The organism is Nocardioides sp. (assembly GCF_004803405.1).
GTDB lineage: Bacteria > Actinomycetota > Actinomycetes > Propionibacteriales > Nocardioidaceae > Nocardioides > Nocardioides vastitatis.
Map to the genome: position 1 here is coordinate 21,403 of NZ_SSXI01000227.1, position 57,671 is coordinate 79,073.

A 57,671-nucleotide genomic window follows, 5' to 3' on the forward strand; every position below is an offset into this window, starting at 1 on the left:
CTCTTGCGGCCCTTCGAGCGACGGTTCGCCAGGACAGCGCGACCGGCGCGGGTGCGCATCCGAAGTCGGAAGCCGTGCACCTTGTGACGGCGACGGTTGTTCGGCTGGTACGTGCGCTTGCTCACGATGGACCTCTCAGGTGCAATGTCGGGAAGGGCCCCCGGCAGCCCGACGCACACCCGATCACGGGCCTGCGCGGCTCGTCGGCCGGCACCGCGCAGCCACGATGAGACTCAGGAGTTGCTCGTCATGGACATGCGGCGCCGGTCGACACCGGACGACCAACAAACGGTACGCGCAGGCGTGATCGCGGGTCAAACCGGCGGACGCTCCGGGGACCTGGCGCGAGCATGTCCAAAACCTGTGGATAGCGTATTGATCCGGGACCGGCTCGGCGGTTAGGTTCGACCAATCCGGGTTTCCCCGCCGGTTCTGGAGCACCTGCGACATCGGGTGGCTGCAACGCGGCACCAACTCATCCGAATGTGGCGCTGACCTGCGCCGATACACGTACGGTGGGCTCCGGGACGGTCCTGGTCCCCCCATCACCCGTCGGATGATGGAAACGTTCACAACCTGTGGACAACCTTGTGGACCCCCAGACTGACCAGCGAGAGGTGAGGCGTGACCGGCACCCCGGAACAGCCCCAGAACGACCCCCAGGCGAGCCCGGGCGCAGACCCGGTCGACCCCCTCGAGGCCGCGACCGCCCGACTGGAGCGTGAATGGTCGGCCGTGGTCGGCGAGCTCCAGGCTCACCAGCGGGCGTGGCTCCAGGCGAGCAAGCCGGTCACCCTGCACGGTTCCACCGCGATCGTCGCGGTGCCCGACGACTTCACCCGCAAGCGGCTCGAGGGCCGGCTGCGCGGACAGCTCGAGGACGCCCTGACCGACCGCTTCGGACACGAGGTGCAGCTCGCGGTCACCGTCGACGGCACCCTGCGCCACGACGTCCCCTTCGACGCGCCCACCTCGTACGACACCGCGACGGTGTTCGAGGCACAGGGCGACATGTCGACAAATCAACATATCGATTCGTCGACGTTCGACGCCGCGCCGGCGCTCACGGTCCAGCCCGGACCGGACAGCGGTGGCTTCGAGGGCGCCGACATGGCGGCTGCCAGTGCCGCCGGACCCTCGGCCACCGGGGCTGGCGAGTCCCGGCTGAACCCGAAGTACACCTTCGAGACGTTCGTCATCGGATCGTCCAACCGGTTCCCGCACGCGGCGGCGGTCGCGGTGAGCGAAGCGCCCGGCAAGAGCTACAACCCGCTGCTGGTCTACGGGGAGTCCGGTCTCGGCAAGACCCACCTGCTCCACGCCATCGGACACTACGTCCGCACCATCTATGCCGGCAGCAAGGTGCGCTACGTCTCGAGCGAGGAGTTCACCAACGAGTTCATCAACGCGATCCGGGACGACCGGCAGGACCGGTTCAAGCGGAAGTACCGCGACGTGGACGTGCTCCTGATCGACGACATCCAGTTCCTGGAGGGCAAGACGCAGACCCAGGAGGAGTTCTTCCACACCTTCAACACCCTGCACAACGCGAACAAGCAGATCGTGCTCACCTCCGACCGCCCGCCGAAACGGCTGGAGGCGCTCGAGGACCGGCTGCGCAACCGGTTCGAGTGGGGCCTGATCACCGACGTCCAGCCGCCCGACCTGGAGACCCGGATCGCGATCCTTCGCAAGAAGGCGGCCATGGACCGACTCACGGCGCCCTCCGACGTGCTGGAGTTCATCGCGAGCAAGATCCAGACCAACATCCGCGAGCTCGAGGGCGCCCTGATCCGAGTCACCGCCTTCGCCAACCTCAACCGCCAGGACGTCGACATGACCCTGGCCGAGATCGTGCTGAAGGACCTGATCCCCGAGGGTGGCGAGCCGGAGATCACCGCGCCGCTGATCATCGCCCAGACCGCGGCGTACTTCGGCCTCTCGATCGAGGAGCTCACCGGTCCCAGCCGCGGTCGCCACCTGGTGATGGCCCGGCAGATCGCCATGTACCTGTGCCGCGAGCTCACCGGCCTCTCGCTGCCCAAGATCGGCGCACAGTTCGGCAACCGCGACCACACCACGGTCATGTACGCGGAGCGCAAGATCAACCAGCTCCTCGGCGAGCGTCGCGCCGTCTTCAACCAGGTGAGTGAGCTGACCAACCGGGTCAAGATGCAGGCCCGGCAGGGCTGATCGGCCGACGACGGACCGCGCGGCACGCGAATTCATGTCGTCCGACCCTGTGGACAACTTCGTGCGAACTGTGCGAACTACACGGGGAGGATTCCGTGGAGGCTCCTGGGGCCGCGTCCACACGGCGCCGGTCCTCCACACCGGCCGGCCGCTGGTACCGATTTCCTCCACAGGTGGTCCCACCCCCCGAGACCGGCCCTCACCTGCACGAACACGAGTTCTCCACAGTTTCCACCGCTGCTATGACTACTCCCTGACTACCTACATCTCCTCGATCGCCGGAACTCCACTCGCGCTCTGTCCTGTGGAACCGACCCGACCGGCCGACGACCGGCCGCCACTGCCGGTCCCGTCGCGAGCCACGACGTGGCAGGATGCAACCCCACACCGGGCACGACTGCCGTGGATGTCATTCCGTCAGGGATGCACAGACGCAGATCAGCCCGACCCCTTCGAACTTGTGAGAGGTACGCCGACGTGAAGTTCAGAGTCGATCGCGACGTCCTCGCGGACGCCGTCGCCTGGGCTGCCCGCAGCCTCCCCGTGCGTCCCAGTGCCCCGGTCCTCGCCGGTCTGCTGATCGAGGCCGGCGATGACGGCCTGGTGCTCTCGACCTTCGACTACGAGACCTCGGCCCGCGCCACGCTCACTGCCGAGGTCAGCGACGAGGGCAAGGCACTGGTCAGCGGCCGACTGCTGGCCGACATCTGCCGCAGCCTGCCGAACAAGCCCGTCGACATCGCCCTCGACGGCGCGCGGGTCGCGCTGACCTGCGGATCGTCCCGGTTCTCGCTGCAGACGATGCCGGTCGAGGACTACCCGACGATCCCCGAGATGCCCGCCGCGACCGGCACGGTCGCGAGCGAGGCGTTCGCGCACGCGGTCGCCCAGGCGGTCACCGCCGCAGGTCGCGACGACATGCTCCCGGTGCTCACCGGTGTCCGCCTGGAGATCGAGGGCGACGCGATCGCGCTGCTGGCCACCGACCGCTTCCGGCTCTCGCAGCGCGAGCTCACCTGGAACCCCGGCACCCCGGACGCCTCGGTCGCGGCCCTGGTCCCGGCGAAGGTCCTCGGTGACACCGCGAAGTCGCTCACCGCCGGCCCCGAGGTCACCATCGCGTTGTCCGCCTCCGGCGCCGGTGAGGGCATCATCGGATTCGAGGGCACGGGTCCGGGAGGCGTCCGTCGTACGACGACCCGACTCCTCGACGGCGAGTTCCCCAAGGTCCGCAGCCTGTTCCCGACCGAGCGACTCACGATCGCCAGGATCGACCGCCTCGAGCTGATCGAGTCGGTCAAGCGGGTCTCGCTGGTGGCCGACCGCAACACCGCCGTGCAGCTGAGCTTCCACGACGGCGCGCTCACCCTCGACGCCGGCTCCGGCGACGACGCGCAGGCATCCGAGTCGGTGCCCGCCGAGATCCAGGGCGAGGACCTCGTGACCGGCTTCAACCCGCAGTTCCTCCTCGACGGGCTGACCGCGATCGACGAGCCGATCGTGGAGCTGGCGTTCACCCAGGCCTCGAAGCCGGTCGTGATCAGCGGCACCGGTGACGACGCTGCCGACTCCGCCGAGGGCGGCAGCTTCCGCTACCTCCTGATGCCGCGTCGCCTGCTCAGCTGAGCCGGCCGGGACGGGCACCGACCTTCCGGCGGCAGCCACCCACCCCGTAGTTTTCAGCACCGACGTCGCAGCAACCGCATCCACAGGGGGATCGCCCATGCACATCGGACTGGTCGGACTCGGCAAGATGGGTGGGAACATGCGCACCCGGATGCGGCAGGCCGGGCTCACCGTGGTCGGGTACGACCGCAACCCCGACCTCTCCGACGTCGACAGCCTCGCCGCCATGGTCGATGCGCTGCCGAGCCCCAGGGTGGTCTGGGTGATGGTGCCGCACGGCGAGCCGACCCGGTCCACGATCGCCGAGCTCAAGGACCTCCTGGGGGCGGGCGACCTGGTCGTGGACGGCGGCAACTCCAAGTACACCGACGACACGGTCAACGCCGCCCTGCTCGGTGAGAAGGGCATCGGCTTCGTGGACTGTGGCGTCTCCGGTGGGGTGTGGGGACTGGAGAACGGCTACGCGCTGATGTGCGGTGGCTCGGAGGAGGACGTCGCCAAGGTGCAGCCGGCCTTCGACGCGCTCAAGCCGGCGGAGGGCGGCTTCGTCCACGCCGGTCGCACGCCCGGTGCCGGGCACTTCGCCAAGATGGTCCACAACGGCATCGAGTACGCCATGATGCAGGCCTACGCCGAGGGCTGGGAGCTGCTCGAGAAGGTCGACCTCGTCGAGAACGTGCCCGAGGTCTACGACTCCTGGCGGCACGGGACCGTGATCAGGTCCTGGCTCCTGGACCTGTTGACCGAGGCGATCTCGGCCGACACCCACCTCGACAACCTCCGCGGCTACGCCGAGGACTCCGGCGAGGGCCGGTGGACGGTCCAGGCCGCGATCGACCACGCCGTGCCGATGCACGTGATCGCCTCCTCACTCTTCGCGCGCTTCACCTCGCGCCAGGACGACAGCCCGGCGATGAAGGCGATCGCCGCGATGCGCAACCAGTTCGGCGGCCACGCCGTGCACACCGAGCCGCCCCCGGGCGGAGAGGCGAACCCGGACGTCTGAGCGCGGCTCAGGCCGCCGCGGCCATCCGGATGACGGCGAAGCCGAGCCACGCCACGGCCACCACGATCCCGGCCGGGTGCGTGACGATCCGGTCCAGCGACGGTGCGGCGGTACGGCGGAGCCGGGCCCGGACGGCCAGCAGCGCCAGGACGACGACGAGCGCGACGGCGAGGGGTCCGAAGGGGTGCGCGAGGAACGACTCCCGCCACCAGCCGTGCACCAGGTAGACCCAGGAGCGGGTCAGGCCGCAGCCGGGGCACGGCAGCCCGGTCAGTCGACGGAAGGGACAGAGGACCGGCCCGTCCTCGATCTGCTCCGGTGAGAGCAGGCACGCGGCCGCCAACGCGACGACCCCGCCGGCCGCGAGCACTTCTGTGCTCGCGAGCCGCGGGGTCGTGATCGGTGGGACCGTGGTGGTCACCTTCAGCGGAGGGGGCGGCCCTGCGCGTCCGGGACCTTGCGCAGCAGGATCAGCACCAGGTCGATGATCGCCCAGATGCCACAACCACCGAGGGTCAGCAGCTTGCCCACGCCGAGGCCGGTGTAGCCGAGGTAGAACCGGTCGACGCCGAAGATGCCGACCAGCCAGGAGATGAGGACCGTGGTCAGCCACTCCTTGTCGGAGTACAGGCCCGGGACGTCCTTGGCCGCGAAGAACTGCTGGCTGTCGGCCGTCCGCACCGGCGTGTCGGCCTTGATCTGGTTGGAGACCGCCATCTGGGCGAGCGTTCCGAAGTCCAACGGGCCCTGCTCCTGCCCGAGAACGTTCACATAGAAGGAGCCACCGCCGGGGGCGCCGGGCGCCTGGGGCTGGTTGCCGTAGGGAGGGTTGGGTGGTTGCGTCATGCCGGTCAGCCTAGGGTGATCGGACCCTTCCTAAACCCGGTTTGCCGTTTGCATGCGGTTTTTTCGTCGCGGAGACGATCCGGGGCGAGGATGGTGGGATCCACGGGGGCAAGAGCGAAGAGGAGTGGTGCCGTGCACGTCTCGCACCTGTCGCTCCACGACTTCCGCTCCTACGCCGAGGTCGACGTCGCGCTCGAGCCTGGAGTCACCGCGTTCGTCGGCAGCAACGGGCAGGGCAAGACGAACCTGGTCGAGGCGATCGACTACCTCTCGCGGCTCTCCTCGCACCGGGTCGCCACCGACGCGCCCCTGGTCCGCGCCGGCGCCGAGCAGGCCGTGGTCCGCGCCGCGGTCGTCCGCGACGGGCGCACCGCGATCCTCGAGGTCGAGCTCAACCCCGGTCGCGCCAACCGGGCACGGATCAACCGGTCGCCGCTGTCGCGTGCCCGCGACCTCGTCGGCATCGTCCGTACGGTGGTGTTCAGCCCGGAGGACCTCGCCCTGGTCAAGGGCGACCCGGCGCAGCGGCGCAGCCTCCTCGATGACCTGCTGGTGCTGCGGACGCCTCGCTACGCCGGCGTGATCGCGGACTACGAGCGGGTGCTCAAACAGCGCAACACCCTGCTGAAGTCGCTCCACGCCGCCCGTGGAAGCAGTCGGGACGCGGCGCTGGCCACCCTCGCGGCCTGGGACGACCACCTGGTGTCCGCCGGCGCCGAGCTGCTCGCGGGCCGGCGCGCGCTGGCGACCGACCTGGCGCCGTACCTGGGGAAGGCGTATGAGGCCGTCGCCCGAGGCGCCTCCCGCGACGACGCCCGGATCGCCTACCAGGCCACCGTCCCGGTCCCTGGATCCAGCGACACCACCGGCTCCGGAGCGGGCGACCTGGCCGGCAGCTTCCGCGCCGAGCTGGAGCGTCGGCGCGACGACGAGATCAACCGTGGGCTGACCCTGGTCGGCCCGCACCGGGACGACCTGCTCTGCACCCTGGGGCCCGGCGACGACCAGCGGCTGCCGGTCCGCGGCTACGCCAGCCACGGGGAGTCGTGGTCCTTCGCGCTGGCGCTGCGCCTGGCGTCGTACGACCTGCTCCGCGCCGACGGCGACGACCCGATCCTGATCCTCGACGACGTCTTCGCCGAGCTGGACTCGGACCGCCGCGCGCAGCTGGCGCAGCTGGTGGCCGGCGCCGAGCAGGTGCTGGTCACTGCCGCGGTCGAGGCCGACGTGCCCGAGCAGCTGCGTGGGACGACGTTCCGGGTGGCGGCCGGCGAGGTGACCCGTGCCTGAGGTCCCGGACCTGCCCGAGGAGCCGAGCCCGGTCGACCGGGTCGACCCGGTCGAGGAGGCCGAGGAGGCCGAGGAGCACCGTGCCGACGGCCTGGACCTCGCCCGGTCGATGATGAAGGGCGCAGCCGGATCGAGTACGACGCCGGCCCGGCGCCGGCCGCGGCGCAGTGCCGACGGTCAGTTCCGGCCCCGTGGCCGCCGGGGCGACGCGCAGCTCTCGGGGGCACACCCCGACGGCCGCGACCCGCAGATGATCGGGTCGGAGCTGGGCCGGATCATCGACGAGCGCGGCTGGGGACTGGACCTCCAGGTGCGGGGGGTGTTCGGCCGGTGGACCGAGATCGTCGGCACCGAGATCGGCGCCCACTCGACGCCGGAGTCGCTCAGTGACGGCGTCCTCGTGGTCCGCACCGACTCCACCGCCTGGGCGACCCAGCTGAAGATGCTCGCCTCGAGCGTGGTGAAGCGGCTGAACCAGGAGCTCGGCGACGGCACCGTCACGGTCGTGGAGGTGCTCGGACCCAACGCCCCGAGCTGGAAGCACGGCCGTCGGTCGGCCCGCGACGGTCGGGGTCCGCGCGACACCTACGGCTGAGGGGCGCGGCCGAGAGGGATCGGTCTGGACCGGCCCTCTGGACGATCGGATCGCTCGATCGTCGTACCGGGACCCATCGGCACCCCTCCCGGGCCGTCCTGACCGCGGTTCTGTGGCGCTCAGGGCCCCATTTCATCCACAGACCACCCGGCCCCGGGGGTGGCGACCGTGTCTGGATGCCCTCAGGCCGCTATCATGGCTGTTGGGCCGGGTTTGCGTCACCACGGCGTGTGCCCCGGCCTTCGCTATGCCACCGCTCCCGAAGAGGTCCTTGTGTCCAGTGCTGACCAGCCCGTCCCCGCGGTTCCCGTCGAGTCCGCCGAAGGCACCCCCAGCGGGCAGGTCCCCACGGGTGACTACGACGCCTCCGCGATCCAGGTGCTCGAGGGCCTCGAGGCGGTCCGGAAGCGGCCCGGCATGTACATCGGCTCGACCGGTGAGCGCGGCCTGCACCACCTGATCTGGGAGATCGTCGACAACGCGGTCGACGAGGCGCTGGCCGGCTACTGCGACCGGATCGTGGTCACCCTGATGGCCGACGGCGCGGTCCGGGTGGAGGACAACGGCCGCGGCATCCCGACCGGCACGGCGCCGGGCCAGGACATCCCCGCGGTGACGCTCGCGCTGACCGTGCTCCACGCCGGCGGCAAGTTCGGCGGCGGCGGGTACAAGGTCTCCGGTGGCCTGCACGGGGTCGGCGTCTCCGTCGTGAACGCCCTCTCCAGCCACCTCAAGGTCGAGGTGAAGAACCGCGGCAAGCTCTGGGAGCAGGAGTTCTCCCTCGGCGACCCCGTCTACGACCTGCGCGAGGTCCGTGACCTCGAGGACGGCGAGGGCACCGGCACCACGGTGACCTGGCACGCGAGTCCCGAGATCTTCGAGACGACCACCTACTCGCTGGAGACGATCAGCCACCGCTTCCGCGAGATGGCCTTCCTCAACAAGGGCCTCGAGATCGTCGTCGTCGACGAGCGGCCCGCCGCGGCCGAGCTCGCCGACGTCGTCGCGGACGACTCGATCAACACCTCTCTCGCCGGCGACGGCGGCGACGGCCACCCCGGGTCCCAGGGCGACGCGATCCAGCGCGAGGGGGCCGGACTCAAGCAGGTCTTCAAGTACGAGCGCGGTCTGGTCGACTACGTCGAGCACATCAACCGCAGCAAGCAGGCCGCCAACCCCACGGTCATCAGCTTCGAGGCCGACTCCGACGACTACCCCGGCCTCAACACCAACGGCTCGCACATGAGCCTGGAGGTGGCGATGCAGTGGAACACCTCCTACACCGAGTCGGTCCACACCTTCGCCAACACGATCAACACCCACGAGGGCGGCACGCACGAGGAGGGCTTCCGGTCGGCGCTCACCTCGCTGATCAACAACTGGGGCGAGGAGTGGGGCCTGATCAAGAAGCGCGAGGACCGGGTCAGCGGCGACGACATCCGCGAGGGCCTGACCGCGATCATCTCGATCAAGCTCGGCGAGCCCCAGTTCGAGGGCCAGACCAAGACCAAGCTCGGCAACACCGAGGCCAAGGGCTTCGTGCAGCGCCTGGTCAACGACCAGCTCGGCGCCTGGCTGGAGCAGAACCCCGCCGAGGGCAAGGACATCGTCCGCAAGGCGCAGGCCGCGGCCTCCGCTCGGATCGCCGCCCGCAAGGCGCGCGACCTGGCCCGCAACCGCAAGGGGCTGCTGGGCGGCGGCGGCCTCCCCGGCAAGCTGTCGGACTGCCAGTCGACGAACCCCGAGGAGTGCGAGGTCTTCATCGTCGAGGGCGACTCGGCGGGTGGCTCGGCCCGTCAGGGCCGCGACCCGCGCGTCCAGGCGATCCTCCCGATCCGCGGCAAGATCCTCAACGTCGAGAAGGCCCGCATCGACAAGGTTCTGGCCAACCAGGAGGTCCAGGCGATCATCTCCGCGCTCGGCACCGGCATCCAGGAGGAGTTCAACCTGGAGAAGCTGCGCTACCACAAGGTGGTGCTGATGGCGGACGCGGACGTCGACGGCCACCACATCAACACGCTGCTGCTCACGCTGCTGTTCCGGTTCATGCGGCCGCTGATCGAGCACGGCTTCGTCTACATGGCGCAGCCGCCGCTGTACCGGATCCGGTGGAACAAGCCGGCCGAGCACGAGTTCGTCTACTCCGACTCCGAGCGGGACGCGCTGATGCGCGACGGCCTCGCGAACGGCAAGAAGCTGCCCAAGGAGAACCCGGTCCAGCGCTACAAGGGTCTCGGCGAGATGAACGCCGAGGAGCTGTGGGAGACCACGATGAACCCCGAGCAGCGGCTGATGCTCCAGGTCAACCTCGACGACGCGGCCCAGGCCGACGAGATCTTCTCGATCCTGATGGGGGAGGACGTCGAGCAGCGACGCTCCTTCATCCAGCGCAACGCCAAGGATGTTCGCTTCCTCGATATCTGAGTGTCTAGCGCAGACCTTAGATATCGATAGAACCAGCCAGAGAGAGCAATCGTGACTGAGACCCCCACCAACCTCGGCGGCGACGGACCGGGCCCGGGCGGCCGGATCGAGCCGATCGAGCTGCAGACCTCCATGCAGCGCGCGTACATCGACTACGCCATGGCCGTGATCGTCGGCCGCGCGCTCCCGGACGTCCGCGACGGCCTGAAGCCGGTGCACCGCCGCGTCCTCTACGCGATGTACGACGGCGGGTACCGCCCCGACCGCGGCTTCTCCAAGTGCTCCCGCGTCGTCGGTGACGTGATGGGTCAGTACCACCCCCACGGTGACTCGGCGATCTACGACACCCTGGTCCGCCTCGCGCAGCCGTGGGTGATGCGCGCACCGCTGGTCCAGGGCCAGGGCAACTTCGGCTCGCCGGGCAACGACGCGGCCGCCGCCATGCGGTACACCGAGTGCCGGATGGCGCCGCTGGCGCTGGAGATGGTCCGCGACATCGACGAGGAGACCGTCGACTTCCAGCCCAACTACGACGGTCGCTCCGAGGAGCCGACCGTCCTGCCGAGCCGGTACCCCAACCTGCTGGTCAACGGCTCGGCCGGCATCGCGGTCGGCATGGCCACCAACATCCCGCCGCACAACCTGCGCGAGGTGGCCGACGGCGCGCTGTGGGCGCTGCAGCACCCCGACGCCACCCGTGAGGAGCTGCAGGACGCCCTCATCGAGCGGATCAAGGGCCCCGACTTCCCCAACGGCGCGCTCATCGTGGGCCGTGAGGGCATCGAGCAGGCCTACCGCACCGGCCGCGGCTCGGTCACCCAGCGCGCGGTGATCGAGGTCGACGAGGACGCCCGCGGGCGCACCTGCCTGTCGATCACCGAGCTGCCCTACATGGTCAACCCGGACAACCTGGCGCTGAAGATCGCCGAGCTCGCCGACTCCGGCAAGGTCCAGGGCATCAGCGACGTCCGCGACGACTCCTCCGGCCGCACCGGCCAGCGCCTGGTCGTCGTGCTCAAGCGCGACGCGGTCGCCCGCGTCGTCCTGAACAACCTGCTCAAGCACACCGAGCTCCAGACCAACTTCTCGGCCAACATGCTGGCGCTCGTCGACGGCGTGCCGCGCACGCTGAGCATCGACCAGTTCGTGAGCAACTGGATCGCTCACCAGGTCGACGTCATCTTCAGGCGGACGACGTACCGCCTGCGCAAGGCCGAGGAGCGCGCTCACATCCTGCGCGGCCTGGTCAAGGCGCTGGACATGCTCGACGAGGTGATCGCCCTCATCCGCCGCTCGCCCGACGTGGCCGAGGCGAACGCCGGCCTGCAGGAGCTGCTCGACGTCGACGAGCTGCAGGCCACCGCCATCCTCGGCATGCAGCTGCGCCAGCTCGCGGCCCTGCAACGGCAGAAGATCATCGACGAGCTGGCCGAGATCGAGCTCGCCATCGCCGACTACAACGACATCCTGGCTCGCCCCGAGCGGCAGCGGCAGATCGTCTCCGAGGAGCTGACCGAGATCGTCGCGAAGTACGGCGACGACCGGCGCACCCAGATCATCGCGGCCGACGGCGACCTCTCGATGGAGGACCTGATCCCCGACGAGGAGCAGGTCGTCTCGATCACCCGGGGTGGCTACGCCAAGCGGACCCGCGCCGACCAGTACCGCACGCAGAAGCGCGGCGGGAAGGGCGTGCGCGGCGCGAGCCTGCGCGGTGACGACGTGGTCGAGCACTTCATCGCGACCACCAGCCACCACTGGCTGCTGTTCTTCACCACCGCCGGGCGGGTCTACCGCACCAAGGTCTACAACCTGCCCGAGGCGTCGCGCGACGCGAAGGGCGGCCACGTCGCGGGCCTGCTGTCGTTCCAGCCCGACGAGTCGATCGCACAGGTGCTGGCGATCCGCGACTACGAGCAGGCGCCGTACCTGGTCCTGGCCACCCGCAAGGGCCTGGTCAAGAAGACCCGGCTCGGCGACTACAACTCGCCGCGGCAGGCGGGCGTCATCGCGATCAACTTCCGCGACGACGACGACGAGCTGATCGGCGCCGAGCTGGTCAGCAGCGACGACCACATCCTGCTCGTGTCGCGGAAGGGCCAGGCGATCCGCTTCCCGGCCGACGACACCCAGCTGCGCCCGATGGGTCGGGCGACCTCGGGTGTCACCGGCATGAAGTTCCGTGACGGCGACTCGCTGCTGTCGATGTCGGTGATCAAGGCGGCGGACGCGGCGCACGAGGAGTCCGACGAGAACGTGCAGTACGTCTTCACGATCACCGACGGCGGGTTCGCCAAGCGCTCCCGGATCTCCGACTACCGGCTGCAGTCCCGCGGCGGCATCGGCATCAAGGCGATGGCCCTCGGCAACGAGGACCGCGGCACGCTCGTCGGCGCGTTCATCGTGCACGACGGCGACGAGGTGCTCTCGATCACCCAGTCCGGACAGGTCGTCCGGAGCCCGATCAACGAGGACTTCCGCCCCACCGGTCGCTCCACCATGGGCGTGAAGTTCGTCGGCCCGAAGAAGGGTGACTCGGTCGCAGTCGTGGCCCGTTCGGTGGAGACGAAGGTTGCCGAGGACGAGATCGAGGACGAGCTCGCCGACGTCGCCGCCGAGGCGGCCGGGGACCCGACGGAATCGCCCGCTCAGGGATCGGATGCCACAATCGAGACATCCGCTGAACCGCCGACGGGTGAGTCCGGGACGACGGGGGACCCCGGGGAGAGTGAGATCTGATGACCGACCGAGCCGACGAGACCGCCGTCCGTCCGGCGACGGAAACCGGACCCGGGCGGGCCGGCGGACAGGCCTCGGTCGCCGAGGCTCCGCCCGCTCCGCCGGAGGCGCGCAGGCCGATCTCCGTGGCCACCACCAGCGGCACGCCCGGCCAGGCCTCGGTTCACCGTCCGCCGCGCCGAGCGCGGCTCCGGCTGACCCGGATCGACCCGTGGTCGGTGATGAAGACTTCCTTCCTCCTCTCGATCGCCTTCGCGGTCGTGACCGTCGTGTCCGTCGCGATGGTGTGGCAGGTGCTCGGCGCCGCGGGCGTGTGGGACTCGATCAACTCCACGATCCAGGAGAGCATCGGCGGCGAGGACATCGCGGCGTTCCGGATCGAGGACTACCTCGGAACCAGCCGGGTGCTCGGTTTCACGATGCTCGTCGCGGCCATCGACGTCGTACTGATCACCGCGGCGGCCACCCTCCTGGCCTTCCTCTACAACATGGCGGCGGCCCTCCTCGGCGGCGTCGAGATCACCCTCGCCGAGGACGCGCAGTAGGCGAACGGCACCGTTTTGTTGCGGTGCCGAGAGGTCGGGTAGTGTTCCCCCTCGGCTCGCTGCCGAGGGGCTTCCACCCGGAGCAGCAAGCCACCCGGGCCTATAGCTCAGACGGTTAGAGCGCTTCCCTGATAAGGAAGAGGTCACAGGTTCAAGTCCTGTTAGGCCCACGCACACTCGGGTCGGCGCAACGACCCGGTCCAGACCCCGGAGGTCCACATGGTGAAGAAGCTCCTGCTCGCCGCTCTCGCCGCCGCCGGCGTCGCGCTCGCCGGCAAGAAGCTCCAGCAGAGCAAGGCCGAGCAGGCCCTCTGGGCCGAAGCGACGGACAAGCTCCCGAAGAACTGATCCACCTGCGCCGGGGGTCGTGTCGCGCAGCGACCGGCACGAGACCATCGGCGACCAGGGGCCTTGGCGCAATTGGTAGCGCACCTGCTTTGCAAGCAGGGGGTTGCGAGTTCGAGTCTCGTAGGCTCCACCAGCAAAACCCCAGGTCAGCCTGGGGTTTTGTTCTTTTCTTGAGCGTTGCGATCGACTTCGAGATCGGCGTCTAGGGGGACTGGTGGGGGAAGGCCGCGAAGACCTTCCTGTCCGGTGCCTGCCCGACGATGCTGATGACTTCGTGGGCAGGCCGGCCAGGTCCGCACCAACCGCCCTGCGCCCGACCTGCAGGCGCCCTTCGGCGGTTCCAAGCAGTCCGGCCACGGGCGCGAGTTCGGCCGGTCGGGCTCTAGGAGTTCCCACGACGAAGGCGCTGATGCTCTAGTCGCCGCGCCGCTCGGCTCACAGGGCGAGACTGCCCGGCGGCGCACGCCCGAATATCCCTGCTAATGGTTACCATGAACGCTTTAGTGACCTCCGCCACATCCAGACCCCAGCAACCACCACCGGAAACGCCCAGGAGCTCTGATGACCGAGATCCAGACCAACGCGGCGAACGCGCAGGGAAGGACGTCGGGGGTTGCCCCGTCTTCCACAACGACTACCGCATCGCCGAGGGCGCCGAGCTGCGGGAGCGCGGCGACCAGCTGCGGCTGCAGTCCCTGGCCCCTCGAGTGGTCCTGACCACTCGACCCCAACGGACCGCCCCCGGTCCGCGCCCCACGTGGCGCGGACGGGCAGGTCCAGGAACTGACGAACCGTCATCGCCCGAGGAGCACACATGACCTACGTGATCACCCAGAGCTGCTGCAACGACGCGGCGTGCGTCCCCGCCTGCCCCGTCAACTGCATCCACCCGACACCCGACGAGCCCGACTACGCGACGGCGGAGATGCTGTACATCGACCCGGACAGCTGCATCGACTGCGGCGCCTGCGTCGACGCGTGCCCGGTGAACGCGATCTCGGCCGACTACGACCTTCCCGACCAGCTCCTCCGGTTCACCGACCTCAACGCCGCCTATTTCCGCGATCCGGCACACCAGGGTTACCCGAGCAGTCCGCCCAGGTCCCAGGCCCGTCGCTGGGACGGCGACCGGACCGAGCCGCTCCGGGTGGCGATCGTCGGCTCGGGCCCGGCCGCATGCTACGCCGCGGAGGAGCTGCTGACGCAGAGAGGACTCACGGTGGAGGTCGACATGTTCGAGCGGCTGATGACACCGTGGGGGCTGGTGCGTTTCGGCGTCGCGCCCGACCATGCGACCACCAAGCAGGCCTCCGACGCCTTCGCCCGGACCATGCAGCGCAAGAACTTCCGGCTCTTCCTGGGCGTCGAGATCGGCACGCACCTGACCCACGACGACCTGGCCGGTCGCTACCACGCCGTGATCTACGCGGTGGGCGCGATGACCGATCGCCGCCTCGGCATTCCCGGGGAGGACCTGCCCGGCAGCCACTCGGCCACCGAGCTCGTCGCCTGGTACAACGGTCATCCCGACTTCGCTGACCGTACGTTCGACTTCTCCGGCGAGCGCGCCGTCGTGATCGGCAACGGCAACGTCGCCCTCGACGTGGCCCGCATCCTGCTGAGCGACGTCGAGGCGCTGCGCCGTACCGACATCGCCGACCATGCCCTCGAGGCGCTGTCTGCCAGCAACGTGCGTGAGGTCCTCGTGGTGGGCCGGCGCGGTCCGGCCCAGGCCGCCTTCACGACACCTGAGCTCTGGGGCCTGGACGACACTGGCCTCGGGCTGCGGGTGTCGGCCGACGAGGTCGAGCTCGACCCCGTGACCAGGGCCGTGATGCCCGACGAGCACGCGATGGCCATGATCAAGGCGGCACACATCTCCGCGCTGCCCACCGAGGGGCCGACTGACCGCACGGTGATCCTGCGCTTCCTGCGCTCCCCGGTGGAGATCGTGGGCGACGGCGCCGTCAGCGGTGTCCGACTGGTCCGCAACGACCTGGTGCCGGACGATGGCCGGGGGGTGACCGCCATTGCGACCGACGACGTCGAGCTGGTCGAGTGCGGCCTGGTCTTCCGATCGGTGGGTTACCGGGGCCGGCGCGTCGAGGGCCTGCCGTTCGACGACGACCGCGGCACGCTGCCGAACCTCGACGGACGGGTCGTCGACCCCGACACGGCGCAGCCGGTACCAGGCGTCTACACCGCCGGGTGGATCAAGCGCGGGCCCTCCGGCGTCATCGGCACCAACAAGAAGGACGCCGTGGACACCGTCAGGGTGCTGCTGGACGACTGGGTGGCGGGGACGCTGCGCGCCGACAGCGCCCAGGATCTCGCCGAACTGCTGCCAGACAATCCGGGCCTCGCCGGCTGGAAGGCCATCGACCACTATGAACGGGCCGCCGGCCGCGAGCAGGCGCGGCCACGCATGAAGGTCGTCGACCACGAGGCGTTGCGCGAGCTGGCCGCGGGCGCGCTGTCCACGACCTGAGGACCCGGCGGTTCAGTCGGTGAGCTCCTGGTCGCGCCAGAGCCTGAACAGGCACAGCGAGATGAACAGCTGGGCATCTGAACCGTCCACGCGGTAGGGCGCAACTCGGAACACCGACACCGCGGGATCTGGCGCGTTCACGCTTGGGCGTCGTAGCTGTGCGAGGCGGCGGCGGAGAGCTCGGCAGCGCCGGCATCTGGGCGTCGAGAGACGACCGCCGCTGTCGCCGCTGCAGCGACACCTGCGATCACCCACAGGGCCACTCCCACGAATGCGACCTGCGTGAACGTGTCGTGGGTCGCGGGTCGGTCGCCGGCGAACAGGTCGACCAACGCCGGCATCAGCGCACTTCCCGCCGCGAACCCGAGGAATCGAAGCACCATGTTGAACGCGAGCGCGCTTCCGGTCTCGGCGAGGGGCAGGCCGCGCAGGAGCAACGCGGGCATCACCGCGAAGGTCGTCCCACCCCCGAGGCCCGCGAATGCCATGCCGAGCATCAGCTGCCAGATGTTTGCGTGGAACAAGGCGACGAAGACGGTCGAGGCGCCGTAGATCACGCAGCCGGCAGGCAGGACCAGGTCCCTGCGCATGTGTCGACCGAGCATCGCTGCGAGTCGACTACCAGCAAGGCTGAGCAGCGAGTACGGCAACAGGAGCAAGCCCGCGGTGACGACGCCTCGCCCGAGGCCGAAGCCGTCGGTGCTCGACGCCTGAGTGCCCAGCATGATCAGCGACAGCATGAGGTAGACAGCCACGCCGGCCACGAGGGCCGTCAGGTTCGCTCCGAATGCAACCGGGCCCCAAGCCAGCCGCAGGTCGACGAGTGGATGCTCGATCCTCAAGGTCCGCCGGACCCAGAGCACGAGCAGCGCACCGGATGCGGATGCGAGTCCGATCGTCGGCAGCGCCAGCCAACCCCACGGCTCTCCACGATTGAGCGCGAGGAGGAAGCCGGCAGTCCCGGCCGCGAGCAGCACGGCGCCCCAGACATCGACCGAGATGCGCTGTCGGGCCGCGTCGTGGGGGACCGTAAGCGCAGCGACGACGGCAGTGCCACAGCACAGGACGAAACCGAGCCAGAATGCAGCCGCGATCCCTGCGTGCGCCGCCACGATGGCCGTCACCGGGTATCCGAGTCCGGAGCCGGCGACCGTCGTGACCGACAGCAGCCCGACGATCGACGCCACCCTTGCGACGGGAAGCCTGTCGCGTGCGACCGTGATCGCCAACGGGATCAGGGCGATCCCGACGCCCTGCAGCGCCCTGCCGACGAGCAGGCTGGTGAACCCCAACGGAAGGGCGCACAGCAGGAGGCCGGTCGCGACGACCGCGAGCCCGGCCAGCACTGCCGACCGCGGTCGCCCGCCGCCGACGCGGCCCATCAACGGGGTGGTCACCGCTCCGACGAGCATCGTCAGGGTCAGGGACCACTGCGCCGCCTGGACCGAGACGTCGGCATCGTGGGCGATTGCGGGGATCAGCGGCGCTCCGAGGCTGCTCACGATCGACGTGACCGTCGTGAGGAGGACGAGTCCGGGGACGAAGGCTCGGGGGAGTGGCTGCCGGTCCGGATCCCTCAACCTCACTGGCGTCCGCCTTCGCCTATCTCTTATAATGAATCTAAGGTATTCTCAGATCGACCCGAAGTCAAAGGGCGGGCGCACGTCCCACGCGGGCAGGTGTCACGCTGGCTTTCCAACCTCGAGGGAGAACGAGCATGGCGCTCAAGTTCGGCCTGGCCATCATGAACGACTTCCCGCCCGACGTCGTCCCGGCCGACCGCGTTGCCGAGATGCGCGAGCAGGTTCGGGCTGCACGCGGCGCCGGCCTGTCATCGGTGTGGATGCTCCAGCACTACCTGGGAAGCATGCCCACGCTGCAACCGCTGCCCACGCTGGCGGCGATGGCCCAGGACGCGGGGGAGATGACGCTGGGCACGAACATGTTCATTCTCCCGTTGCGGCATCCGGTGGACGTCGCCGAGGAGTTCGCGACCCTTGACCACCTCACGGGAGGGCGCGCTGTCGCCGGGTTCGGCATGGGTTACCGGGAGAACGAGTTCGAGTCGTTCGGAGTCGACATGGGCGCGCGCGTCGGTCGGTTCGAGGAGTCGATCAGTCTCATCCGAAGCCTGTGGTCCGGAGAGCGGACAACCTTCGAGGGTGAGCACTTTCGCGTGAAGGACGAGCGCATCAGCCTCGTCCCGACCCAGCAGGGCGGGCCGCCGATCTGGATCGGCGCGGGACCGCACAAGACCGGCGCCCAGAGGGCTGCCCGGCTTGGTGACGCCTGGATCATTCCTCCGCACGTCGATCCCGAGCGGCTCAAGGTCGTCCTCAGGCACTACCAGACCGAGCGCGAGCGGCTTGGGCGCGGGCCGTCTGAGCTCGTCGTACGCCGTGAGCTCGTCCTGGACCCCGACCCGGAACGTGCCAGGGCGATCGGACTAGCGGCGCGGAATGCGCTAAGCCGCAAGTACGCCGAGTACAACGCTCCGCAACAGGGGGACGCCTACAAGCACCTGGCGACCGACGCAGCGGCGGAGCAAACCGCGGACGCCTCCTATCTCTTCACGGACCCCGCGGGCGCCGTTGCTGCGCTCAAGGAGCTCGAGGCCTGCGGAATCACCTACGTGGTCCTCCGCATGCAGTGGTTCGACCTGAGCCAGGAACAGGTCCTCGCAACGCTCGCCCTGTTCCGCGACGAAGTGCTGCCGCACTTCGCCGGACAGTCCGCGAAGTGAGCCCGTCCAAATGCGGACCATGCCGTTGACAACCGAATCTATGCGGATGATTATATGTGTTGTTCGCCACATAGCTGCGGGTCGTCCTTTTGGAGGGATCACATGACATCAGAGTTCGACGCCGAACGGCGCTGCCCGGTCGTGCACACCGACTACCGCCGCGATCGACCGGCGTTCACGACCATCCCCCAGCTGGGCGAGGAGCGCGAGCTCGCGCCTGCTGTGTGGAACGACAGCACCGAGCACGGCTTCCTGATGGTCCAGCGGTACGACGACGTCATGGAGCTGTTGAAGCAGACCGACGTGCTCGTCAGCGACAACGTGAACGCATTCGACCCCCACATGCAGATCCCGCTGATTCCGAACTCCCTCAACCCGCCCGAGCACACCAAGGTGCGGCGCGTGCTCAACCCGTTCTTCTCGCCCGCGGCGGTCAAGCGGCTCGAGCCCCTTGCCAGGGAGCGCGCGGAGAGCCTCATCGGCGCCCTGGCCGAGAAGAAGAGCGTGGACCTGGTCTCGGAGTTCGCGATCCTCTACCCGACCGAGCTCTTCCTCGCCCTCCTCGGCCTGCCCACGGAGGACGGCGAGATGGTCCTGCCCTGGGTGGAGGCGATCTTCGGCGGCTTCTTCGCCTCGACCCCCGAGGAGCTACAGGCGGCCGGTGACGCAGTGGCCAGCTTCAACGAGTACTTCGGCAAGCTGGTCGACGAGCGCAGCGCCGACCCCGGGGACCCGGAGATCGACCTGGTCAGCCGCCTCCTCGTCGCGGAGATCGACGGCGTGCCCATGAGTCGCGAGGACATCCTGGTCACCTGCATGACGCTGATGACGGCTGGGCTGGACACGACCCGATCGGCACTGGGCTACATCTTCCACCAGCTCGCCACCGAGCCGGACGTCCGCCACCGCATGGTCAACGAGCCCGAGTCGTGGCCTCGATTCATCGAGGAGGCCATCCGGGTCAACAGCCTGATCATCCAGGACGGACGTCAGGTGAAGGAGGACATGGAGGTCCTGGGCTGTCCGATGAAGGCTGGTGAGATGGTCTGGCTGGGGCTCGCTGCCGCCAACCGCGACCCGCGCAAGTTCGAGGACCCGGACACCTTCGACATGGATCGCGAAGGTCTCAACCACCACCTCGGGTTCGGCGCCGGCGTGCACCGCTGCATCGGTATGCATCTCGCACGAGCAGAACTCGTCATCGCGCTCGAGACCTGGCACAAGGTGATTCCGGACTACCGGCTGAGCCCCGGAGCCGAGCTCACCGAGCGCGGCGGCCAGCTTCGCCTGCAGACCCTGCCATTGGAGTGGGACTGATGACTGCCAGATTGATCGTCGATTTCGCCAGGTGCACCGGGCACGGGCGCTGCTACAGCACCGCCGAGGACCTCCTCACCTACGACGAGGAGGGATTCGTGAGCGTGCGCCACGAGCCGATGGTCCTGGACGAGAACCAGCTTCCCGACGCGAAACTCGCCGCGGACGCCTGCCCCGAGCTTGCCATGCGCATCGAATACGGAACGGAGTCACCATGACCGACATCGAGGCGCTGACAGCCAGGCTGCAGCGGCTGGAGGACATCGAAGCTGCGCGGAACATGCACCACGTGTACGCTGAGATCCTCGAGGAGCCCAACGCCAAGACGGTTGGACAGCTCTTCGCCGACGACGGGGTGCTCCGCACCCCCATGGGCGACTTCGTCGGTCGCGACGACATCGAGGGCTTCTATGCGATGGCGTTCGAGGCGGACACGTCGGTGAAGCAGCACCTCATCGTCAACCCGAAGGTGATCTCCGCCGAGCCCGGGCTGGTCCGGCTGCAGAGCTACTTCCTCTACCTCGGCCGCGGGGACGACGCCTCGGTCATCGGCTGGGGTACCTACGACGACCTCATCGACGTGTCCGGTCCCGATCCGCTCTTCCGTGAGAAGACGATCGGGATCATCGTCGGGACCACGCTGGAGGCCGGCTGGAAGAAGGTCGTCCAGTGACCGGTCGTCTCTCCGGCAGGGTTGCCGTGGTCACCGGGGGCGCGAGCGGCATCGGCGCGGCGACGGTTCGTCGCTTCGTCGACGAGGGCGCCAAGGTCGTCATTGCCGACGTCCAGGTGGACGCGGGGGAGATCCTGGTGAAGGAGCTCGGTGACTCGGCGATCTTCGTCCGCTGTGACGTGACGCGTGAGGAGGACGTCGCTGGCGTCGTGGACACCGCAGTCTCCGCGTTCGGCGGGCTCGACGTCTTCTACGCCAACGCCGGCGTCATGGGGGCACTCGGCCCGATCGCCGGGACACGCACTGACGACGCAGACACCACCATCGCGGTGAACCTCCGCGGCGTCCTGCTGTCGATGAAGCACGCGGCCCGCGTGATGCAGAGCCAGGGCCGCGGTGTGATCCTCGCAACTTCGAGTCCTGCGGCCACGGTCGGCGGTGTCGGAGCACACACGTACAGCGCCACCAAGGCGGGGATCATCGGCCTGGTCCAGTCGGTCGCGGCCGAGCTTCGCCCAGCTGGAGTACGGGTCAACGCGATCGTGCCGGGTGCCATCGTGACGGCGATGACCGCCGACATCCTGACGGGCGATGCCGGCAACACCGCAGGCGCGCACGACATCCTCGTCGGCGCGGAGAAGATGCCGCGTCCCGGCCGTCCCGAGGACGTCGCCGCCGCCGCTGCCTTCCTGGCCAGCGACGACGCGTCGTTCGTGACCGGCTCGACCTTCCACGTCGACGGTGGCTACACGCACGCGCCCGGCGATTCACCGTTCGCCTCAGGTGAGCCCGTCGGCATGTTCGAGGCCGGGCGGCGGTCGAATGGCTGAGCGTTCGGGGCGACACCACGAGCAGGACGTCGAGCTGCAACAGCTCTGGATGGGGGGCCACTGGGAAGCGTCCTCGGGGGACCGGGTGGCGGACGTGGTGAACCCCGCCGGGCTCGGCACTCTCGCCCGCGCGCAGCTCGCCTCACCGGACGACATGCGCAAGGCCGTGGCACTCGCACGTGCGAGCTTCGACAGTGGGATCTGGCGCGACCAGGAGCCCAGTCAGCGCGCGGCAGTGCTCCGAGACGCCGCCGATCGACTCGAGAAGCGCTTGCCCGAGCTGGCCCGGCTCCTGACGTCCGAGCTCGGATGTCCGCTCTGGTTCGCCGAGAAGGCGCACGTCCCCAACCCGATCCGCCACCTGCGCTACTACGCAGACCTGGTCGACGGTCGATCGTTCGACGACTATCGGTCGGACGGGGTGAACACCTCGATCGTCGTGGACGAGCCGGTGGGGGTGGTCGGCGCGATCACTCCGTGGAACGGCCCGTTGAGCTCGCCCACGCTCAAGGTGGCTCCGGCGCTGGCCGCCGGTTGCTCGATCGTGGTCAAACCGTCCTCGGAGACGCCGCTCACCGTCATGGCCCTCGGTGAGGCACTGGCAGAGGCAGGCCTGCCGCCCGGCGTGCTGTCGATCCTGCCGGCCGGTCGCGATGCCGGCGAGGTCCTCCTCCGGCACCCGGACGTCGACAAGATCGCCTTCACAGGCAGCACCGAGACCGGCGTGATGATCATGAAGGCCTGTGCCGAGAGGATGGCGCGCGTCACCCTGGAGCTCGGCGGCAAGAGCGCGGCGGTCGTCCTTCCGGACGCGGACGTCGACGCCTTCGTGGCGGCTCTGCTCCCGATGTCGTTCAGTGTCTGCGGCCAGCTGTGCATCTCACAGGCCCGGGTGCTGGTGCCCCGTTCGCTCGAGTCGGATGTCCGGGACGCGCTCGCCGCGGCGATTGCCGCGCTCGCCGTCGGGGATCCGATGGACCCCGACACGTACGTCGGTCCACTGGTGAGCGAGAAGCAGCGTGAGCGCGTCGAGGGGTATCTCGAACTCGCCCTCGCCGAGGGCGCGTCCATCGCCACCGGTGGCGGTCGACCTGGCTCCGCAGGCGAAGGCTGGTACGTCGAGCCCACGCTGCTCACCGATGTCACCAACTCCATGCGCGTCGCGCAGGAGGAGATCTTCGGCCCCGTCGTCGCACTGCTCGCCTACGACGACGTCGACGAAGCGGTGCGGCTCGCGAACGACTCGCCGTACGGCCTGTCTGGCTCGGTGTGGTCTGTTGACCGCGACGCGGCCGTCTCGGTCGCCCGCCGGATCCGAACGGGCATGGTCAGCATCAACGGCGCTCCCCAGGCCTACGGCACCCCCTTCGGTGGCTACAAGCAGTCGGGCATCGGCCGCGAGATGGGACCCGAGGGCCTGCAGTCCTATGTCGAGAAGAAGTCGATCGCGCTGGGTCAGTTCCGACCCGGGGAGGGATGAGCCTTGAGCATCACGGAGCCAATGCTTGACAAGCGCTGCATCGTCACGGGATCGGCCCAGGGCATCGGACGCGCTGTTGCCATCGAGCTCGGGGAGCAGGGAGCAGCCCACGTTGTCCTCGCGGACCGGAACGCAGACGCCGCGGAAGAGACCGCCGAGCTCGTTCGCAAGACGGGCGCGGCGGCGACCGTGGCGGCCGTGGATCTGCGCGACCGGCAACAGATCCAGGATCTGGTCGACACGGCCGTGCAAGCGATGGGTGGCCTCGACACAGTCGTGAACGTGGCCGGGGTGATCGAAGCTCTCCTCACGGACAAGCCCACGACGGTCGAGCTGCTCGAGGAGGAGATCTGGGACGCGGTCTTCGACGTCAACCTCAAGGCGATCTGGCTCCTCACCAAGTTCGCCGCCCCGGAGCTGCGCAAGGGCAACGGACCGGCGATCGTGAACTGCTCCTCGGTCTCCGGTCTCACCGGCTACGCAATGGGGGCCGCGTACTGCGCTAGCAAGGGCGGCCTGATCCAGCTGACACGCGCTGCCGCTGTGGACCTGTCACCAGAGATCCGGGTGAACTGCTTCGCGCCCGGCTCCATCGACACCCCGATGCGGCACGGCTTCCTGGAGGCCGCCGAGGACAAGGAAGCAGTCGAGAAGTTCATGATCGCCTCGCACCTCGTGAGGCGATCCGGCCAGGCAGACGAGGTCGCCAAGGTGGCCTGCTTCCTGGCCTCGGACGCGTCCTCCTTCGTCACCGGCGCCGTCTACACGGTCGACGGCGGCTCGCTCGCCTGGCGCGGAAGCAACGCCTGACCCCTCCTTCCACCAGCCTCAGCGCCACCCGCCGGCACCGACCGTCTCGACGGTCGGTGCCGGCGTCACGTTCAAGGCCCGGGACTGATCCGCGTTCGTCCACGTGAGTGATTGACATCACTACATTCTATGATGATGATTACTACCATGCGCACGAGCGAAGACATGGACGAGGTCGACACCGGTCAGCACCAGCTCTCCGGCGACCTCCCGGTCCTGTCGCTCGGGAACGTCTCCAAGACCTTCGCCGGTACCCAGGCCCTCGAGAGCGTCGACCTCGACATCCGCGCCGGGGAGGTCCACGCCTTGGTCGGTCAGAACGGTTCGGGCAAGTCCACGCTGATCAAGCTGCTCGCGGGCTACCACCAACCGGACCCCGGCTCGGTCGCTCGGTACAACGGCGAGGAGTTCCACCTCGGTCAGCGTGACACCAGCGGCTTCAGCCACATCCGGTTCGTCCACCAGGACCTCGGTCTCGTCCTCGAGATGAGCGCGACCGAGAACCTCGCGCTCAGTGCCGGGTTCATCACCGGCACTTCCGGCCGCGTGCACTGGAAGGAGCAGGAGGAGCGCACGAAGGCCTCACTGGCTCGACTCGGCGTCGACCTCGACATCCGAAAGCCGCTCGGTGCGGCCACGCCGGTCGAGCGGACGATCGTCGCCATCGCGGCGGCACTGACCGGGTGGGAGAGCGGTCGCGGCCTCCTCGTGCTCGACGAGCCGACGGCCGTCCTGCCCCACACCGAGGTGGACCGGCTTCTCGAGATCGTCAGGGGCATCCAGCGCCTCGGCGCGAGCGTCCTCTACGTCTCACACCGCCTGGACGAGATCTTCAAGATCGCCGATCGAGTCACAGTGCTGCGCGACGGCCGGGTGGTGACCACGAAAGAAACTGTCGGCCTCAACACGCAGTCACTGGCCGAGCTCATGGTGGGTGAACGCGTCGATGCCGCGTTCAGGCTCGCGCGGTCTCCAGTCGATGCCGAGGCCAGCGTTCTCGCCGTCCGAGACCTCGCTGGTGGCACGCTGCGTCGGCTGACCGCGTCGGTCGCACCTGGGGAGATCCTGGGGATTGCCGGTTTCACCGGGTCGGGGAGCGAAGTGGTGCCCTACCTGCTCGCCGGCGCCCGGCCCGCGACCTCTGGACAGGTCAAGCTGGCGGATGGGAAGTGGCATCCCGCATCTCGGCTTCGCAGGAGCGGCTTTCCGCTGGTCCCGGCAGACCGGCAGCGTGAAGCGGCGGTCGCGGACTTCACAGTCGCCGAGAACCTGACCCTTCGCGTGATGGAGAGCTTCAGCCGCGGCGGCGCGTTGTCAGCGAAGCGCGAGGCCGATGTGGTCCGCGAATGGATCAAGAAGCTCCAGATCAAGGTGGCCAACTCCGAGGACTCGATCATGAGCCTCTCGGGGGGAAACCAGCAGAAGGTGATCATGGGCCGTTGTCTTGCTGCGGATCCATCCGTGCTGGTTCTGGCTGAGCCCACAGCGGGGGTCGACGTCGGGACGCGTCAGGCCATCTATGAGCTCATCGGCGGCCTCGCGGACCGCGGCCTCGCCGTCGTCGTCACCTCCACCGATACGACAGACCTGATCGCTCTCTGCTCGCGCGTCATCGTCCTGTCGCGCGGAGAACAGTGCTCCGAACTCGTCGGGGACGCCATCGACGAACACTCCCTTCTCGCAGCCATGGAAGCAGGAACACCATGACCCTTCAGTCAGTACAGGAAAGCCCGGCTGCCGAAGCGGGAACCACGCGCCAAGACGTCCCTCGGGAGGTGTCGTCCCGGGTGTGGCGAACGCTGGACCCGCGCAAGGTGAGTGCGCTGTACGTCCTGCTCGTGATCGTGGTGATCTTCTCGATCTGGGTCCCCGACACGTTCCTGCAGGTCGCCACGGTGCGTCAGGTGTTGAACAGCAACGCCGTGATCGGCCTGGCCGCGCTGTCCCTGGCGATCCCCCTTGCGGCGCGCGTGTTCGATCTGTCCTTCGCATTCACCATGTCGCTCTCTGGTGTCACTGCCGCCCACTTCATCGCCGACAAGGACTGGCCGGTGTGGCTGGCTGTCGGCGCCGCGTTGCTCGTCGCGCTCCTGGTCGGTGTGATCAATGCCGTCGTCGTCGTCATCATGAGGGTCGACTCGATGATCGGCACGCTGGCCACTGGCTCCATCATCCAGGCGTTCATCACGTACGTGACAAATGAGCTGCCGATCACCAATGCCAAGCTGTTCGGGACGTTCTCGGACATCGGGCAGAAGGACATCGGCGGCTTCATCCTTCCGGTGTACTACGTGCTTGCCATCGCTGCGGTGACCTGGTTCGTCATGGAGCACACGCCCCTGGGGCGACGGATCTATGCCACGGGGTTCAACATGGAGGCAGCCCGGCTCACTGGCATCAAGACCAAGCGGATCCAGTTCTGTTCGTTGCTCGCCTCGGCAGTCGTCGCAGGCTGGGCCGGGGTCGTGCTGGCGGCGGTCCTCGGTACCGGCTCGCCGACGGCCGGGACGCCGTACCTGCTCCCTGCCTTCGCGGCCGCATTCCTCGGAGCGACCCAGATCAAACCCGGACGCTTCAACGCGCGTGGCACGGTCCTCGGGGTAGTCACGCTCGGTGCCGGCATCACCGGACTTTCGCTGGCCACCGCGCCCACGTGGGCGGCAAACATGTTCACCGGCATCGTCCTCATTGCTGCGCTCGCCACCACGACGGTGCAGCGCAAACCCAAGACGCCTGGCGCCGGATGGCGCTCCAGGCTCCGTCGTTCCTGACGGACGTCACGCAGCACCATCCCTACCCCTGCTAGGAGAGCACATGCAAACCTCTACCACGAAGGCCTTGCGTCGGCGTCGGATGTTCACCACAGCTGTGTCGACGCTTGCGCTCGCCGCCCTGGCGGCCTGCGGTGCGTCCAACGGTGGCACCGGTGGTGGTGGCACGACGGACAAGGTCGACTCGAGCGGCATCGAAAAGGCTCAGGCGCTCTACGACAGCTACATCGAGCGCCCGACCCAGATCCCGAACAAGACGCCCATCGACAAGCCGATTCCGGGCGGCAAGAAGGTCACCTTCATCTCGTGCGGGACGCCGACCTGCAACCTCGAGGCCGACATCATCGAGAGGGCAACGGAGAAGCTCGACTGGTCGTTCTCGGTTATCGCCAACGACGGCACCCCTGAGAAGACCAAGGCAGCGTGGCAGCAGATCCTGCGCGAGAAGCCTGACGGCGTCATCTACTCCGCGACGCCGCGGGCCGGCTTCGAGCCCGAGCTGCAGGAGGCCAAGGACCTGGGCATCCACGTCACGGCATGCTGCACGACCGACCCGCCCGGCAACGGCCTCGATTTCGTCATCGGCCAGCCGCACCACTCCAAGCCCGTCGGTCAGGCGATGGCCGCATGGGTGATCACGAACTCCAAGGGCTCCGGCAACTCCGTCTATGTCGATATCTCGGCGTTCCCGATCCTCGGTGAGCTGTACAAGGGCTACAGCGGGCTGATGGACGACATGTGTGCGGCCTGCAGGTACGACAGGCTCGACATCCCGATCACCGCACTCGGCAAGGACGTGACTGAGCGCATCGTCGGATTCCTGCGTTCGCATCCCGACACCAAGTACGTCGCCCTCTCGGTTGATGGCGCACTCGGCGTCGGGCTTCCGGCGGCACTGAAGGCGGCTGGGCTCAATGACATCAAGATCGTCGGTGAGGGCCCAGACACCACCACGCTGCAGTACATCTCCAGCGGTCAGCAGGAGGCAACGGTGATGTTCCCCTACTGGGAGGAGATGTTCTCCCAGGTGGACGCGCTCGCCCGGATGTTCTCAGGCCTCACATTGGAAGAGGAGACCTTCGTGCCCACGTGGATCGTGACGAAGGACAATCTCCCGACCGACGAGGAGATCTTCCCAGTCGTGGAGGACATGGAGGAGCAGTACTACAAGCTCTGGGGCGTCGCCTGAGCCGAACCATCGTCCTCGGGGCGTCGCGCGCAGGCGCGGCGCCCCGAGGCATGCGCCCACCCGGCCGAGGAGGAGGGTCGCGGATGGCGCCGCCGAGGATCCGGGACCAGGAGCCGGTCGCTGCCCGATCTCGCAACAACTACCTGCTGGAGCGGAGCGTCTGCGAGAACTACCTCGGCGAAGACGAAGCCGTTCACCCGTTGCCGGCACCCGACAGAGCTCTTCCTTGCCCTGTTCGGCCTGCCGCCGGAGGAGAGCATGCTGCGCTCGGTCACCTCTTCGACCACCTCGCGACGCACCCCGAGGACCGCGAAGGACTGGTCGCCGAACCCTCGGGCTTCGCGCTGGGGTCAAAAGGTCAGGACGGTCCGCGCACCTAGAGGGTTGTCGAGGGCGGAGAGCGCTTCGTTGACCTTCTCCAGCGGGACGGTCTCGCTGAGCAGCTCGTCGAGCATCAGCCGGCCGTCGAGGTAGAGCTGGCAGTAGAGCGGAATGTCGATCCGCGGTCGCGTCGAACCCATCTTGGTTCCTTGCAGCCGCTTCTCGAGCAGCAGGTCGACTGCAGGGATGCGGACCCGCATGTCGGGTCGTGCCACCCCGACCACCGTTGCGGTGCCCCTGGTGTCCAGCATCGCAAACGCCTGCTCGATCGTCGCCTCGATGCCCACCACCTCGATGGCATGGTCCACGCCCAGCCCACCGGTGAGCTCCCTGACCGCTTCGACGGGTTCCACGCTCGAGGCGTCGACCGTGTCGCTGGCCCCGAATCGCCGCGCCAGCTCCAGCTTCTCGGGGATCCGGTCGATCGCGATGATGCGAGCGGCGCCCACCAGGCGAGCACCTTGAACGGCGTTCAGGCCCACACCGCCGCACCCGATCACCGCAACGGTGTCGCCGGCGCGGACGCGTGCGGCGTGGCGAACTGCGCCGAGGCCGGTGATGCCCGCGCACCCAAGCAAGGAGGCGCGGTCCAGGGGCATCTCGTCGGGGAGCCTGACCAGCGTGCGCTCATGCACCAACAGCTGTTCGGCGAACCCCCCGAGTCCGACGAACGGTTCGACTGGTGTGCCGTGCCGGCTCAGGCGAGGCGGCTGACCGGACGGCCTGGCACGCCCCTTGTTCTCGCAGTGCTGAGGCTCTCCTCGCTGGCACCACCGGCAGTGTCCGCAGAAGGAGGAGGCCGTCGTGGCGACAGGGTCGCCGACCTTGACGTAGGTCACGTCCCGTCCGACTGCTTCCACCACGCCGGCGGCCTCGTGGCCCAGGACCAGCGGGAGGGTAAGCGGGTTTGCGCCGAGCTGCATCGTCCGGTCGGTGTGGCACACCCCGGAGGCCACCGTGCGCACCAGGACCTCGTCAGGAGCAGGTCCTGCGACGTCGACGTCCTCGACGACGAGGTCGGCGCCGAACTCGTGCAGGATCGCTGCCTTCACCTGCTCCCACCTTTCCCGGTCCTTGCGGTGAATCAACGCTAGCACTAGATTGGTGATAATGAATAGCGTGAATTGGCGGACCGAACAGCGCCGATACCTCGTCACGGGCGCGGGCGGTGCGCTCGGCTCCGCGATCGCACGCGCTCTTGCGTCCGCGGGTGTATGCCTCACGCTCGTCGACCGTGACCAAGCATCCCTCCTCCCGGTCGCGCACGCAGCGGAACAGGCCGGCGCCGAGGTCGTCGCGGTGACCGCGGACGTCACCGTCGAGGAAGACGTACGCCGATACGCGGAGGCGGCGGCCGGTGACACAGGGCGGATCGACGGGTTCGCGAACAATGCCGGGGTCGAGGGCCCCGTCATGCCGCTCGTCGACTACAGCGTCGCGGACTTCGACTCCGTGTGGGCGGTCAACGTCCGGGGAGTGTTCCTCGGGATGAAGCATGCCGTCCCCCTGATGCGGTCAGGTGGCGCCATCGTGAACACGGCCAGCACCGGAGGACTCGTCGGAGCGGTCAACCTTGCTGCCTACATCGCCTCGAAGCACGCCGTGGTCGGCCTCACCCGCGCGGCAGCGCTCGAGCTCGCGCCCGTGGGAATCCGGGTCAACGCAGTGTGCCCGGGTCCGATCAGGGGGCGGATGATGACGTCGATCGCTGCGGGACTCGGCGTCGAGGACGTGGAGGCGGTGTCCTCGTCGAAGGTTCCGCTCGGTCGCCCGGCAGATCCTGAGGAGGTCGCCGGCGTCATCGCATTCCTCCTCGGGACGGGGGCCTCGTACATGACCGGTGCCGCCGTGCCGGTCGACGGCGGGAGGTCCACCTGATGGTGGTGAGCGCTCGACAGGCGGCGTACGACTTCCGGGACGCGGTCGCGCTGGTCACCGGGGGAGCGTCGGGAATCGGGGAGGCCTGCGTCCGAGCTCTCGCTGCAGCTCATGCCCACGTGGTCGTGGGGGACCTGACCCTGGAGGCAGCCGAACAGCTCGCTGGCGAGCTCGACGGCCGGTCTGGTCGAGTTGTCCCGGTACAGGTGGACGTCACTGACCAGGCGCGGGTCGAGGCGCTCGGCGCGTACGTCCAGGCGACGTTCGGGCGGCTGGACCTGGCCGTCAACAGTGCCGGAATCGGCGTGACCAACCAGCCCGTGGTCGACCACGACCCGGAGATGTGGCGCAACGTCCTCGCGGTGAACCTCGACGGCACGTTCCTCTCCTTGCGGATGGAGCTCGACCTGATCCGGCGAACAGCGGGGCGCGGGTCGATCGTGAACATGGCCTCGGTCCTCGCGCACCGGGGATGGGCGGGTTCGGCCGCCTACGTCGCGTCCAAGCACGCCGTCATCGGGCTGACGCGGGCCGCAGCGCTGGAGAATGCAGAGCAAGGTGTGCGGGTGAACAGCGTGAGCCCCGGCTTCATCGAGACGCCGCTGCTGGTCGAGCGCCACGACGCCGAGGCGCGAGCGGCGATGGGTGCCTTGCATCCGCTCCAACGGCTGGGATCCCCCGACGAGGTCGCCGAGACCGTGCTCTGGCTGCTCTCGGACTCGGCGACCTTCGTGACCGGCGCCGACTTCGCGGTGGAGGGCGGTTTCCTGTCCAGGTGACGGGCCTGCCTCAGGTGACCGAGGGCGCAGTCTCCTGCGCCAGCGCGAGGATGCGCTCCACGAGGCGGTCGCGCGCAGCAAGCGCGCCGGACGAGGCGGCCGTGAAGCGCAGGAAGCCATGGCACAGGGAGCCGTGCAGCTCCGTCGTGACCGGTACACCGGCCTCGGTCAACCGGCGCGTGAACGCATGTGCTTCGTCCCGGAGCGGGTCGTGCCCGGCCACGACCAGGTGCGTCGGAGGCAGGCCCACCAGCGAGGCGGCGCGCAGGGGCGCGACCCGGTCGTCGTCGCGAAGGCGCGCCTCGACGTAGTGGTCGAGGAACCAGCGCATCTCCGCAGCGCCTATCGGGAATGCCCGCGCCTCGGAGACGTACGAAGGCCGGGCGACATCGGTGTCGAGCACTGGGTACACCAGGACCTGGAAGGCGAGCGCCACCTTGGGCTGATCACGAAGGGCGATCGCAGCCGCCACCGCCACGTTGCCACCGGCGCTGTCGCCGCCCACCGCAACCCGTCGGTAGGCGCGCGACGCCCAGAGCGTCGCGGTGAGCATGTCTTCGAAGGCAGCAGGAAACGGATGTTCAGGAGCCAGTCGATAGTCGACGCTCACGACGCGAACGCCCCCTGAGGCAACGAATCGGCACAGCTCGTCGGTGTAGTCCAGGTCACCGGTGACCCAACCCCCGCCGTGGGCGTAGACGAGCGTCACGGCGGCGTCAGGACTCTCGTAGACCCGAACGTCGACGTATCGCCCGTCGTGCTCCGCCACAACCTCGGCGGTGTCGACATCAACAGGTCCGGCTGCGCACAGCCGGTTGCCGCCCCTGACGCGCTCACGGGCGTCGGTCGGGGAGAGCTCGATCAGGGGTGCGAGCGCGGCTTCGCGGCTCTTGTCGCGGAGATCGCGGATCTCGTCGTCCAGGTCCGCCACGAACGCGGTGCTGGCGCCAGGCCGCTCGGTCACCATCTCGCTCTCCGGCGTTCCTCAGGTGGTTTCGAAGCCGCGGTAGCCATCGGCGGCCACCTCGTCGCAGATGTCGCGGTAACGCCCGACTCCGCCGAGGTAGAGGCTGAAGACTCGTGGCTTGCCGGGCACGTTGGCGCCGACGTACCAGGAGTTCCCCTTGAAGAACAGTGTGTGCGAGGCGATCTCGTTGACCTCGGCGACCCAGGCGCGCTGCTCCTCGAGCCCTGCCTCACTCCGGTGCCGTCCGTTCTTGCGCATGTACTCGATGTAGTCGGTGATCCACTCGACGTGCTGCTCGATCGAGATGACGACGTTCGAGAGCACAGAGGGAGATCCGGCTCCTGCGACGAAGAACATATTGGGGAATCCGTGTGTGGCGACGCCGAGATAGGTCTGCGGCCCGTCGGCCCAGGCCTCGCGCAGGGTGAGACCGCCGACTCCCTTGATGTCCATCTCGAAGAGGGCGCCGGTGAGGGCGTCGTACCCCGTCGCCAGCACCAGGACGTCAAGCGGGTACTCCGCGTCCGTCGTCCGGACGCCGTTCGGCGTGATCCGTGAGATCGGATCGGCCTTGACGTCGACGAGCGTCACGTTGTCGCGGTTGAAGGTGTCGTAGTACCCGATCTCCAGGACGAGTCGCTTGGACCCGAACGGATAGCCCTTCGGGCAGAGCTTCTCGGCCGTCCCCGGGTCTTCGACAAGGCCACGGATCTTCTCTCTGACGAAGTCTCCGGCCAACTCGGCTGCGGCCTCGTCGGTGCGGAGATCGGTGTACGAGGCGAGGATGTCCGGGCCCCCGCGCTCCCAATGACCCTCGAACACCTCCCGCACCGCTTCGGGGTCCACGTCCGACGCAGCCTGGGTGCCGATCACGCGGTGGGTGCCACCCGGGGTGTGACGGGCCTGCTCGCGATACTCGCCGAACCGGCTCTTCAGATCGGCGACGAACGCCGGGTCGAGTGGCTTGTTGTTCGCCGGGATCGCGTAGTGCGCCGTGCGCTGGAAGACGTACAGGTGGCCGGCGCCCTTGGCCAGCTGGGGGATCACCTGGACACCCGAGGACCCGGTCCCGATGACGCCGACCAACTTCTCGGCTATGTCCACGCCCTCACGTGGCCACTGCCCCGTGTGGTAGAGCTCGCCGCCGAAGTCCTCAAGACCCTCGATCTCGGGAGGCTGCGTCTTCGACAGCTGTCCGGTGGCCATGATCACGAACCCGGCGATCACCTGGTCGCCCTGGTCGGTGACGGCGACCCAGCGGTCCGCTGCTTCGTCGTAGGTGAGCGACTCGACGCGCGTCCGGAAGCTGGCGTCCCGCCTCAGGTCGAGCCTGTCGGCGACGAAGTTGAGGTATCGCAGGATCTCGGGCTGGGCCGGGTAACGCTCCGCCCACGTCCAATCCTGGACGATCTCGTCGGAGAACGAGTAGCAGTAGTCGACGCTCTCGATGTCGCAGCGGGCGCCGGGATAGCGGTTCCAGAACCAGACGCCCCCCACGTCCGGCGCGTCGTCGATCAGGTGGACGCGGCGACCCATCTCGCGCAAGCGGTACAGGGCGTAGAGGCCGGAGAAGCCCGCGCCGATCACGAGCACGTCCAGCTCATCGGGGGGCGCGGTGCGTTCCTCGACCGGCATCGGTGTCTCCTCGCTCGTAATCAATGCATATGAATAGTATGGTTTAGTCGCTCGGGGGGCAAGACCCTGACGGACAATCGCGAGGAGGCGGCATGGACAGTGCGGCCGCGCCACCGTCGGTAGTGGACGCACACGTGCACGTGTGGGATCTTGCCCGACGCCCGCAACCATGGATCGACCCTCGCAGCATGGCTGTTCTCGAGCGCGACTACCAGCCCGCGGAGCTGGGTGCCGAGGTGCTGTCCGCGGGGGTCTCCAGCGCAGTGCTCGTGCAGGTCCTCAACGATCCGGAGGAGTCGGAGGACCTGCTGTGGATCGGTGCCGAGCGGCCGTTCAGCGCCGTGGTGCCGTGGCTCGACCTGCTCGGCCATGACCTGGAGCCACGGCTGGAGGCGATGCTCTCCCATCCCTCGGGCGCACACCTGGCCGGGGTCCGTCACCAGGCTCTGGCCGAGGCCGACCCGGCTGGCTGGCTGGCACGAGTGGGGGAGGGCCCGGGATTCGCGCTGCTCGGCGCCCGGAGCCTGGCCTTCGACCTCCTGCTCGGGCCGGACCACCTCGCCACAGCGCACGCCGTGGTCGCCGCGCACCCGAGCACCACCTTCGTGGTGGACCACGCTGGCAAGCCGCCGGTGACGTCCGGCTGGTCGTCGGCAGAGTCGCGCAGATGGGCGGAGTGCATCGCCAGGATCAGTCAGCTGCCGAACGCCTTCTGCAAGATGTCCGGACTGACCACGCTGGCCGACCTCACGACCTGGAACCGGTCGGAGCTGGAGCCCTATGTCGATCACCTGCTCTCACGCTTCGGCGCCGAGCGGCTGATGTTCGGGTCGGACTGGCCGGTCAGCCTCCGCGCGGGCTCGTACTCGCGGACAGTGGAGACCGCACGCGAGCTCGTGGGGACACTCACTCCCAGCGAGCAGGAATCGGTGTTGGCGGGCACCGCGTGTCGGGTCTACGGCCTGCCGGGGCCGGGCGGCCCTAGGAGCTGACGACTTCCCGGTTCGCGAAGGCACGCTTGAGCATCAGGCCCGCACGGTGGGCGATGTGCACGACCTCTCCGCGCTGGTTGATGCCCCGGTGCTCGAAGTACACGATCCCGGAGTCCTCGCGGCTCTTCGACTCCCGCTTGTCCAGAATCGTGGTCTCGGCGCGAAGGGTGTCGCCGTGGAACACGGGCCGCGGGAAGTCGAACTTCGTGTAGCCGAGGTTGCCCAACGTCGTGCCGAGCGTGAGGTCGTTCACGATCATGCCGCCGATCACCCCTGCGGTCCACAGGCTCGGCACGAGCCGCTGTCCGTGGATGGTGCCCTCCATGTAGTGCTGGTCCAGGTGGATCGGCGCCGGGTTCATGGTGAGTCCGCAGTACAGGATCGTGTCGGTCTCGGTGACCGTACGCGTCCAGTCGTGGACGTACTCCTTGCCGATCTCGAAGTCCTCGTAGTAGAGGCCTGCCATGTTGCTCTCCTTGTCCTTGGTCTCAGATGCCGCCGTTGAGCTCGGCGAGCCGGTCGACTCGCGCGAGCCATTCCTCGGCCTTGTCGGCGTGAGCCTTGTCGACGTGGATCTCGCCGTACATCACGGCACCGTCGCCGCGCTTCTCAGCGGCGTAGTACGTGTCGAGCAGGCCGCGGTAGAAGTCGATCTGCTCCCCGTCCGGGGTGAAGACGGCGTTCACCACAGACACGTGAGAGGGATGGAGAACGATCTGCCCGCGGAAGCCCATCTTCCGGCCACGTGTGGTGAACTCGCGCAGGCCCTCCAGGTCGTGGATCCGCTCCCACAGAGCGGTCAGCGGGTGTCGTCCGGCAGCGAGGGTGGCCAGCAGGATCTTGGTCCGGTGGACCATCGACTCGGTGCCCTCGGGCGTCCATTCGTAGCCCACCGCCTTCGCGATGTCCGCGTGCTCGGCGGTCGGCCCGATCATCGCGCCCACGCGGGGCGAAGCTGCAGCGATCTCCTCGCAGTTCTGGATGCCCTGGATCGTCTCGACGGGGACGATGTACTCCAGACCCGTCACTTCCGCACGGGCCTCGAAGTGGTCCAGCAGGGCGTCGTACTTGAACACCTCGACGGCCGAGTTGACCTTGGGCGCAAAGACGCCGGTGAGCCCGGGTGCAATCGCCCACTCGAGGTCGACGCCGGCCAGCCCGGTGCCGAGGGAGTTCGGCCTGACGAACATGCCCATCGCCGGATGCGACTTCGCGAATCGCTCGACGGCGGCAGCGACCTGTTCGCGGGCCTGGGGCTTGAGGTGATCGGGGACGGAGTCCTCGAGGTCGAAGCACACGGCGTCGGCACCGGAGTCGGCGGCCTTGTCGAACCAGGACGTCTTGTGCGCCGGGACGAAGAGGACAGAGCGATAGGGCAACATCTCTACAGTCCTCTCAGTAGCTGCGTGGGAGTCCGAGGACGTGCTCGGCGAGATAGTTGAGAACCATCTCCTGAGTGATGGGCGCGATCCTCTTCAGACGGGCTTCGCGGAAGTAGCGCTCGACGTGGAACTCCTTGCCGTAGCCGTAGCCACCGTGGACCTGGATGGCGACGTCGGCAGCCTTGAACGCAGCGTCGGCAGCGAGATACTTGCCCTCGTTCGCTTCCTTGCCGCAGTCGTAGCCGTTGTCGAGCAACCACGCGGCCTTGTCGATCATGAGCTGTGCCGCGTCGAGGCGCATCATCGCCTCGGCGATCGGGTGCGCAACCGCTTGGTTCTGGCCGATCGGGCGGCCGAACACCTGGCGCTCGTTGGCGTACGACGTGGCGCGCCGAATTGCCGCACGCCCGATTCCTGTCGCGGCGTTGGACGCGATGATCCGTTCGGCGTTGAGGCCGGCCAGGATGGCGCGGAAGCCCTTGCCGACCTCGCCGACGACGTCCTCGTCGGCAACGAACAGGTCGTCGATGAAGAGCTCGTTCGTGTCGACCGCATTCCGACCGAGCTTCGGGATCTCGCGGATCTGCACGTGGTCCGGGTCCATCTCGGCGAAGAGCAGGGTCATGCCATCGGTACGTTTCGCGCACTCCTCGCGCTTCGTCGTGCGGACGAGCAGCAACATGCGCTCGGCCTCCTTGGCCTTCGTGATCCAGACCTTCTTCCCCGAGACCCGGAACCCGCCGTCGACCTTGCGTGCGAACGTCGTGATGCCGGTCGTGTCCGTGCCGGCATCCGGTTCGGTGACCGCGAAGGAGATGTGGAGATCACCGTTCGGGACGCGGGGGAGGAAGCGTCGCTTCAGGTCCTCCGATCCGTGCCGGATGATCGGGTCGAACCCGAAGATCCCGATATGGACTGCGCTGCACGCGTTCATCCCGCCGCCCGACGCGGAGATCTCGTGCTCGACGATCGCTGCCTCGGTGACGCCCAGGCCGCCACCGCCGTACTCCTCCGGAATGGTGATGCCCAGCCAGCCGGCCTTGGCGACAGCGTTGTAGAACTCCCAGGGAAACTCCTTGGAGTTGTCGTGCTCCATCCAGTACTGGTCGTCGAACGGTTCCATCATGTCGCGCACGGCCGCGCGGATGTCGTCGTGGAGGGAGTTCTGGGCAAAGTCCATCGGTCGTGTCCGATCAGTGTGCGGTTGGTTACTGAGACGTGGTCGGGAACTCGCCGGGATCCAGCTGGAATCGAGGTGGTCTCTTGGCCATGAACGCAGAGGCGCCCTCGACCATGTCGGCGCTTCCGATGGCCTGGACGAGCATGCCGACGCCTTGTGCGAACGAGTCCCGGGCGCTGTTCCACCAGACGTTGGAGCTGACCTTGGTGATCTCGAGGTATCGCGGACTGAGCGCGGCGATCTCCGCGCACCAGCGCTCCACCTCCTGCTCCAGCTCGTCTGCAGGGACGACCGCGTTGATCAGGCCGAGGTCGAGGGCCTGCTGGGCGGAGTACCGCCGGCAGAGCATCGCCATCTCCTTTGCACGCTTCTCACCGATCTGGACGGACAGGACGTTGGTAGCTCCGGTGACCGGCGCCGAGCCCACGCGGGGCCCGGTCTGTCCGAAGGTCGCTGTGGTCGAGGCGACCGCCAGGTCGCAGGCGACGACCAGCTCGTTGCCCCCACCCGCCGCAGCGCCGTTGATCGCGGCGACGACCGGACGAGGACAGGAGCGGATTGCGTCGAACATCCGCGAGGAGGCCCGGTAGAGCGCTCGCATGCCGCGTGCGGTCGGAGAAGTCAGGCCGGCGAGCATCCCACCGGCGCAGAATGCGCCCTCGGCGCCGGTGATCACCACCGAGCGGACATCTCCGCACTCCTCCAGCACCTCGGCCACACGAGCGGCCATGTGCTGGTCGTAGGCGTTCCGGGCCTGGGGGTTGTCGAGCGTGATCCAGCGGCTGTCGCCGCGGTCCTCGACGTGCACCGCACCTGATGACTCCACAAACTCATGGTAATCATGATCAGGGTTAGGGTCAAGTCGGCCCACTGGCCGGTCCGGACGGGGAGCCGCTCAACCTCTTCTCGACGCTGGTCCGTTGGCCGGAGCTGATGCGGCGGGTGAGTGCCCTCCGCGGCTAGTTCCTGACGCGGGGAGCGCTCGCCCAGACGCTTCGCGAGCTCGCGATCCTCCGGACCGCTGCGCTGCTCGGTTCGGAGTACGAGCTCACCCAGCATCGGTGGCTCGCGGCCGACATGGACGTCGATGCCGGGAGCGTGGAGGCGGGGCCTCTCGCTCGGAGGGCTCCTCCCCGACCTGGGGACCTCCGGAGGCGGCACTGATAGCACTGGTCGGCGAAGTGGTCCAGCTCGACGCGGTCACGGACGCGATGTGGACGAGGGCCTGCGAGCAGCTGGGGGAGAACGCCGCGGTGGAGGCGGTGCTGCTCGCCGGGTTCTACCGGATGCTGGCCGGCTTCATCGCGGTGGCGGCGACTAGGCCGAGCCGCTGCAGTGGCTCAGCGCCACTCGACGACTTCCTCCATGATCCCGGGGTGTCGCTCGAACACGAACGCCGCGAATTCCTCCATGTGCTGGCGCATGAGCTTCTCCGCGCGCGACCCGTTGCCGGTGTGGATGGCGCGGGCGATCGCCTCGTGGGCAGCGACGATGTCGCCGCGACGATCGACGGGGAACAGCACTCCGCGGACGCGCTCGTGGTAGACGTCTGCGAGCGACTGGCAGAACAGGGACACGATGCCGTTGCCGCTCGCACGGATCACGGCGGTGTGAAAGTCACTGGTGTGCAGGAGGTAGTCGTGCTCGTCGCTCACGTCCTTGACGGTGGCGGCGCCCTGCAGGCGGCCTGCCGACACGGCCTCACTGCGGTGCTCCGCGGCAAGGCGTGCGGCGACGGGTTCCATGATCAGCCGGGCTTCCACGAGCTCGCGGTACGTCGTTCCGCCCATCTGGAAGAACAGTGTCGCCATTCGACCGAAGCTCTCGCCGTGGAGGCCTTCGACGGTCGGTCCTCCACCGGGCCCCGGCTTGAGGGTGATGAAGCCGTTGACCTCGAGGATGCGCAACGCCTCGCGCAACGTGCCGCGCCCCACCCCGAAGTCGGCGATCATGTCCGCCTCAGGGGGCAGGCGGGTGCCGCGCTCGAGGCCTTGGGACTGGACGTGGCGCACGATGGCGCGAGCAATCACCTCCGACGTCTTGTCTCGTCGCCGGACCGACGCGTCCAGCCTCTGGGGCTCGACCGACATCAACACCTCCGAGATGTGGACGATGATTGGCAGGAATCCGCACGGTAGCACTGGGTGGCCGATTTCTCTGCTGCCCGGTCGCTATAGGGGCAGCGTCGAGCTCTCCGGCTGACCACGATCAGGAGATCCCGCGTCCGCAAGCCTCGCGGAGCCCCTCGACCAGCTGCTGACGGTACGGCAGCAAGCGGCGACGCATCCCGAGGAGCGCGAGCCCGATCAAGGTGTCCTGGCGGTGGTAACCGATCACTGCCTCGTCCTCGAGGTCGCCTTCGAGCACCCGCACGTCGTCGATCCCGTGGGAGGGGAGCCCGAGGAACTGGACCCGGGTGTCGTACTGGTCGGTCCAGAAACTCGGGAGGAGCTCGAAGGGCGCATCGGTGCGCTCTGCACCGGCGAGGCCGGTGATCAGTGACCTCGCCGCGTGGCCAGCGCAGTCCCCGGCCATCTGCCAGTGCTCGATCCGCAGGGGGTCCGCGCCGTACAGATCCAGGGGGAAGCGCGCGACGTCGCCGAGCGCGACCACGTCGCGTCGTGGTCCGCCCTCGGCGAGCGGGTGGAGGTCTCGGTCACATAGGACGCCGTCCGACAGGTTGAGACCCTGGCCTGCGAGCCAGTCGGTGTTGGGTACGCCGCCGACGGCCTCCACGACCACTTCGGCTGCGAGGGTCGTACCGTCATCGAGCACCACTCCGGTCGATCCCCGGGCGTCTCCCTCGATCGCCGCGATTGTCCTGCCGAGCACGAAGCGCACGCCGTGCGCCTCGTGGCGGCGCTGAACCTCGGCGCCGACGGCGTGCCCTGCTACGCGTTCCAGCGGCGTGCTCAGGGGTTCTACAACGGTGACCTTGCAGCCCAGTGTCGCCGCGGCTGCCGCGACCTCGCAGCCGACGAATCCGCCGCCGATGACGCCGACGCGCGGTCGGTCGACGAGCCGGCCTCGGAGACTCGCGGCGTCCTCCGGAGTTCGGACCGTGTAGCGCCAGCTGTGCGGGCCATCCAGTGGTAGCCGCCGTGGACCGACCCCAGTCGCGATGACGAGCCCATCGAACGAGATCTGCTCGCTCGTGCCATCTGGACCCTCGAGCGTCAGGCGCTTTGCGGCCAGGTCGCTTGACACGATCCGCGTGCCCAGACGCCAGTCGATCTCCGCGTCGGGCATCGGGAACTTCAGCACCTCGACGTCCACACCGTGCCAGAGGGCTTCCTTCGTCAGGGGCGGTCGGTTGTAGGGCAGGTGTCGCTCGGCGCCGATGACGCCGAGGTAGCCGGTCCACCCGGCCGCCCGGAGCTGCTGCGCGACACGCAAGCCGGCGACACCGCCGCCGGCCACCACGACCCTTTGCTCACCCAAGGAACTTCTGCTCCCACGGGATGACCTCGTCGAGGAGATGAGGGAACTTGCGCTGGGCGTACCGCTCGTACTCCGCGATGTGGCAGCGCATGCGTTCTTCCGCGACCACCGGGTCACGCGAGCTCAGAGCCTCGAAGATCTCGACATGGGCAGCGAGGATGGCCGCACGCCGATGAGCCGGGTAGTCGATCCCGATCGCGCTCCCGTCCATGATCCCCAGCAGGGAGTCCACGATGTAGCCGAACAGGGCGTTCCCGGATGACCACGCGATGATGCCGTGGAACCGGGTGCTCGCGTCGAGGAACGAACTCTGGTTGTCCAGCTCGTCTCGCATCTGCAAGACGGAGCCCTCGAGGGCGCTGAGCTCCTCGTCTGTCATCCGCACGGCAGCGAGACTGCTGGTCATCGGTTCGAGAGCCGAACGCACCTCGACGATGCTGCGGAAGGGTGCGTGCTTGAGCTGCATGAGCAAGATCACCGTGCTCGCCAGGTGCGATGCATCCGGATCCTGGAGGACAGGGCCGCCGCCGGGCCCGGGCTTCAAGGAGATGACGCCCTGGAACTCCAGGAGTCGAAGGGCTTCACGCAAGGTGCCGCGACCGGTCTTGTACCGCTCGAGCATCGTGCGCTCCGGAAGGAGCATGTCGCCGGGCTTGAGCCGTTCGCGGAAGGTGTCCTGCACGATGCTCTGGGCAAGGAGAACTGCTGCCTTGGGCGGACGTGCTCCGTGAGTCATGGACATTGCGTCTCCATTAGATCCCCTGCCAGCGTGGCGAACGCTTCTCCTTGAAGGCGCGCGCCCCTTCCCTGGCGTCCTCCGATGCCCTCACCGGTTCGCTGATCGCACGCTGGCGGTCGAACATCTCTGCACGCGGCCACTCGGCAGCCTCGACGATGGTGCGCTTGGTCGCTGCCACGGCCAATGGCCCGTTGCCCGCGATGGTCCCGGCCAGCTCGAGGGCCAGGTCGAGAGCCGTGCCCGGCGCCGCGAGGCGGTTGACCAGGTTGACCTCATGGGCACGCACGGCGGGTATGAGCTCGCCTGTCAACGCCCACTCCATGGCGAGGTGGTAGGGAATGCGCTGCGGCAGGCGGATCAGGCCGCCGCCTGCCGCGACCAGACCGCGCTTCACCTCGGGAAGCCCGAACAGCGCATCCTCTGCGGCGACGATCATGTCGCAGGCAAGTGCGATCTCGAACCCGCCGGCAATCGCGTGACCCTCGACCGCCGCGATGAGTGGCTTCGACGGCGGCCGCTCGACGATCCCGGCAAAACCCCGGCCGGGGATCGACGGTCGCTCGCCCCCGAGGAACGCCTTGAGGTCCATGCCGGCGCAGAAGGTCCTGCCTGCTCCCGTCAGGATGCCGGAGACGAGCGAGGAGTCCGACTCGAGCCGGTCCATCGCCTCCCCGATCGCGACGGCGGTGACCGTGTTGATCGCGTTGCGGGCCGCCGGCCGGTTGATGGTCACGACGAGTACGCCGTCGACCACGGTGGTGAGTACGGGAGCCGCGGCCGAGGTCTGCGTCATCGTGGGGACATCCGGATCGCGCCGTCCAGGCGGATGGTCTCCCCGTTGAGGTACGGGTTGTCGATCACGTGCAACGCCAGAGCGGCGTACTCCTCCGGACGACCGAGTCTCGAGGGATTGGGAACCTGCCGGGCGAGGCCTTGCAGGATCTCCTCGGAGTGGCGAGCGAGGATCGGAGTGTCGAAGACGCCCGGAGCAATGGCGCTCACGCGGATCTGTCGTTGGGCAAGGTCTCGGGCGGCGACCAGAGTCATCCCGACGACACCCGACTTGGCGGACGCATACGGGATCTGACCGACTTGGCCTTCCCATGCCGCTACGGAAGCCGTCAGGACGCAGACCCCTCGTTCTCCCTCGATCGGGTCGTGGGCGGCCATGCGTGCAGCCGCGAGCCGCAGCACGTTGAACGTGCCGGCCAGGTTGACGTCGACGATCTCGCGGTACAGCTCGAAGTCGCCGGCGCTGCCGTCGCGGTCGACCACCCGCACCGTGCCGCCACGGCCTGCGCAGTGCACGAGCGCTCGGAGCGGGGCCCGGCTCTCGGCGAGCTCGAGGGCGGCATCGACCGCTTCCGGGTCGCGGACGTCAGCGGGGGAGAAGGCAGCCAGGGCGCCGAGCGACTGTGCCCGTTCCGCGCCCGCGGAGGTGGGCAGGTCGAGGATCGTGACCGCGACGCCGCGGTCGACGAGCCTGCTGGCGGTCGCGAGGCCGAGCCCCGACGCACCGCCGGTGACGACTACCGAGGCGTTGTTCAGGTCCATGAGCTTCCTTGTCGGATCCGGGGGATGGTCAGGCGAGCGATTCGATGATCGTGGCGTTGGCCATGCCGCCTGCCTCGCACATCGTCTGCAGCCCGAAACGGCCGCCGGTCTGCTCGAGGTGGTTGATCAGCGTGGTCATCAGGCGTGCGCCGGAGGCGCCCAGCGGGTGACCGAGAGCGATCGCGCCGCCGCGCGGGTTCAAGCGGTCATCGTCGATCGGAAACTCTGCGTGCCAGGCGAGCGGCACGGAGGCGAAGGCCTCGTTGACCTCGACTGCATCGATCTGCTCGATGCTCATCCCCGCCCGTGCGAGGACGCGCGCGGTCGCCGGGATCGGTCCCGTCAGCATGAGGGTGGGGTCGTCGCCGACGACCGAAGAGGCCATGATCCTGGCGCGAGGTGAGAGGCCCATGCGTGCTGCGGCCTCCTCGCTCATCAGGAGCATGGCGCTGGCGCCGTCAGTGATCTGTGAGGAGTTGCCGGCGGTCACCTTCCACTCGATGGACGGGAAGCGACGGGCCGTGTCTTCGGTGCAGAAGGCGGGGTTGAGGCCGGCGAGACGCTCGGCGGTCGTCCCGGGTCGGATGGTCTCGTCCGAGCGGATGACACCTCCTTCTGCCGTGGTCACGGCGACGATCTCGTCGTCGAAGGCTCCAGCGGCGGCCGCGCGAGTGGCGCGGTCGTGCGACCGTGCGGCGTACTCGTCGAGCTGAGCACGGCTCAGACCCCACTTGTCGGCGACCAGCTCGGCCGAGACGCCCTGCGGCACGAGATCCGGGAAGCGTGCTGTCACGCCCGGCCCGAACGGATCGGCGCCCATGCGCGCCGAGCCCATGGGCACGCGGCTCATCGACTCGATACCCGCCGCGATGACGATGTCGTACACGCCGGCGGCGATGCCCTGTGCTGCGAACTCGACCGCCTGCTGACCGGACCCACACTTGCGCTCGATCGTGACCGAGGGGACGTGGACCGGGAAGCCCGCGGCGAGCCACGCCTGGCGGCCAGGGGTCGACGACTGTTCTCCCGCTTGGCTCACACAGCCGACCATGAGGTCCTCGACATCTCCCGGATCGACACCGGTCCGTTCGACCAGCGCGGTGATGACGCCGGCGAGCAGGTCGGTGGGATGCACGGTCGACAGGGTGCCCCCCGCCTTCCCGCGACCCATGGGTGAGCGGACCGCATCAACGATGACTGCTCCGGGCATGTCCACCTCGCTAATCGATGATTATAGTTATAATCTACATGCGCAACTAGGTCCGGGGCAACCAGTGCCTGGATGCTTGCGATCAGAGACTATTCAGCCGCATGATTGTCAGGAACTATCCGACGCGGAAGCTCTTCCGCTCGCACTGTGAGGTCCCCGTGACTGACGAGAACCAGCACGTCATCGAGCCGATGGTCTACGCCGGTCTGGTGCCGAACTTCGCCGACCCCGAGACGTGGACGTTTGCCCACGTCCTGCGTCACCACGCAGCCAGTCGCCCAGAAGCGGTGTGCTTGGACCTACCCGAGGAGCGGTCGAGCTGGACCTACTCCGAGGCCCTGGACCTAGCGGAGCGGGTCGCTTCGACGATGTACCGGTCGGGAGCCCAGCAGGGCGACCGGGTGATCCTGATGGCCGCGAACTCGTCCAGGTTCGTGTTCACCTGGTGGGGGACCGCCGTCGGCGGTCTGGTGGAGGTGCCCATCAACACCAGCTACGAGGGTGACTTCCTCCGGCACCAGCTGCACATCGCCGACGCCAGGTTCGCGGTGATCGACGACGTCCACGTCGAGCGCTGGGTCGCGTTGGGTGATCAGGCCCGCTGCATCGAGAAGTTCTGGGTGATCGACACGGGGACCGGGATCTTCGAGAAGGCCGTGGCAGTGCTTCGGGAGAACGGCTGGGAAGCTGCCTCGTGGGACGAGCTGCGTGACGGGAACAAGGTCGACCTGCCGACGCCGCGCGCGCAGGATCTCGGCGCGATCTTCTACACCTCAGGCACCACCGGACCTTCCAAGGGCGTGGCCATGCCCCACTCCCAGCTGTACTTCTTCGCGCAGATCGTCGTCAGCCTGACGCGACTGACCGAGGAGGATGTGTACCTGACGACGACCCCGCTCTTCCACGGCAACGCCACGTTCATGGCGGTCTACCCGGCGATCGTGGCCGGCGGCCGGGCGGTCGTGAGGCCCAAGTTCAGCGCGAGCCGCTGGATCGACCACGTGCGGGACTCGGGCGTGACAGTCACCAATTTCGTCGGCGTGATGATGGACTTCGCCTGGAAGCAGCCGCCCCGTGCCGACGACCATGACAACCGGCTCCGATGCGTGTATGCCGCACCTACGGCGAGCACGATCGTCGAGGAGTTCAAGGCGCGCTACGGCATCGAGGCGTTCGTCGACGCCTTCGGACTGACCGAGACAAGTGCACCGATCATGTCGCCGTACGGCGTGCCGCGGCCGGCCGGCGCCGCAGGGCTTGCCAACACGGAGTGGTTCGACATCAAGCTCGTGGATCCGGAGACCGATCGAGAGGTCGCCCTCGGTGACATCGGCGAACTCGTTGTTCGACCGGTCCACCCGTGGACGTGCAGCATGGGCTACTACAACATGCCCGAGAAGACCGTCGAGGCGTGGCGGAACCTGTGGTTCCACACCGGCGACGCGCTTCGCCGGGACGACGACGGCTGGTACTACTTCGTCGACCGCTTCAAGGACGCCCTTCGCCGACGGGGCGAGAACATCAGCTCCTACGAGGTCGAACAGGCCATCCTGGGGCATCCGTCGGTGGCCGAGGCGGCGGTCCTCGGCGTCCCCGCGGACCAGGAAGCCGGCGAGGACGAGGTGCTCGCCGTCGTGGTCCTGTCCGAGCCGGTGGACCCGGGCGAGATCCTCGCCTGGTGCCGAGGCCGGATCCCACCGTTCGCCATCCCGCGGTACGTGCGTGTCGTCGATGCGCTTCCCAAGACTCCGTCGGAGAAGGTGCGCAAGGCCGCCCTTCGTGAGGACGGAGTCACTCACGACACCTACGACGACACACTTCGCGTCGCGGCAGAGGGAGCGCTTCGATGATGGAGGACCTGGACACGATGGATCAGAGGCCGAGATCGTCCGGCCCGCTGGCGGGTGTGACCGTCCTCGAGCTCGGCACCATGTACGCCGCGCCGACCTGTGGCCGCATGCTGCGCGACTTCGGTGCGGACGTCATCAAGGTGGAGGACCCGATCCACGGCGACTATGCCCGGCAGTGGACTCCCATGAAGTCGGGCCAGTCCCTGGGTTTCGCCCGCCTGAACGCCGGCAAGCGCTCCGTGGCGATCGACCTGCGGACCGAGGCTGGGCGAGATCTCGTGCGCCGCCTCTCCGGCACGGTGGACGTCATCATCGAGTCGTTCAGGCCGGGCCGGATGGCCCAATGGGGCATGGGCTACGAGACCCTGTCGGCCGACAATCCCGGGCTCGTCTTGACCAGCGTCTCCGGGTTCGGCCAGACCGGCCCCTACCGAGAGAAGCCAGGATTCGGCACGGTCGCGGAGACCGGGAGCGGCTTCGCCTACATCAACGGCTGGCCCGAGACGCCGCCGACCTCACCGCCCTTCGGATTCGCCGACTCGCTCGCCGGCATCTCGGCAGCGATGGGCACGGCGATGGCGCTCTTCAACCGCGAGCGCACCGGCCGTGGGGATCACGTCGACGTGGCGCTCTACGAGCCGCTGATGTTCATGCTTGGTGACATGGTGCTCAACTTCACTGCAACCGGACACGTGCAGGGGCGTGTCGGGAACGGCACCGGGTCGGCCTCCCCGCGCGGTGTCTACGAGGCAGCAGACGGCAAGTGGCTGTCGATCGCGGCTTCGAACCAGGGGATCGCTGCCAGGCTCTTCGCAGCCATGGGGTGTCCAGAGCTGATCGAGGATCCTCGCTACGCCACCAACGCCGAGCGGATGAAGCACAACGACGAGCTGCAGGAGAGGGTCACGGCGTGGGTCGGCGCGCAGTCACGCCAGGAAGTCCTCGACATCCTGGAGAAGTTCGAGGTCGTGTGCTCTTCGGTCAACGACTCCAGTGACATCGTTGCCGACCCGCACTTCCGCGAGCGCACCTTAGTCGAGATCACCGGGAGCCAGGCGCTCGGTCGGATCTTGACGCCCGGGCCCGTGCTCCATCTCGCCAGCTACGACGGACCCGTCTACCACGGGGTTCCCGCGATCGGCGAGCACACCGAGGAGGTCCTGGCCGAGCTCCTGGGCGATTCGGAAACGTCCGATCTCGTGATCTGAGGAGCTAGGGCTGACCACCGTCGACGGTGAGCACCGACCCGGTTGTGTAGGACGACAGGTCGCTGGCGAGGTAGAGCGCAGCGCCCACGATCTCACCGGGCTGTCCGCCCCGCTTGAGCGCGAACGTCTGCGCTCTCGTCGCGAAGGCCTCGTTGTCCCAGGACTTGCTGATGTCGGTCATGAAAGTCCCGGCCATAATGGCGTTGACCCGGACCGTGGGACCTAGGGCATGCGCGAAGCCGGCCGTCAGCGCGTTGAGGCCTGCCTTCGCCGCTGCATAGGGCAGGATCCCCGGCCGTGGATGGACGGCTCCCGCGCTCGAGATGTTGATGATCGAACCGCCGTCGCCTGCTGCCATCCGCGCGCCGACGGCGGCCATGAGCCGGAAGGGTCCCTTCAGGTTGACCCCCACGACCTTGTCGAACAGCTCCTCGGTCACGTTGGCCTCGCCGTCGTACTGGGGCGACATGCCGGCGTTGTTGATCAGCACGTGTAGCGCACCGAACTCGTCGTACGCCTGCTCGACCAGATCGTCGAGGGCCGACCACCGGCCTACGTGGGCAGCGATCCCGACCGCGCGGACGCCAGTCTCGTCCCGCAGCTCCGCGGCGGTCCTGGTACACGCCTCTTCGTCACGGCTGACCACGACCACGTCGCCACCTGCCCGAGCGATGCCGCGTGCCATCGCTCGTCCGAGGCCCCTGGTGCCACCGGTCACCAGCGCGACCTTCCCGCTGAGGTCGAACTCGTTGGTCGTCCCGCTCATCGCTCGCATCTCTCGCTCTCGCCGAAGTACTTGCCGTTTCCACGGCCAGTTCGTTATCCTGATCATAGTTATCATCCATTAGGGCAGCCCTCTTGGCTACCCACCAGGCCGAAGAAGGTCGCACGTGACTGGCTTCCAACTGTCTCCGGAGCAGGACCAGCTCCGCGCGCTCGCAGCCGACGTGGCCCGCGACGTCTACGCGCCGCTGGCCGCCCAGTGGGACATCGACCGCACGCCCCTGCCCGACGGCGAGGTGAAGCGACTCGCCGATCTCGGGTTCCTCGGAATCGCCGTCCCCGAGGAGTACGGCGGTCAGGGAGGCACCCTCATGGATGCGCTGATCGTGATCGAGGAGCTCGCCAAGGAGTGTCGACCTGCGGCGTGGCAGGTGTTCGAGGCGAACACTGGCCCGATCCGTGTCCTGGAGTTCTTCGGCACCGAGGGCCAGAAGCGCGACTATCTCGCCCGGTCGGCGCGCGGCGAGCTCTCGATGGCGATAGGGATCTCCGAACCGGACGCCGGGTCTGCGGCGACGGACATGCGGACCCGCGCACGCCTGGAGGGCGACGAGTGGGTGATCAACGGCAGCAAGCGCTGGATCTCCAACGGGGGCCACGCCGACCACTACCTCGTGTACTGCAGGCTCAGCGACGACCCCGGCGCCAAGGGCATCGGGGCCCTCATCGTGCCGCGGGACACGCCCGGATTCTCGGCCGGCGCTCAGGAGAAGCTGATGGGCTTCCGCGGTGTTCCCAGCGCTGACCTGTACTTCGACGACGTCCGTGTCCCCAAGGACAACCTGGTCATCGACGCGGGCGGCTTTCACAAGCTGTTCGGGGTCTTCTCGATCGAGCGGCTGGGCAACGCGACCATGAGCCTGGCGATCGGGCAGACGTCACTGGACCGGACCAAGGCCTACGTCCAGCAGCGGGAGCAGTTCGGTCGACCCATCGTGGAGTTCCAGAACGTGCACATGACCGTGGCCGACATGGCCGTCCAGGTCGAAGCGGCCCGCCTACTAGTCCAGCGAGCGGCGGTGAACGCGGGTCGCGACCTCCCGGACCCGTACGAGGTGTCGGTCGCGAAGTGCTTCGCCAACGAGATGGCCAAGCGTGTCTCGGATCTCGCGATCCAGATGCATGGCGGGAACGGCTACACCGAGGAGTACGGCATCGAAAGACTGCACCGCGACGCGCACGGCTGGGCGATCGCGGGCGGCACGCCGGCGATGCAGCGAGTGCGGATCGCCTCCGAGCTGTTCGGCCGCGGCTTCAGCCAGCGACCGCCGGAGCTCGTGAAGTGACCATGGAGAATGTGCTCTTCGAGCTGCCGGAGCGCTACCTGACCCTGCAGCGCGAGGCCCGGGGCGTCGCCGCCGCGTGTGCCGATGTCGCGGCCCGGGCCGACGAGGCCGACCGATTCGATCCGGACGTGCGCAGCCGCCTCACCGAGTCGGGGCTCTGCTCGGTTGTCGTGGCCGGAGAGTTCGGTGGCCGCTTCGCTGCGGTCGACTCCCTGGCGGTGACCGTGGTCCGCGAGGCACTCGCGTTCGAGAGCGCGCACCTGGACTCGATGTTCGCGATGCAGGGCATTGGTTCGTTCGCCATCTCGGTGGGCGGCTCCGACGCAGTGCGCAAGCAGTGGCTGGCACCGGTGGGGTCGCTGGAAGCGATCGCTGCGCTCGCGCTCACCGAGCCCGACGTGGGCTCGGACCTCCGTGCGATCAAGACCACGGTAGCGAGCGACGGCGGCGAGCTGGTGGTCAACGGCCACAAGTCGTTCATCACGAACGCGGGCGATGCGGACTTCTACAGCGTCCTGTGCAGGGAGGGCGACGGCTACTCGCTCGTGCTTGTTCCGGCAGACACACCCGGAGTCTCGGTGACATCGCCCCACCAGGTGATCGCCCCGCACGTTCTCGGGGACGTGATGTTCGACGACGTACGCGTTCCCGAGGACCACCGACTGGGGGAGCCGGGCAACGGCTTCAAGCTGATGCTCGCGACCCTGGCGACCTTCCGGGTCTCGGTGGCGGGCGCAGCGGTGGGTCTGGCACAGGCTGCCCTCGAGGAGGCGCTGCGCCACACCTCGGCACGTGAGCAGTTCGGAGTCCCCCTTGCGCGACTTGGTCCCGTCCCCGCCAAGCTCGCCGAGAGCTGGGTGGAGATCGAGATGGCGCGTGCGATGTCCTACCGGGCTGCGGCCGCGGCCGCGCGAGATCCGTTCACCGCGTTGCACCTGTCGTCGATCGCCAAGGTCGGTGCGACGGAGATCGCCGGGCGCACGGTGGACAGGTGCGTCCAGGTCATGGGCCGCTTCGGTCTCCTTCAGGGCAGCAAGATCGAACGTCTCTACCGCGAAGCCAGGCCGATGCGGATCTACGAGGGCTCTACTGAGGTCATCCTCGACTCGCTGGCCAAGAAGCTGGTGAAGGATCGAGCGCAGGTCGGACGATGAGGAGGACGAGCGGATGATCATCGACTGTCACATGCACGTGTGGCCGGACCACATCGCAGACGCCATGCAGTCGCAACGTCCCTCCGGGATGCCGTTGCGCTTCGACGGAAAGGTGTCGGGCTTGTTGCGGACGATGGACGAGGTTGGCATCGACATGGGGCTCGCGCTGGGCGTCGGGATCAAGGCGTCGGTCGTGGCCCGGACGAACGAGTTCATCGGCACCGTTCCTCGCGACCGCCTCGTGCCGATGGGGACCGTGCACCCCGATCTGCCTGTCGAGGAGAACCTGAGGCACCTGAAGGACAACGGGATCGTCGGCGTGAAGCTGCACCCACTGTTCCAGGACCTGTCGTTCGACGATCCCCGAGTGCTCGACATCCTCACAGCTCTCTCCGAGGAAGGCATGCCCGTCGTCGCGCACGTCGGTGCCGGGGATGACACTGCCGCCAACGAACGCGGCACCCCAGCGAAGCTGCGCGCCATCGCCGAGTCGCTCCCGGAACTGCGGCTGATCGCCTGCCATTACGGCGGGTACCACCGGCTGGACGAGGCGGAGGAACACGTCGTCGGGTCGTCGGTGACCCTCGAGACCTCGTGGCCACCGACCATGGCTGAGCTGGATCGAGAACGCATCGTTACCTTGATCCGCAAGCACGGGGCAGACCGGGTCGTTTTCGGCTCGGACTGGCCGATGACGGACCCCGGCGCCGAGATCTCCGCGATTCGCAACCTCGGTCTCACCGAGCCGGAGCAGGAGGCGGTTCTCGGGGGAAATCTGGCGCGGATCCTGGGGCTTCCCTGAGGGCGGTGGGCCCGCGCATGACGCGGCTTGCCGTCGAGGTCGCTAATGCGTCGACCCGGGCCAGGTGTTCGTGGTGACCAGTGACGGTTGGGTGACGCAGGCTGCTGCACAGAGACACGTTGCCGCTCTGGATGACACGTCTGGGGAATTGAACGCCTCCGTCGATCGCGGGTGGCGTTCGCTTCGCCGTCGCTTTCCCAGCGCTCCGCTCGCGGTGTTGGTCACTGATCTTCCGATGTTGACGCCTTCGGTACTACGCAGCGCACTGACGAACGCCGGTACCTCGCCCTGTCCCCGTCACGTCGTCGACCATCGCGGGACGGGGACCACCTTCATTTCGATCCCGCCGCGAATGACGTTTGTCATGCAGTTTGGACCCGATTCCGCCCGTCGCTTCAGCGACGCAGGCTCGGAGGCCATGCCGCTTCCTCCGAGAGAGATCACCCACGACCTTGACATCCTGGTGGATCTCGAGGCACTGAACCCCCAACAGAAGGAAACGTTGTGCCCAACTACCGCGTTGCTGTGATCGGTGGCACCGGCCCTCAGGGCAAAGGCTTGGGCTACCGCTTCGCCCGCCACGGCCATGACATCGTGCTGGGCTCCCGTGCCGCCGAGAAGGCTGAGGTCGTCGCCGCCGAGGTGACCGAACGGCTCTCCGGTGTCGAGGGTGCGGGCGTCGCCCGCGGAGCCACGAACGCCGACGCGATCGCTGCTGCCGACGTCGTCCTGCTGGCGGTTCCGTACGACGGCCATGACGAGCTCGTTGCCTCGCTGCCCCTCGCGGGCAAGACCGTGATCTCCTGTGTCAATCCGCTGGCCTTCGACAAGCGCGGCGCGCACGGCCAGGTCGTCAACGGCGGCGAGGGCTCGGCGGCCGAGTCCGCCCAGGAGCTCGCACCCGAGGCCGTCGTGGTCGGTGCGTTCCACAACGTGTCGGCCGTCGGCCTGTGGGGCCACGACGAGTTCCTCGATGAGGACGTCATCGTTGTCGGCGACTCAGTCGAGGGCAAGCAGGTCGCGATCGACCTCGCTGCTGCCGTGACCGGCAGGCCCGGCGTCGACGGTGGCAAGCTCCGCCTCGCCCGCGTGCTTGAGCCCTTCACCGCCGTACTCATCTCGATCAACCGGAAGTACAAGGTGCACTCGGGCATCCGGGTACGGGGGCTCGAGACCGGGCGGTGAGTTTGCAGCAGGGGGTTGCGAGTTCGAGTCTCGTAGGCTCCACCAGCAAAACCCCAGGTCACCCTGGGGTTTTGTTCTTTTCTGGAGTGTTCCGGTCGACTTCGAGGTTGGCCTCTAGGGGGACTGGTGGGGGAAGGGTCAGCGCCCATGAGTGGTGGTGGCTCCCGTGGGGAGTCGGCTCGGGAGGCAAAGAGGATTCGCGACTGCCACGGTGTCTAGTGCGTCGTCGAGCACGCCAGCGAAGGTTGGGGATCGTGCCAGGTGTAGTCGGGACTGATGTTCGATTTTCTGGTCGTACTGACGGCTATGCATGAGAGCTTTGGCCCGTGACGGAACACCCGCTCCTGTTGCCCGGGCTCCACGAGCATCTCGTGACCAATGGGACGTTGGCCGCCCTCGATGCTGGGTGCGAGCTTCGGGCAGAGTTCGCGAAAGTCGACCCAGCTGACCAATCGCATGTGCTGGCACGACACGTGTACGAGCTCACCCTCCGCGCGCTGGAAGGCCGGACCGATCCCGGCGGGCGGATCCAGCTCCTCAACGAACTGGTCGGCTTACTTGAGGAACCCGCTGCAGTGGTCGACGTTCCAGCGCGACAGCTACGTCGGATCGCTCTACCGCCCGGTCCCGGCGTGATTGACATCGAATCCGTCAGGCCTAAGACGCCCCTCTCTGACGCGGCGCTACTGACGAACAATGTCGGCGAGCCCAACCTCGCCGCAGAACTTCGTGCGGAGATCGACACTTCCGACGAGGTCGACCTGTTGTGCGCCTTCGTGAAGTGGCACGGTCTCCGCCTTCTAGAGGACGAGCTCGGACGGCTGCGCCTTCGCCACGCGCCGCTGCGCGTCATCACGACGACCTACATGGGCGCTACCGAGCGAGCAGCGCTCGATCGCCTCGTGCGAGAACTGGGAGCCGAGGTGCGAATCCAGTACGACGCCGCCCGCACCCGCCTGCACGCCAAGGCCTGGATGTTTCGCCGTCAGACCCGCTACGACACGGCATACGTGGGTTCCTCCAACCTTTCTCGTGCCGCGCTTCTCGACGGGGTCGAGTGGAACGTCCGCTTGTCGCGGGTCGCGACCCCGGCGCTATTGGATAAGTTCCGCGGCACCTTCGACACCTACTGGAACGACGCCAGCTTTGAGGTTTACGACCCGGATCTCGATCGGGACCGGTTGGACGATGCGCTCGCCGAAGCTTCGGGACGCCGCCAGCACGACCGAGTGACGATCAGTCTGTCCGGGCTCGAGGTCAGACCGTTCGTCTACCAGCAGCACATGCTGGATGAACTGGCCGTCGAGCGCGATGTCCACGACCGTCATCGCAACCTGGTCGTCGCTGCAACCGGGACGGGCAAAACGGTGGTCGCTGCTCTTGACTACCGGAGACTGTGCGGACCCGCCCCCGCTCACCGGCCGCGCCTGCTCTTCGTCGCGCACCGTAAGGAAATCCTCGAGCAGTCACTACGTACATATCAAGAGGTCTTAGCGGACCCCACGTTCGGTGAGCTGTACGTAGCTGGCGCGCGCCCGGAGCGCTGGGACCATGTCTTCGCCAGCGTTCAGTCCCTGCAGTCGTACGGCGTCACGAACATTCCTGCAGACACCTACGACGTGGTGGTCATCGACGAGTTCCACCACGCCCAGGCGCCGACCTATCGACGGCTTATCGATCACCTGACCCCTCGTGAACTGCTTGGCCTCACCGCGACTCCGGAGCGCGCCGACGGCGTCGACGTCCGCGCCGAGTTCTTCGACGGGCGCACTGCCACTGAGTTGCGGTTGTGGGACGCCCTGGGCAAGGACTTGCTCTGTCCGTTCCACTACTTCGCTATCGCGGACGGCACCGATCTACGCCGCATCAGCTGGAGCCGTGGTCGGTACGACGAGAACGAGTTGTCGCACGTCTACACGGGCAACCAGGCGCGGGCGGAGATCGTGCTCAGGCAACTGCGCGACAAGATCATCAATCCCGGATCGATGCGTGCCCTCGGCTTCTGCGTCAGCGTGGCCCATGCTCGCTTCATGGCCAAGACGTTCAGCGCTGCCGGCATCCCCGCCCTGGCGGTCAGCGGGGACACACCCTCGGCCGAACGCCAACGCGCGCTCGACGATCTCAAGTCGCGCCGAGTCAACGTTCTCTTTGCCGCCGACCTGTTCAACGAAGGCCTCGACCTGCCCGATGTCGACACAGTGTTGTTCTTGCGTCCCACGGAGAGCGCCACGGTCTTCTTGCAGCAGCTCGGTCGCGGACTTCGCCGCACCCCCGACAAGGCCGTTCTGACCGTCCTCGACTTCGTCGGACACCAACGCCAGGAGTTTCGCTTCGACAAGAAGCTGCGCGCGCTTACCGGCCAGACTCGACGAGGCCTGGAACGCGAGATCGAACGAGGGTTTCCGTTCCTACCGTCCGGCTGCCAGATCGTCATGGATCAGCGAGCGCAGTCGTTGATCCTCGAGAACCTGCGCACCCAGGTTGCGAACAGCTGGAAGTCTATGACTGCGGAGCTGCGCTCCTACGGCGACCTCGACCTCGCGGACTTCGTACATGAGTCCGGAGTCGAGTTGCCTGACATTCTGCGACGCGGTCAGCGCTCCTGGACCGAGCTCCGCCGAGACGCGGGGCTTCCGACGCCCGTGGGTACGCCTCGCGAAAATGAAATACTCAAGCGAGTCCGCGCCTTCGCCCACGTTGACGACGAGCTACGAGCGGCCGGCTACCGCCAACTGCTGAGCTCAGGCACCCCATACGCCGATCTCACCCAGGTTGAACAGCGGTTGGCGCGGATGCTTTTCTTTTCCGCGTTCCCTAATGCCAACGGGTTCTCAACGTACGACGATGGCCTCGCCGCTATCCGCACCGAGCAGGCCGCCGCCGCCGAACTCGGAGCAGTCATCGATCTAGTGTTTGACGAGACCCGTCATGGTGCGGTGTCGTTGACCGGATCCTTGGCCGATGTGCCGCTTCGCGTCCACGCCTCGTATCAGCGCGAAGAGATCCTTGCGGCCCTCGACTATGCCAACCTCCAGCGCAAACCGACCAGCATGATGCAAGGCGTCGCCTACTGCGAGCCGCTCAACGTGGACGCATTCTTCGTCACCTTGAAGAAGTCCGAGGCCGACTACTCCCCCACGACGATGTACCGCGACTACCCGATCAGCCCAACCCTCTTTCATTGGGAATCGCAGAACGCCACCTCGGTCGCCTCACCCACCGGGCAGCGTTACCTCAGCGGCTCAAGCACGGTACTTCTCTTCTGCCGGATCGAGCACAAGGGCGAGTACGACACTGAGCCATATGTGTTTCTTGGGCCCGCCTCCTATGCCAGTCATGTGGGCGAGCGCCCCATCGCCATCACCTGGGAACTGCAGCACGCCATGCCGTCGACCTTCTTCGCGCGCGCCACCTTGGCCGGATCTTGATCAAGCTCGGCACATGAAGGATCAGGCCAGGTCCGACGATGAAGAGCATCGCGAACTAGGCTCCGCTCATGTCGAAACCAGCAGTGCGAGACGCTCTGGAGCGCTTCGTCGACGAGCGTGACTGGGCTCAGTTCCACAGTCCGGCCAATCTCGCAAAGAGCATCGTCATCGAAGCCGCCGAGCTCGTTGAGTGCTTCCAGTGGAGCGATGAAGCCGACTTGGACCGTGTGCGCGACGAGCTCGCTGACGTCCTTACCTACTGCCACCTGCTCGCAGCCCGCCTGGACGTCGACCCCGAGCAGATAGTTCTCGATAAGCTCAAGCGAACCGACGCAAAGTACCCCGTCGACCGATCTCGGGGACGGAGCACGAAGTATGACCAGCTTTGAGATCGAGGAGTTCGCGTTCGACGCCCGCGGCCTCGCAGCGTGGGCAGTCGGAGATCCCCGCTTTCGCAACTGGCCCGTTGTCTACCTGCTGGACAACCCGGACGAGATCTACGTCGGCGAGTCGCTGAACACCGTCGCCCGACTGCGGCAGCACCTTGACTCCCCCTCCAAGCAGCGACTCGTCGCAGCGCGCGTCATCGTCGACGAGACGTTCAATAAGTCGGTCTGCCTCGACCTCGAGTCCTTTCTGATTCGCCTCTTCGCAGGCGACGGCAAATTCCAGGTTCTAAACCGAAACGACGGCATCACCGACGCCGACTACTACCGGCGCGCGAGCTACCAAGAATCCTTCGACGCGATCTTCCAGGCTCTGCGCGAGCGCGGCGCGTTCACACGTCCTATACGCGAGATCGAGAACACCGACCTCTTCAAGCTCTCACCCTTCAAAGCCCTCTCTCCTGATCAGGCCATCGCTGTCGAAGACATCCTCAGCGGGTTGTTCGAGGACATCAACGCGAAACGTCAGAGCCGCATCGTGATTCAAGGAGATCCGGGGACCGGCAAAACCGTCGTCGCCGTGTACCTGATGAAGCTGCTTCAGGACATCAAGACAGCGGACCTCACCGAGCCCGCTGACAGCGACTCGATCCTGTCCGAGTTCTTCGTCGAGGGCTACCCCGAACTGCTTGAAGGCTTCCGTATCGGACTGGTCGTGCCGCAGCAGTCTCTCCGCAAGTCAATCGAGAAGGTCTTCCGAAAAACCCCCGGGCTCGATCCCGCCTTGGTCGTCACGCCCTTCGACGTCGGCGAAGATCCCGAGCGCTTTGACCTGCTGATCGTCGACGAGACACATCGTCTGAACCAGCGATCGAGCCAGGCTTCTGGCCAGAAGAACACCCAGTTCCGCACGATCAATGAGCGTCTCTTCGGCCAAGACGACATGGCCAAGACACAGCTCGATTGGATCATCGCGAACAGCGATCACCAGATCTTTTTGTTTGACTCGGCCCAGAGCGTCCGACCCCACGACGTCAGCGAGCACAGCCTGAACGGGCTCCTCGGCCAGGTCGACGACCAGCACCGCCGCTACCGCCTAGCGACGCAGATGCGAGTTCGGGCCGGCTCCGACTACGTCGGTTACGTGCGTCGGGTCCTATCGGCAAATCCTCCGGAGCCCGAAGCCTTCGACGGTTACGACCTGCGCATGTTCGACGACCTCGCCGAAATGCACCGAACGATCCGAGGACGCGACGCCGAACACGGACTCGCACGCCTTGTCGCCGGCTACGCATGGCCCTGGCTGAGCCGAAGGAACGCGGCAGCGTACGACATCGTGCTCGACGGCGTCGAGCTGCGTTGGAACAAGACCGATGTCGACTGGATCAACTCCGCTGGCTCCATCAATGAAGTCGGGTCCATTCACACAGTCCAGGGCTACGACCTGAACTACGCCGGGGTGATCATCGGCCGCGACCTCTGCTTCGATCCCACCAAGCAGCGACTCGTCTTCGACCGGGCTAGCTACTTCGATGCCA

52 protein-coding genes and 2 tRNA genes (1 of these 54 running past the window's edge) are annotated in these 57,671 nt (G+C 67.7%); 35 read left to right on the top strand and 19 right to left on the bottom strand.

Annotation, left to right across the window (positions count from 1 at the left end):
• Positions 1-125 (bottom strand): 50S ribosomal protein L34 (gene rpmH / locus E7Z54_RS15890; RefSeq protein WP_136435419.1); only part of this gene is annotated, 125 nt, incomplete at its 3' end.
• A 589-nt stretch (positions 126-714) separates the two neighbouring features.
• Between rpmH and dnaA the strand changes: the two genes are divergently transcribed.
• From dnaA to gnd, 3 genes are all read left to right on the top strand, one after another.
• On the top strand, positions 715-2,193 hold the full coding sequence (dnaA, locus tag E7Z54_RS15895; RefSeq protein ID WP_136435421.1) for a chromosomal replication initiator protein DnaA: 1,479 nt from the start codon (positions 715-717) through the stop codon (positions 2,191-2,193).
• A 477-nt stretch (positions 2,194-2,670) separates the two neighbouring features.
• Positions 2,671-3,819: a DNA polymerase III subunit beta gene (gene dnaN / locus E7Z54_RS15900; protein ID WP_136435324.1), complete on the top strand. Its 1,149-nt coding sequence runs from the start codon at positions 2,671-2,673 to the stop codon at positions 3,817-3,819.
• 97 nt (positions 3,820-3,916) lie between these two features.
• Complete coding sequence (gene gnd, locus E7Z54_RS15905) at positions 3,917-4,825, top strand: phosphogluconate dehydrogenase (NAD(+)-dependent, decarboxylating) (protein ID WP_136435326.1); 909 nt, start codon at positions 3,917-3,919, stop codon at positions 4,823-4,825.
• A gap of 7 nt (positions 4,826-4,832) precedes the next feature.
• Here gnd and E7Z54_RS15910 read toward each other — a convergent pair whose 3' ends face one another.
• Positions 4,833-5,246, bottom strand: a complete 414-nt coding sequence (locus E7Z54_RS15910) for a DUF2752 domain-containing protein (RefSeq protein WP_206056294.1) — start codon at positions 5,244-5,246, stop codon at positions 4,833-4,835.
• 2 nt (positions 5,247-5,248) lie between these two features.
• Positions 5,249-5,671, bottom strand: coding sequence for an NINE protein (locus tag E7Z54_RS15915; protein ID WP_136435328.1), 423 nt, complete (start codon positions 5,669-5,671; stop codon positions 5,249-5,251).
• Positions 5,672-5,803: 132 nt separating this feature from the next.
• On the opposite strand from E7Z54_RS15915, the gene recF reads away from it, so the two are divergent.
• The 9 genes from recF to E7Z54_RS15960 all read left to right on the top strand — a co-directional run bounded on the left by recF (position 5,804) and on the right by E7Z54_RS15960 (position 16,100).
• Complete coding sequence (gene recF, locus E7Z54_RS15920) at positions 5,804-6,961, top strand: DNA replication/repair protein RecF (protein WP_136435330.1); 1,158 nt, start codon at positions 5,804-5,806, stop codon at positions 6,959-6,961.
• The gene (locus E7Z54_RS15925) at positions 6,954-7,556 is read left to right on the top strand and encodes a DUF721 domain-containing protein (RefSeq protein WP_240769723.1); all 603 of its coding nucleotides are present in this window, start codon (positions 6,954-6,956) and stop codon (positions 7,554-7,556) included. Before recF ends, E7Z54_RS15925 begins: the two co-directional genes overlap by 8 nt.
• A 228-nt stretch (positions 7,557-7,784) precedes the next feature.
• Positions 7,785-9,980, top strand: coding sequence for a DNA topoisomerase (ATP-hydrolyzing) subunit B (gene gyrB, locus E7Z54_RS15930; RefSeq protein ID WP_378527745.1), 2,196 nt, complete (start codon positions 7,785-7,787; stop codon positions 9,978-9,980).
• Positions 9,981-10,112: 132 nt separating this feature from the next.
• Entirely contained in the window at positions 10,113-12,719 is a 2,607-nt protein-coding gene (gene gyrA / locus E7Z54_RS15935) for a DNA gyrase subunit A (protein WP_240769730.1), read from the top strand.
• On the top strand, positions 12,719-13,264 hold the full coding sequence (locus E7Z54_RS15940) for a DUF3566 domain-containing protein (RefSeq protein ID WP_136435335.1): 546 nt from the start codon (positions 12,719-12,721) through the stop codon (positions 13,262-13,264). Before gyrA ends, E7Z54_RS15940 begins: the two co-directional genes overlap by 1 nt.
• Before the next feature lie 96 nt (positions 13,265-13,360).
• Positions 13,361-13,434: transfer RNA gene (locus E7Z54_RS15945), tRNA-Ile, on the top strand.
• A 49-nt stretch (positions 13,435-13,483) separates the two neighbouring features.
• Positions 13,484-13,612 carry a DLW-39 family protein gene (locus E7Z54_RS24075; protein WP_240769724.1) on the top strand — a complete coding sequence of 43 codons (129 nt, stop codon included), beginning with the start codon at positions 13,484-13,486 and terminating at the stop codon, positions 13,610-13,612.
• A 57-nt stretch (positions 13,613-13,669) separates the two neighbouring features.
• Positions 13,670-13,745, top strand: a tRNA-Ala gene (locus E7Z54_RS15950).
• 681 nt (positions 13,746-14,426) lie between these two features.
• Complete coding sequence (locus tag E7Z54_RS15960; RefSeq protein WP_136435337.1) at positions 14,427-16,100, top strand: FAD-dependent oxidoreductase; 1,674 nt, start codon at positions 14,427-14,429, stop codon at positions 16,098-16,100.
• Positions 16,101-16,112: 12 nt separating this feature from the next.
• Here the strand turns inward: E7Z54_RS15960 and E7Z54_RS24200 are convergent, their stop codons facing one another.
• Positions 16,113-16,241: a hypothetical protein gene (locus E7Z54_RS24200; protein ID WP_276606236.1), complete on the bottom strand. Its 129-nt coding sequence runs from the start codon at positions 16,239-16,241 to the stop codon at positions 16,113-16,115.
• Positions 16,238-17,686 carry an MFS transporter gene (locus E7Z54_RS15965; protein ID WP_276606237.1) on the bottom strand — a complete coding sequence of 483 codons (1,449 nt, stop codon included), beginning with the start codon at positions 17,684-17,686 and terminating at the stop codon, positions 16,238-16,240. Before E7Z54_RS15965 ends, E7Z54_RS24200 begins: the two co-directional genes overlap by 4 nt.
• A gap of 131 nt (positions 17,687-17,817) precedes the next feature.
• Here E7Z54_RS15965 and E7Z54_RS15970 point away from each other — a divergent pair, with 131 nt between their 5' ends.
• The 10 genes from E7Z54_RS15970 (at position 17,818) to E7Z54_RS16015 (ending at position 27,913) form a co-directional block, all read left to right on the top strand.
• The gene (locus E7Z54_RS15970; protein WP_136435341.1) at positions 17,818-18,843 is read left to right on the top strand and encodes an LLM class flavin-dependent oxidoreductase; all 1,026 of its coding nucleotides are present in this window, start codon (positions 17,818-17,820) and stop codon (positions 18,841-18,843) included.
• A 102-nt stretch (positions 18,844-18,945) separates the two neighbouring features.
• Positions 18,946-20,160, top strand: coding sequence for a cytochrome P450 (locus tag E7Z54_RS15975; RefSeq protein WP_168798371.1), 1,215 nt, complete (start codon positions 18,946-18,948; stop codon positions 20,158-20,160).
• Entirely contained in the window at positions 20,160-20,378 is a 219-nt protein-coding gene (locus E7Z54_RS15980; RefSeq protein ID WP_136435344.1) for a ferredoxin, read from the top strand. Before E7Z54_RS15975 ends, E7Z54_RS15980 begins: the two co-directional genes overlap by 1 nt.
• Positions 20,375-20,833: a nuclear transport factor 2 family protein gene (locus tag E7Z54_RS15985; protein ID WP_136435346.1), complete on the top strand. Its 459-nt coding sequence runs from the start codon at positions 20,375-20,377 to the stop codon at positions 20,831-20,833. The genes E7Z54_RS15980 and E7Z54_RS15985 overlap by 4 nt, the downstream gene beginning before the upstream one ends.
• Complete coding sequence (locus E7Z54_RS15990; protein WP_136435347.1) at positions 20,830-21,663, top strand: SDR family NAD(P)-dependent oxidoreductase; 834 nt, start codon at positions 20,830-20,832, stop codon at positions 21,661-21,663. The genes E7Z54_RS15985 and E7Z54_RS15990 overlap by 4 nt, the downstream gene beginning before the upstream one ends.
• On the top strand, positions 21,656-23,143 hold the full coding sequence (locus tag E7Z54_RS15995) for an aldehyde dehydrogenase (protein WP_136435349.1): 1,488 nt from the start codon (positions 21,656-21,658) through the stop codon (positions 23,141-23,143). The genes E7Z54_RS15990 and E7Z54_RS15995 overlap by 8 nt, the downstream gene beginning before the upstream one ends.
• Before the next feature lie 21 nt (positions 23,144-23,164).
• Positions 23,165-23,953: an SDR family NAD(P)-dependent oxidoreductase gene (locus E7Z54_RS16000; protein ID WP_136435427.1), complete on the top strand. Its 789-nt coding sequence runs from the start codon at positions 23,165-23,167 to the stop codon at positions 23,951-23,953.
• 147 nt (positions 23,954-24,100) lie between these two features.
• A complete protein-coding gene (locus E7Z54_RS16005) occupies positions 24,101-25,660 on the top strand; it encodes a sugar ABC transporter ATP-binding protein (protein ID WP_168798372.1) in 1,560 nt (519 codons plus the stop codon).
• An 80-nt stretch (positions 25,661-25,740) separates the two neighbouring features.
• The gene (locus E7Z54_RS16010; protein ID WP_168798373.1) at positions 25,741-26,724 is read left to right on the top strand and encodes an ABC transporter permease; all 984 of its coding nucleotides are present in this window, start codon (positions 25,741-25,743) and stop codon (positions 26,722-26,724) included.
• Between the two features lie 43 nt (positions 26,725-26,767).
• Complete coding sequence (locus tag E7Z54_RS16015; protein ID WP_136435355.1) at positions 26,768-27,913, top strand: sugar ABC transporter substrate-binding protein; 1,146 nt, start codon at positions 26,768-26,770, stop codon at positions 27,911-27,913.
• Positions 27,914-28,263: 350 nt separating this feature from the next.
• Here E7Z54_RS16015 and E7Z54_RS16020 read toward each other — a convergent pair whose 3' ends face one another.
• Positions 28,264-29,346, bottom strand: coding sequence for a Zn-dependent alcohol dehydrogenase (locus E7Z54_RS16020; RefSeq protein WP_136435356.1), 1,083 nt, complete (start codon positions 29,344-29,346; stop codon positions 28,264-28,266).
• Between the two features lie 58 nt (positions 29,347-29,404).
• Between E7Z54_RS16020 and E7Z54_RS16025 the strand changes: the two genes are divergently transcribed.
• Both E7Z54_RS16025 and E7Z54_RS16030 read left to right on the top strand, forming a co-directional pair.
• On the top strand, positions 29,405-30,172 hold the full coding sequence (locus E7Z54_RS16025; protein WP_136435358.1) for an SDR family NAD(P)-dependent oxidoreductase: 768 nt from the start codon (positions 29,405-29,407) through the stop codon (positions 30,170-30,172).
• Positions 30,172-30,951 carry an SDR family NAD(P)-dependent oxidoreductase gene (locus tag E7Z54_RS16030; RefSeq protein WP_136435360.1) on the top strand — a complete coding sequence of 260 codons (780 nt, stop codon included), beginning with the start codon at positions 30,172-30,174 and terminating at the stop codon, positions 30,949-30,951. Before E7Z54_RS16025 ends, E7Z54_RS16030 begins: the two co-directional genes overlap by 1 nt.
• A gap of 10 nt (positions 30,952-30,961) precedes the next feature.
• Here E7Z54_RS16030 and E7Z54_RS16035 read toward each other — a convergent pair whose 3' ends face one another.
• Together E7Z54_RS16035 and E7Z54_RS16040 are read right to left on the bottom strand one after the other, a co-directional pair.
• Positions 30,962-31,918 (bottom strand): alpha/beta hydrolase, encoded by a 957-nt coding sequence (locus tag E7Z54_RS16035; protein WP_136435362.1) that lies wholly within the window; start codon positions 31,916-31,918, stop codon positions 30,962-30,964.
• Positions 31,919-31,936: 18 nt separating this feature from the next.
• Positions 31,937-33,553 (bottom strand): flavin-containing monooxygenase, encoded by a 1,617-nt coding sequence (locus E7Z54_RS16040; protein ID WP_136435364.1) that lies wholly within the window; start codon positions 33,551-33,553, stop codon positions 31,937-31,939.
• 92 nt (positions 33,554-33,645) lie between these two features.
• Between E7Z54_RS16040 and E7Z54_RS16045 the strand changes: the two genes are divergently transcribed.
• Positions 33,646-34,545, top strand: a complete 900-nt coding sequence (locus E7Z54_RS16045) for an amidohydrolase family protein (RefSeq protein WP_136435366.1) — start codon at positions 33,646-33,648, stop codon at positions 34,543-34,545.
• Here E7Z54_RS16045 and E7Z54_RS16050 read toward each other — a convergent pair.
• Genes E7Z54_RS16050 through E7Z54_RS16065 form a run of 4 tightly spaced genes read right to left on the bottom strand, consistent with a single transcriptional unit; the run spans position 34,535 to position 37,933 of the window.
• Complete coding sequence (locus tag E7Z54_RS16050; protein ID WP_136435368.1) at positions 34,535-35,011, bottom strand: MaoC family dehydratase; 477 nt, start codon at positions 35,009-35,011, stop codon at positions 34,535-34,537. The genes E7Z54_RS16045 and E7Z54_RS16050 overlap by 11 nt on opposite strands.
• Positions 35,012-35,033: 22 nt before the next feature.
• Positions 35,034-35,927, bottom strand: coding sequence for an HpcH/HpaI aldolase/citrate lyase family protein (locus tag E7Z54_RS16055; protein ID WP_136435370.1), 894 nt, complete (start codon positions 35,925-35,927; stop codon positions 35,034-35,036).
• Positions 35,928-35,940: 13 nt separating this feature from the next.
• Positions 35,941-37,107 carry an acyl-CoA dehydrogenase family protein gene (locus E7Z54_RS16060; RefSeq protein WP_136435371.1) on the bottom strand — a complete coding sequence of 389 codons (1,167 nt, stop codon included), beginning with the start codon at positions 37,105-37,107 and terminating at the stop codon, positions 35,941-35,943.
• A 28-nt stretch (positions 37,108-37,135) separates the two neighbouring features.
• Positions 37,136-37,933 (bottom strand): enoyl-CoA hydratase/isomerase family protein, encoded by a 798-nt coding sequence (locus tag E7Z54_RS16065; protein ID WP_206056296.1) that lies wholly within the window; start codon positions 37,931-37,933, stop codon positions 37,136-37,138.
• Between the two features lie 140 nt (positions 37,934-38,073).
• On the opposite strand from E7Z54_RS16065, the gene E7Z54_RS24425 reads away from it, so the two are divergent.
• A complete protein-coding gene (locus tag E7Z54_RS24425; protein ID WP_136435431.1) occupies positions 38,074-38,271 on the top strand; it encodes a carboxymuconolactone decarboxylase family protein in 198 nt (65 codons plus the stop codon).
• Between the two features lie 176 nt (positions 38,272-38,447).
• Here the strand turns inward: E7Z54_RS24425 and E7Z54_RS16075 are convergent, their stop codons facing one another.
• From E7Z54_RS16075 to E7Z54_RS16100, 6 genes are all read right to left on the bottom strand, one after another.
• Complete coding sequence (locus tag E7Z54_RS16075; RefSeq protein WP_136435373.1) at positions 38,448-39,197, bottom strand: FadR/GntR family transcriptional regulator; 750 nt, start codon at positions 39,195-39,197, stop codon at positions 38,448-38,450.
• A gap of 118 nt (positions 39,198-39,315) precedes the next feature.
• A complete protein-coding gene (locus E7Z54_RS16080) occupies positions 39,316-40,548 on the bottom strand; it encodes an NAD(P)/FAD-dependent oxidoreductase (protein WP_136435375.1) in 1,233 nt (410 codons plus the stop codon).
• Positions 40,541-41,284 (bottom strand): FadR/GntR family transcriptional regulator, encoded by a 744-nt coding sequence (locus tag E7Z54_RS16085; protein ID WP_136435377.1) that lies wholly within the window; start codon positions 41,282-41,284, stop codon positions 40,541-40,543. Before E7Z54_RS16085 ends, E7Z54_RS16080 begins: the two co-directional genes overlap by 8 nt.
• Positions 41,285-41,300: 16 nt before the next feature.
• Positions 41,301-42,080 (bottom strand): crotonase/enoyl-CoA hydratase family protein, encoded by a 780-nt coding sequence (locus E7Z54_RS16090; protein WP_136435379.1) that lies wholly within the window; start codon positions 42,078-42,080, stop codon positions 41,301-41,303.
• Positions 42,077-42,841 carry an SDR family NAD(P)-dependent oxidoreductase gene (locus E7Z54_RS16095; protein WP_136435381.1) on the bottom strand — a complete coding sequence of 255 codons (765 nt, stop codon included), beginning with the start codon at positions 42,839-42,841 and terminating at the stop codon, positions 42,077-42,079. The genes E7Z54_RS16090 and E7Z54_RS16095 overlap by 4 nt, the downstream gene beginning before the upstream one ends.
• Positions 42,842-42,869: 28 nt before the next feature.
• The gene (locus E7Z54_RS16100; protein WP_136435383.1) at positions 42,870-44,051 is read right to left on the bottom strand and encodes a thiolase family protein; all 1,182 of its coding nucleotides are present in this window, start codon (positions 44,049-44,051) and stop codon (positions 42,870-42,872) included.
• Positions 44,052-44,209: 158 nt separating this feature from the next.
• Between E7Z54_RS16100 and E7Z54_RS16105 the strand changes: the two genes are divergently transcribed.
• Both E7Z54_RS16105 and E7Z54_RS16110 read left to right on the top strand, forming a co-directional pair.
• Positions 44,210-45,901 carry an AMP-binding protein gene (locus E7Z54_RS16105; RefSeq protein ID WP_206056298.1) on the top strand — a complete coding sequence of 564 codons (1,692 nt, stop codon included), beginning with the start codon at positions 44,210-44,212 and terminating at the stop codon, positions 45,899-45,901.
• 56 nt (positions 45,902-45,957) lie between these two features.
• The gene (locus E7Z54_RS16110; protein ID WP_206056300.1) at positions 45,958-47,109 is read left to right on the top strand and encodes a CaiB/BaiF CoA transferase family protein; all 1,152 of its coding nucleotides are present in this window, start codon (positions 45,958-45,960) and stop codon (positions 47,107-47,109) included.
• Between the two features lie 4 nt (positions 47,110-47,113).
• Here the strand turns inward: E7Z54_RS16110 and E7Z54_RS16115 are convergent, their stop codons facing one another.
• Entirely contained in the window at positions 47,114-47,875 is a 762-nt protein-coding gene (locus E7Z54_RS16115) for an SDR family NAD(P)-dependent oxidoreductase (RefSeq protein ID WP_136435385.1), read from the bottom strand.
• Between the two features lie 124 nt (positions 47,876-47,999).
• On the opposite strand from E7Z54_RS16115, the gene E7Z54_RS16120 reads away from it, so the two are divergent.
• The 7 genes from E7Z54_RS16120 to E7Z54_RS16150 all read left to right on the top strand — a co-directional run.
• Positions 48,000-49,178, top strand: coding sequence for an acyl-CoA dehydrogenase family protein (locus E7Z54_RS16120; protein WP_136435387.1), 1,179 nt, complete (start codon positions 48,000-48,002; stop codon positions 49,176-49,178).
• A 2-nt stretch (positions 49,179-49,180) separates the two neighbouring features.
• Entirely contained in the window at positions 49,181-50,332 is a 1,152-nt protein-coding gene (locus tag E7Z54_RS16125; protein WP_136435388.1) for an acyl-CoA dehydrogenase family protein, read from the top strand.
• 13 nt (positions 50,333-50,345) lie between these two features.
• Positions 50,346-51,134: an amidohydrolase family protein gene (locus E7Z54_RS16130; RefSeq protein ID WP_136435390.1), complete on the top strand. Its 789-nt coding sequence runs from the start codon at positions 50,346-50,348 to the stop codon at positions 51,132-51,134.
• A gap of 504 nt (positions 51,135-51,638) precedes the next feature.
• Positions 51,639-52,319, top strand: a complete 681-nt coding sequence (npdG, locus tag E7Z54_RS16135) for an NADPH-dependent F420 reductase (RefSeq protein WP_136435391.1) — start codon at positions 51,639-51,641, stop codon at positions 52,317-52,319.
• A 326-nt stretch (positions 52,320-52,645) separates the two neighbouring features.
• Positions 52,646-55,747, top strand: a complete 3,102-nt coding sequence (locus E7Z54_RS16140) for a DUF3427 domain-containing protein (protein WP_240769725.1) — start codon at positions 52,646-52,648, stop codon at positions 55,745-55,747.
• Positions 55,748-55,815: 68 nt separating this feature from the next.
• Positions 55,816-56,136 (top strand): nucleotide pyrophosphohydrolase, encoded by a 321-nt coding sequence (locus E7Z54_RS16145; RefSeq protein ID WP_136435393.1) that lies wholly within the window; start codon positions 55,816-55,818, stop codon positions 56,134-56,136.
• Positions 56,123-57,671: the 5' portion of a DUF2075 domain-containing protein gene (locus E7Z54_RS16150; protein WP_136435395.1), read on the top strand. Its footprint extends 164 nt past the window's final position; 1,549 of the gene's 1,713 nt are visible here — the first part of the coding sequence; its start codon is at positions 56,123-56,125; its stop codon lies off the right edge, out of view. The genes E7Z54_RS16145 and E7Z54_RS16150 overlap by 14 nt, the downstream gene beginning before the upstream one ends.

Excerpts from the sequence above, each read along its gene's own strand:
- gnd (WP_136435326.1), top strand. The coding sequence starts at position 3,917 with ATGCACATCGGACTGGTCGGACTCGGCAAGATGGGTGGGAACATGCGC.
- E7Z54_RS15915 (WP_136435328.1), bottom strand. The coding sequence starts at position 5,671 with ATGACGCAACCACCCAACCCTCCCTACGGCAACCAGCCCCAGGCGCCC.
- gyrA (WP_240769730.1), top strand. The coding sequence starts at position 10,113 with ATGCAGCGCGCGTACATCGACTACGCCATGGCCGTGATCGTCGGCCGC.
- E7Z54_RS15940 (WP_136435335.1), top strand. The coding sequence starts at position 12,719 with ATGACCGACCGAGCCGACGAGACCGCCGTCCGTCCGGCGACGGAAACC.
- E7Z54_RS24075 (WP_240769724.1), top strand. The coding sequence starts at position 13,484 with ATGGTGAAGAAGCTCCTGCTCGCCGCTCTCGCCGCCGCCGGCGTCGCG.
- E7Z54_RS15960 (WP_136435337.1), top strand. The coding sequence starts at position 14,427 with ATGACCTACGTGATCACCCAGAGCTGCTGCAACGACGCGGCGTGCGTC.
- E7Z54_RS15970 (WP_136435341.1), top strand. The coding sequence starts at position 17,818 with ATGGCGCTCAAGTTCGGCCTGGCCATCATGAACGACTTCCCGCCCGAC.
- E7Z54_RS15975 (WP_168798371.1), top strand. The coding sequence starts at position 18,946 with ATGACATCAGAGTTCGACGCCGAACGGCGCTGCCCGGTCGTGCACACC.
- E7Z54_RS15980 (WP_136435344.1), top strand. The coding sequence starts at position 20,160 with ATGACTGCCAGATTGATCGTCGATTTCGCCAGGTGCACCGGGCACGGG.
- E7Z54_RS15985 (WP_136435346.1), top strand. The coding sequence starts at position 20,375 with ATGACCGACATCGAGGCGCTGACAGCCAGGCTGCAGCGGCTGGAGGAC.
- E7Z54_RS15995 (WP_136435349.1), top strand. The coding sequence starts at position 21,656 with ATGGCTGAGCGTTCGGGGCGACACCACGAGCAGGACGTCGAGCTGCAA.
- E7Z54_RS16000 (WP_136435427.1), top strand. The coding sequence starts at position 23,165 with ATGCTTGACAAGCGCTGCATCGTCACGGGATCGGCCCAGGGCATCGGA.
- E7Z54_RS16005 (WP_168798372.1), top strand. The coding sequence starts at position 24,101 with ATGCGCACGAGCGAAGACATGGACGAGGTCGACACCGGTCAGCACCAG.
- E7Z54_RS16015 (WP_136435355.1), top strand. The coding sequence starts at position 26,768 with ATGCAAACCTCTACCACGAAGGCCTTGCGTCGGCGTCGGATGTTCACC.
- E7Z54_RS16025 (WP_136435358.1), top strand. The coding sequence starts at position 29,405 with ATGAATAGCGTGAATTGGCGGACCGAACAGCGCCGATACCTCGTCACG.
- E7Z54_RS16030 (WP_136435360.1), top strand. The coding sequence starts at position 30,172 with ATGGTGGTGAGCGCTCGACAGGCGGCGTACGACTTCCGGGACGCGGTC.
- E7Z54_RS16035 (WP_136435362.1), bottom strand. The coding sequence starts at position 31,918 with ATGGTGACCGAGCGGCCTGGCGCCAGCACCGCGTTCGTGGCGGACCTG.
- E7Z54_RS16040 (WP_136435364.1), bottom strand. The coding sequence starts at position 33,553 with ATGCCGGTCGAGGAACGCACCGCGCCCCCCGATGAGCTGGACGTGCTC.
- E7Z54_RS16045 (WP_136435366.1), top strand. The coding sequence starts at position 33,646 with ATGGACAGTGCGGCCGCGCCACCGTCGGTAGTGGACGCACACGTGCAC.
- E7Z54_RS16050 (WP_136435368.1), bottom strand. The coding sequence starts at position 35,011 with ATGGCAGGCCTCTACTACGAGGACTTCGAGATCGGCAAGGAGTACGTC.
- E7Z54_RS16055 (WP_136435370.1), bottom strand. The coding sequence starts at position 35,927 with ATGTTGCCCTATCGCTCTGTCCTCTTCGTCCCGGCGCACAAGACGTCC.
- E7Z54_RS16060 (WP_136435371.1), bottom strand. The coding sequence starts at position 37,107 with ATGGACTTTGCCCAGAACTCCCTCCACGACGACATCCGCGCGGCCGTG.
- E7Z54_RS16075 (WP_136435373.1), bottom strand. The coding sequence starts at position 39,197 with ATGTCGGTCGAGCCCCAGAGGCTGGACGCGTCGGTCCGGCGACGAGAC.
- E7Z54_RS16085 (WP_136435377.1), bottom strand. The coding sequence starts at position 41,284 with ATGACTCACGGAGCACGTCCGCCCAAGGCAGCAGTTCTCCTTGCCCAG.
- E7Z54_RS16090 (WP_136435379.1), bottom strand. The coding sequence starts at position 42,080 with ATGACGCAGACCTCGGCCGCGGCTCCCGTACTCACCACCGTGGTCGAC.
- E7Z54_RS16095 (WP_136435381.1), bottom strand. The coding sequence starts at position 42,841 with ATGGACCTGAACAACGCCTCGGTAGTCGTCACCGGCGGTGCGTCGGGG.
- E7Z54_RS16100 (WP_136435383.1), bottom strand. The coding sequence starts at position 44,051 with ATGCCCGGAGCAGTCATCGTTGATGCGGTCCGCTCACCCATGGGTCGC.
- E7Z54_RS16115 (WP_136435385.1), bottom strand. The coding sequence starts at position 47,875 with ATGAGCGGGACGACCAACGAGTTCGACCTCAGCGGGAAGGTCGCGCTG.
- E7Z54_RS16125 (WP_136435388.1), top strand. The coding sequence starts at position 49,181 with ATGGAGAATGTGCTCTTCGAGCTGCCGGAGCGCTACCTGACCCTGCAG.
- E7Z54_RS16130 (WP_136435390.1), top strand. The coding sequence starts at position 50,346 with ATGATCATCGACTGTCACATGCACGTGTGGCCGGACCACATCGCAGAC.
- E7Z54_RS16145 (WP_136435393.1), top strand. The coding sequence starts at position 55,816 with ATGTCGAAACCAGCAGTGCGAGACGCTCTGGAGCGCTTCGTCGACGAG.